Below are 57671 nucleotides of genomic sequence, written 5' to 3' on the forward strand. Positions count from 1 at the left end.
CGTGGTAATAGATATCTAGCTGGCTTATACCCCTTTTTCCGGTGATTCATTATATCTTCCTCAAACATGTTTTTTACTTCGTTCATATGACAACTATTTATTTTAATTTGTTTAAACTTAAGTTCACTTACAATTTTCAAAAACCTATCTACTTCACTTTGAAAAACTTTAGCAAAAAAAGCATTTGCCTTATTGCCATCACAAATTAATATTGGATTTAATTGACTTTCATTTATAATAGCTTTCAATTTAAATACATCTTTTTTACTCTTCCCAATAAAATAACCATAATTAATATAATTAGGATCACTATCTTCGGGAAAAATCACATTATATAACAATTCTTCTTCTTTCATTTTAATCCTCACCTTTCTAATAAAATACTAGATTAATAAAACTAAAATTTTCAAAGCCTCTGATATATATATTCGTTGTAGTTATTATAGTAGTTAATTGTAAATAATATGTTATGAATTTGTTTAGACTTGACTACGTATTGTTAATTTTCAAAATATTCTTTAAATTCCTTCTTGATAATTAAAAAGTCCTCTAAATCATTTAAAAATAGAAATAATAATGCCCTATTTTCAAATTCATTTCTAGTCTTTGGCAATGCCATAATTTCATAATCTTTCCTAAGTAAAGTGAGCTTATTAATAAGTTCGATGCAATCATTATCTTCATGAATATTAGTTGCAACATCATTAGTAAATTCTGACAATATTATAGTTTGATCATAGGTTATATAAAATCTTGAAAAATGTCTTTTCATTCTTTTTATAGCCTCTAATTGTATTTTTCTCATATCTATATAACTTACATAATAATCATTACTCTTAAACAAATGATTATTATTTATTATTTGTGCCATCAATTTAGTATTTTTAATTAGTTTTTCAACACTCGAAAGTACATCTTGCTCATAAATTGGTACAGCTTGTGAAATCAAACTTAATGCCATATCTGATAATATTAATCTATATTGTTCTTCTATCTTCTCTTTATTCTTCTCAAAATCCTCTTCTAATGATGCTGTATATAAATTAAAAACCATTGCAACCCCAATACCTATTATAGTTAACTTTGCTTCATTTATAACCCAAAAAATATTAATATCTGTACTTATTAAAAGATGTGTTGATAATACTGCGCCAATAACCATACCCTCACTTGTTTTCAAAATATTAGTTATTGGTATAAATATAAGTAAAAATAGTCCAAATACAATAGGATTATTACCAAGTAAAATATATAGCATAAAAGATAAAAGTATAGCTACGGTGGATGCGATTATTCTCCTACCTGCAACTAATATCGATTCTTTCTTTGTATCTTGAATACTTAATATAGCAATTATACCCGAAGTTACTCCAAATTCTAACCCTATATAATTTGATATAATAATTGCTATTGTTGCAGACAAAGTTATCTTAACTGTTTTTGATTGTAAATATTTTATCATTCCACAACTTTCTCCTACTACCATAATTATATGGTATATTATTTATTTATAATTAACTTTTTTCACTTTTTCTATCATGTACTCAGGTATATATTGATTACACATATCATTAATATTTTCTTCAGGATAGTCTTTGCTATTTATTTCAGTCAAGTTTCTTATTATGATGCATCATATAACAAAAAACCTTTAAATTTCAAGGTTTTTTCTTTGTTTTCTTTATCAAGTACGATCCATATTTCTATTGACTTTGCTGAGATAGCGATAGATACTAGGCTCTGAACAATAAAGTTGTTTTGCTACTTCACTTACAGCTCCCTTAAGCATAAAAACACCTTTTCGGTTTAATATATCAATGATATTTATCCGTTCATTCTTCGACAATCGATCAATAGGGATGTTATTGTCATCTAATACCTTATTTAAAACAGTTTCTGTTACTTCGGCAATAGATCCCGAAAAGGTCTCAGTATTATCATTCAAAAGAGAATTAACAGATTCATATGTGCTATTTTGCTCAATTAGTTTATCTGGGTGACAAAGCTTTAATATTTGGTCGCTTATATCTACATATTTTTTATCGTCGAAATTAATGCACAACATTCCCACAAGCTCATCGTTCTCGTCCTTAATAAACATGGTTGAAGATCTCAATATACGTTGATCTTTAGAAACTCCATTATAGTTGAGTTTATAATTGTTATTTTTATAACTCTTATCTGATATAATACTCAGTGCAAGATTAGTCATGGGAGCACCAACTGTTCGTCCGCTAATATATCCATTCGCTATTGCAACTATGGAATTTGCATCATATCCAAAATCATGTAAAGCAACTTCATAGTCTGGACCTAGGGACTTTCCTAAAAATTCCACAAGAACGCTATATTGTTTTAACATAATGTCATTCATTTTTCCACCTACTCTTATATATTTATTACACCACTTTATATAGGACTTCATAACTAGTGTATTTATTATAGAAATTTTAAAATCCAAATTTATAATATGCTATATAGATTATCACAATTATATAAAAGTTACAACGTAAACGTTATTTATTAATAATTTATTATTAATAAAATAATTACTTATCTAAAATAAGTTCATTTAAAGTGATAAAAAATCCAATAACTAGGTAAAAGGGTATAACAAATCCCATTTACCAGTCTTTTATTCCATTTATTAGTAATAATTTTATTAAAACCCTTGAATGTATGTTATCGCAGTGATAAAATTATCCTATAGGGGGTTTAAAGTATAAAAACCATTTTATTACAGGGGGGTGCACAGTTACCTAAAGATGTCTTAGTATAAATAGAATCCATCACTTTAGAAGGCTAATTATAAAATGATTGATTCAACATAATTACATTTTAAATAAATAAAATGGAGGTTTTTATTATGAGTATAAAATATATACCAGAACCATTTAGAATTAAGATGGTAGAGACTCTTAAGATGCTTACACGTGAGGAAAGAAAACAAAAAATTGCTGAAGCAAAATACAATATGTTTAACCTTCGTGGTGAAGATGTTTATATTGATTTATTAACAGATAGTGGAACTAATGCAATGAGTCAAGAACAATGGGCTGGTATCATGAGAGGTGACGAAGCCTATGCTGGTTCATCAAGTTACTATAAACTTGTAGAAGCAGGTCAGGATATTTTTGGTTATAAATATATTCAGCCAGTTCATCAAGGTCGCGCAGCGGAGAAGGTTATGTTTGGATTATTAATGGAAAAAGGTAAATACTCTATCTCTAATACCTTCTTTGATACAACAAGAGCACACGTAGAAGCAACGGGTGCAAGAGCCATTGATTGTGTTGTTGCTGAGGCTAAAGATCCAGCTATAAGAGCACCTTTTAAAGGAAATATGGATGTTGAAAAATTAGAATCCTTAATTAAAGAGTACGGTGCTGATAAGATTGGTCTTGTTGTTATGACAGTTACAAATAATTCAGCAGGTGGCCAGCCAGTATCTGTACAAAACGTAAGAGAAACATCAAATGTTTGTAAAAAATACGGTATTAAATTATGTATCGATGCTGCACGTTATGCTGAAAACGCTTACTTAGTAAAATTAAGAGAAAAAGAGTTTGCAGATAAATCAATTAAAGAAATTGTAAAAGAAATGTTTAGTTATGCAGATATGTTTACAATGAGTGCTAAGAAAGATACAATTGTCAATATGGGTGGATTAATTGGCATTAAAGATGATGAAAAATTGTTCCAACTTTGTAAAGCGCGTACAATTTTATTCGAAGGTTTTATTACTTATGGCGGTCTTTCAGGTCGTGATCTTGAGAGTTTAGCACTTGGTCTTTATGAAGGACTTGATGAAAATTACCTTAACTATCGTATTGGACAAATGGAGTATCTTGCAGCACGACTTGATGATGCAGGCGTTACGTACCAATCACCAGTAGGCGGCCATGGTGTATTTGTAGATGCAAAGGCGTTGTTACCTCAGATTCCATACTATGAATTCCCGGGGCAAGCACTTGCGATTGAACTTTATATAGAAGCTGGAATTCGTACATGCGATATTGGATCTTATATGATGGGAAATGATCCTGATACAGGAAAACAAATAGAATCAGAATTTGAGTTTACACGTTTTGCAATTCCACGTCGTGTTTATACTCAATCCCATATCGATATTATGGCAGATGCCCTAATTGCAATTAAAAAAAGAGCAAGCGAAATAACAGGTTACCGAATTACATGGGAGCCAGCTGTTCTTAGACACTTCCAAGCAAGTCTCGAACCAGTTAAAAAATAAGATATTTTAAATAAAAGCTTGCAATTTTTTTAAGTTGCAAGCTTTTATATTACTCCACTACGCCTTCCATTACATGAATAACTCCAGCCTCAGCATCCATTTCCACCCTTGCCCCAATGGGAAGAGTAAGTTTTGGATAGTCATGACCTGAGCAAAACCCTGAAAACATTGGGATACCTAACTTATATAATCTATCTTGAAAAACCTCTTCTAAAGTAAGGCTTCTTTGATAACTAGGTAAATCACAACCTTTAAATTGGCCTAGAATAATCCCCTTGCACTGTTGAAGTTTTTTAGCTAATAGGAGTTGTGTTAGCATCCTATCAACTCTATAAGGTTCTTCGCCAACCTCTTCCATAAAGAAGATTTTATCTTTCATATTAATTTCATAGGGAGTTCCAAGCAAGTTGCATAATAGCCCAAGATTACCACCTATAAGATTACCCTGAGCCTTACCTTTTGTAATACACTTAGTAGTAAATCCAGATGGGTTTTTAATAGTATAGGGCTTATACCCTTCCATAAATGTGAACATAAAACTTTTAAAAGTTTCAATATCTTCTAGATTAGAACTGCCCATTGGGCTATGAAATGTAGTTAGTTCACATTTCTCATAAAATGAATTTAGAAAAACTGTTATGTCACTAAAACCCGCAAATATCTTTGGATTTTTTTTTATTACATCAAAATCTAGATAAGGGAGTACTCTGCTTGAACCATATCCCCCTCTTATGCAGAGGATCATATCTACTGCTTTATTTTTGAACATTTCCATTATATCTGTTGCTCTGTCTTCATCCTTGCCAGCAAGATATCCCCACTTATCATATAGGTGTTTTCCTTCTATTATATTAAACCCTCTATTTTTTAGAAATGAAATTACCTTTTGTATTGCTTCAATATTTTCTGGGCTGGCAGGAGCAATGAGTCCAATAGTGTCTCCTAAACATAGTCTTTTTCCAAGCATTATTAACACTTCCTCTAATTAATTTGAGATAATATCTTTTATAAAATATTCGAATTAAATCCTCTACCATCTACTTCTGAGGCATCTATTATTGAAATTAAAGCATCCTCGTCTATTTTCTGCACTGAATATTTAAACTCTGGTAATTTTGATACATGTACTATGCAGTAGATAACTTTTCTTTCTTTGCCTGTAGGTGCATTGCCCTTTAGTATTGTAGCTCCACGGTGCTTAGAGTTTGTTATATACTCACAAACTTCCTCCTCTTTATCTGTAATTATAAGTAATACCTTTTTTCGTGATAACCCGCGGATTATCTTATCTGTAACAAAAGCCGCTATATACATGCTCATTAACGTGTATAATGCAATGGTTATTCCATTTAATAGCATTCCTAAAAATACTATAACGCAATTTACAATAAAACCCAATTGCCCTACGTCAAAACTATCACATTTCTTTTTAATTAACATTACTATTATGTTCATACCACCCTCTGAACCGTGGTTTGAGTATGCAAGCCCTGCTCCTGCTCCCATTAATATCCCTCCATATACAGAAATTAGAAGCGCATCATGTACCGTAATAATACTACTTAAATTTTTAGTCAAAACTAAAAATAATGATAGTGATACAGTCCCTATCATACTGTATATAGTAAACCTTTTATTTAATTTCCTATAACTTAATGCCAATAAAGGTATATTAGCTAGTAGTACAGTATATCCTGCTGGAACCTTCAAAGCATACTGTATTAAAATTGCCATACCTGACAGACCTCCACTGAATAGTTTTGCATTTACTAAAAACATATTTACACCTATAGCAGATAATAAACACCCCAGTATTACAAAAAATGCATTCTTTACATTTTGCTTGTTAAATATCGTATTAACTTTCATACTAGCCTCTCCATCTTTATTTATTTTAATTATCTTTACTCATAAACGTAAACAGTTCTTCTTTATACCAATATATAGTCAAATTATTTTTTTGTACCGTTTCTAGACTAAAGATTTATTTAGCCTTAAACTTCGCCCCCAATTTCGTCTTTATTAAAATTTTAAAAAATTATTGACATATTTAATAGTTCTGATATAATAAAAATTGTGAGTCACTGATAATGATTGTCATTTGCGGTTATCGTTCATATAAATAATTTATGATTTTGGTTAATCATTGGGTCGTATACATAGCTAATTCAACTTAAACAAGGAGAGATTTATTATGAAGAAAAAAAGATTATTAGGATTAATAACACTAACAGTAATTTCTATTAGCGTTTTTACAGGGTGTTCAAAGGCTGCGAAAGAAGTTAAAGAAAAGAGTGTAACCAAGGTGGTTAGCACAATAAAAGGTGATGTAACAGTCCCTACTACCCCTAAACGTATTGTAGATATATCTGGATCAAGTGAGGAATTATTAATTTTAAACCATATCCCCGTAGGTACTGCAAATGCTGATTCTTATAAAACTACGGAAATACCAAGTTATCTAAAAGATAAAATGAGTACCTCTGAGCTTGTAGGCTTTTCCATGATGGATACTATGGATATGGAAGCTATACTAAAATTAGATCCAGATTTAATTTTAATGAGCGAAAGGCAAACAAAAATATATGATCAGTTAAAAGCTATTGCACCTGTCGTAATGCTTAAAGACTATGCTAACGATTGGCGGACCCGATTAACTGATATTTCGAAACTATTTGAGCAAGAAAAAGATGCTCAAAAATGGCTAGCGGCTTACGATAAAAAAGCTATAAGTATAGGATCTGAGATAAAGAAAAAAAATGGCCCGCAAACCTACCTTACGATACTTGCAAGTTCAGGCAAATTATATATTTTCAGTGATGCAGGTATAGGTTCAATACTATTGTCAGATATGAAATTAGCTCAACCGTCTAACATGCCAAATCAAGAAGGAATAAGTTTACCAGTAGTAACTATGGAAGGTTTATCATCCATTGACGCAGATCATATTGTGGTTATAGCAACTGATGCTGATAAAAAAGATTTAGAGAGTAGTACTGTTTGGAAAAGCATGAGAGCTGTAAAAAATGGAAATGTTACAACGCTTGATAGTAGCCCATATTTTGCACAAGGTTATTCTCCAATAGGAAGAGAATTATTACTTGATTTGATAAAGAAGGAATTTGTGAAATAATACATATTATATTTTCTGGGTGATAAATGATATATTCCCATATACGGTTATCACCCTTTTATCTTAATACATTTTAATCCAAGGCTAATGTGAGGTGCAGTGTTTTAATGGAAAAATCGATAGTTACAGAACATAAGAAAAAAATGAATAGACTAATCATAAGCTCATTATTAATCGTAATTGGACTTATTATATTATTTTTTGGCATGGTATTATCCGTATCCCTGGGTGCAAAACATATAGACTTATATACAGTATTTAATAGCATATTTTCAGATGGCGTTGATATAAACTCAAAAATCATCCGTGATATAAGACTTCCCCGGATGATTGCAGCTGCTTTGGTCGGAGCTTTTTTAGCAGTGTCTGGTGCTATAATGCAAGGAATAACAAGAAACCCAATAGCTGACCCCTCTATAATGGGTATTACTCAAGGTGCAACTTTTACCATAGCTATAGCCTTTGCAATGAGGGCTAATATAGGGACTTCAGGGCTGATGTTTTTTGCTTTTATCGGAGCTAGTTTAAGTGGTGTATTTGTGTATATATTAAGTTCAAAATCTAGTAAAGGTGTTAGTCCCATTAAACTTATTTTAGCAGGAACCGCTCTGGGAACTCTTTTAATATCTCTCGCAACCGCTATTGCAATGCATTCCAATTTATCTCAGCAACTAAGCTTTTGGGTTGCTGGTGGATTTGTTACTGCAAAATGGCAAGGGGTAAAATTATTAGCCTCCATCGGTACCTTTGGTGTCATTGCCGCAATAATTATTTCTCCTAAAATAACCATTTTAAGCCTAGGGGAAGATATTGCCATAGGACTTGGTCAAAAGACAAATATCATAAGATTTATTGGTATAGTCATCGTAATATTACTTAGCGGTAGTTCAGTGGCTGTAGCCGGAAATATTTCTTTTCTTGGACTTATTGTGCCACAAATTGTAAGAAGTTTAGTTGGACCAGATTATAGATTTATAATCCCATGTTCACTAGTACTGGGTGCTGATTTGCTAGTTTATAGCGATATAGCAGCTAGGATGATAAATCAGCCTTATGAAACTCCTATTGGGGCACTAACAGCATTACTGGGTGTACCCTTCTTCATATATATTGTCAGAAAGGAGGCCAATTCATTATAATGCGAAACCATAAAAGAAAGAAAAATCTAATTTTGATTATAAGCATATTATTCCTTCTACTCTTTTCAATATTTATAATTAGTTTTAATATTGGAACTTTTGCTATAAGTCCACTAGATGTAATTAAAACTTTATTTGGACAGGGAACTAAAAAGCAGGAACTGGTACTCTTCACTATGAGGCTTCCACGAATAATTATAGCTATACTTGTGGCAAGTGCCTTAGCTATAGCAGGAACAGTACTTCAAGGAATAACTAAAAATGATCTAGCTGACCCTGGCATATTAGGAATAAGTTCTGGTGCAGCCTTGGCTGTAGTTATTTATATATATTTTATGAATGGAGAAGTATATTCTGATATAAGCACACTAACGGTGTTTACCATGCCTCTCGTAGCTTTGCTTGGAGCAGGTTTTGCAGCTTTCCTTATTTATACTTTAGCTTGGAAAAAGGGTCTAAATCCTACTAGATTGATTTTGATGGGGATAGGTATTAATTCTGCTTTTAGTGCTATATTGATCCTATTTCAATTTAGATTTACAACTCAAGATTTCAACAAAATAATGGTTTGGACCTCAGGAAGTATTTGGGGAACCAATTGGAGTTATGTTATTGCAACTCTGCCATTTGTATTTATTTTTACCGGACTTATAATTTATAAAGCAAGATATCTAGATGTTTTAAGTTTAGGCGACGAACTCTCAGTTGGACTCGGCGTAAATATAGAAAAAGAAAGAAGATTACTACTGATATATACTGTGGCATTAGCTGGTACGGCTACAGCCGTTGCCGGAACCATATCATTCTTAGGACTTATTTCCCCACACATAGCAAGGCGGCTTGTTGGCCCAAAGCACAAATTATTAATACCAACCGCAGCACTAGTTAGTTCAATAATTTTAATATTGTCTGATACCATAGCTAAAAATGTTTTAGCTCCTATTGAAATGCCCGTTGGAATAGTCGTTTCAATTATTGGAGTACCCTATTTCATCTATTTAATTATGAAGGAATAACTTAGGAGGTTACATATGAACAGCATAAAAACCGAAAATTTATCTATATCTTATGGAGATTTTGACATAGTAAAAAATTTAAATTTGAACATACCTAAAGGAAAAATCACAACTATTATAGGCTCTAATGGATGTGGTAAATCAACTATATTAAAGACTATTGCAAGAATATTGAAGCCTAAAAGTGGAGTCATATACATAAATGATAATGACATTCAAGATTTAAGTTCTAATTTCATATCTAAAGAAATGGCAGTTTTGCCACAAAGCCCTCAAGCACCAAATGGATTAACTGTTGGTGAGCTCGTAGCCTATGGAAGATTTCCTCATCAAAGTGGATTCGGTAAACTAACGAGTCAAGATAAAGAAAAAATAGATTGGGCACTGAAGATAATTGGCATGCAAGAATTTAAGGACAGACCTATAGAGACATTGTCAGGTGGCCAAAGGCAAAGAGTATGGATAGCTATGGCACTCGCCCAAGAAACTGAAATATTATTATTAGACGAACCTACTACCTATTTAGATTTAGCACATCAACTAGAAATTCTACAATTATTAGAAAGTTTGAATAAGACGCAAGGACAAACCATTGTTATGGTTATTCATGATCTAAATAATGCCGCAAGATTTGCAGATTATATGGTAGGAATTAAAGATGGTAACATAGTTTGCACTGGTAGTCCTAAAGAAATAATGACTAAGGATAACTTAAGGAAAATATTTAATATAGATGCTGTAGTCATTAATGAGCCCCTATATAATAAACCAGTTTGTATTACATATAACTTAATATAAAGTTACTAATATGCTTGCCTATGTTTGATGCTGAGGACGTTGATTTTTAACAAGTGGGTTTTTCAGCAAAAATGAACTCGCTAAAGCGAGTTCATTTTTTATTAAATATTAATTTACTAACCTAGTTTTTTCTATCTTAATTCTGGCCAATATCCTTTATTAACCTCTATTAATTCATCTAGTATATCTTTAGCAACTTCTGCTGAAGGAATAGTCTTATTTAGTGCAAAAGATTGAAGCGCCTTTTCATATGAATTTTCTATTGCGGCTTCAACAGCTAACTTTTCAGATGCCAACTGTTGCTCAATTAACCCTTTATAGAAAAGAGGAATTGGCTCTAGTCTTATTGGTTCTGGCCCTCTTGAAGTTAGGTATGCAGGAATTTCTACCATAGCATCACTTGGAAGATTTGGAATTGCTCCCTTATTTTCTACAATAACAATATATCTTGCTCTTGTATCAAAGGCTATAGCTATAGCAACATCAACTATAAATGTTCCATGTACTCCCACCTTAAATCCTTCTTCAAACTTCCCTGTTTCTTCAAAGTTCTTAATAGAATCAAATAGATTCTTCTCTCTATTATCAATAACTCTATTAGCTCTTGTATAATCCTTATTTGCTTGATTTACAACTGTCTTAGGTATTAAGTAATATTGTAAATAAGAACTTGGAATATAATCTGGGAACATCTTTAACATATACTTAATATTAGTATGAGCCTTTATCCAATCTACATCATTATGCTGTATATCTCTACTTTGCTCTAGAGTTACAAGTCCATATTCAAGCATATGCTTCTTTAACTCTTCACTTCTATCAACGCCATCTACATATACTTTAGTAAACCAACCAAAATGATTTAATCCAAAGTAGTCAACCTCTATCTTCTTATCCTCACACCCTAGAATCTCTCCCATTCTAAGCATCATTCCAATTGGCATATCACATATATTAAGTATGTTAACATTTGGTCTTAACTTTCTTATAGCCTCTGCAACAATAGCCGCTGGATTTGAATAGTTTATTATCCATGCCTTTGGCGAATATTCTAGTATATAATCACATATTTGTATCATTGGGTATATAGTTCTTAACCCGTAGGCTATTCCACCTGGTCCACATGTCTCTTGTCCAACTACATCATACTTTAAAGGTACTTTCTCATCTAATTCCCTCATTTTATATTTACCAACTCTTAATTGTGCAAATGCAAAGTCTACATTTGAAAATGCTTCCTTTGGATCTGTAGTTACAATCATCTTAGCATCACTATTATATTCTTTTAATACTTCATTACAAACTATAGCAATCTTATTTTGTCTTTCACTATCTATATCATAAAGTCTTACTTCTCCTAATGGGAATTCATCTTTCTTTAGCATAAGTGCCTTTAATATTCCTGGAGTATATGTACTTCCTCCACCTGCTAATACTATATTAAATTTCTTCATATCTACCATTCCTTTCTAACTATAAATCTTTTTATCTCTTTACCTTGTACTATATTTAATGCTACGTTATTATCTATTGAATATTTACAGGCATATCCTGCAACTTCTCCCATACTTCTGCATTGATGCTGTATCCTTAGAGAAGCTTGAGCTCTGAATTCACTAGAAATACATCTTCCTACTACTATTAAGTTTGAAACCTCATTTGTTACCATAGCACCATATGGTATCTCATAATACTCTTTAAACTTAAGGTTATGCTCGTCTGCCTCATCATGCTTGTCCTTATGAATATCTATCCACCAATCACCTTTAACAATGCCGTCTTCACTTTTCCTTCTTTCTATATAATCCTTAAAAGTTAACGTTTCTCTTCCTTTGATTCTGTATGATTCTCTTACTCCTAGTTGTATTGCTACCTTACTTATATAAGAATTTTTAAATCCATCTACATACTTTTTCATAAAACCATAATATCTATCTATCATTTGTCGCCCAACTACATAGGCATTTGATTTTACAAAAATATCAGTTGAATTTCTATTTGTAGGAACTCTAGGGCAATTAAATGCCATATGGCTATCTTTTGATGGTATTGTAAACCCTTGGAGCCAAATATATTCATCCTTTGTAATATCTCCATTTTCTAATGCTTTCTTCATTATTGGTTCTAATACTTGTGTTCTTCCCTGATGTGTAACCATAAATGTATAGTGAGGAAGCCTTGACCTACAATAATCATCGCCTAGGGATATCATAAAATCATAAAATTTTTCTAAATCTATTCCACCTAGTTCAAACCTTAAAGATACTGGTTGATTTTCATTATTACTATCACCTTTATCTACCATAACACCAGAAAGTCTAGATAAAATAGCATCTCCTGTTCCATCAACAAAGCACTTGCTTTCTATTCCTTTTAACCCATCCGATGTCATGATTATGATATACTTTATTTTATTATTTTCTTTGATTACATCACACAGTGTTGCATCATATAATAAATGACCATTATACTTTATTAAGGTTCTTTCTAAAACTACTGCTAATTTATCTGGATTAAACCATGTTAAAGCTATTGCCTCTTCTGGTCTTTCTTCTCCACTATAATTTTTAAGCTCTTCATATTCTGGTGAATATATGCAATCACCATATTTTTTAAGTTCTTCATTTACTTCCTTAGAAATATCCATTTCGTCCACATAAGATGGCATCATTGGAGTTACTAGTCCTGCTGTTGAAGTTCCTCCTAGAATACTATACCTTTCAATTACTAAGGTCTTTAATCCTAGTTTGGAAGAGGAAATTCCAGCTATTGCTCCAGCTGTTCCCCCTCCTACTACACAACAATCATAGGATTCAATTAGTTCTATATCTTTGTTGTTATAATTAATTGTTACCATTAAAATCAACCTTCCATTATTTCATCAAATGCATCTCTATATTCAGATACTTTCATCCCAAATACTATGTGATATTCTTCTTTTGATGGGTTTGAAACGCCTAATGAATCAGTTATATGTTTAATCCTATCTTTATCAACTTTTTCAGGATCTTTTACAAAAATTCTTAATCTAGAGATACAATTTGTATAATCTTTTATATTGTCTTTTCCTCCTATTTTTAGAAGTATTTCTTCAGCAACATCTTTTTTACTAGCATTTTGTCTAATAAGCTTTGAAGCTTCAATTTCAGCTCTTTTATTTTGGTCTGTATCCTCATCAGTTTCTCTACCTGGAGTAATGATGTTGAACCTTTCTATATACCATTTAAATATAAACATATATGCAAAGAACATACCTATACCAACTAAAACTATTGGTATCCATGTTGACTTATGGCCTTGAAGTACACCATTAAATATTAATTCTATTATGTTGTTACCACCTAAGTAGGATGCATCTACAAGATCTAAAATCGCAAATGATAATCCTGATAATACGCAATGAGCTAAAAATAGTGGTGGTGCTAAGAACATAAACATAAATTCAAATGGTTCTGTTACACCTGCAAATACTGATGCTGTTGCTGCTGCTATAACTACTACCTTAGCCTTTTCCTTATTTTTTGCAGCTAAGTACATTCCAATTAGTGCTCCTACAATACCAAATACCTTTATTGGTGTAGCACCCTGTCCTAACCAAACCCTTGTTATTTCAGCGATATTTCCTGTAAATTCTGGGTTACCTAAAGCTGCTGTTGTTATTGCCTTAGTTCCAACAAATACCTCTCCTCCAATTGCTAAAGTTCCACCTACTGGTGTAAAATGTGCAAGGGAATACCAAATATGATGAAGTCCAGTTGGTATAAGTAATCTTTCAATAAATCCAAATAGGAATGAACCTATAACTCCAGCTCCAGTTACAACCTCTGCAGCACTATATATTCCGCCGCCTACAAATGGCCAAACAAAAGGAACAATTAATCCAATAAGTAAACCTGCAACACCTGTTAAAATCGGTGGAAAATGCTTTCCTTGATAGAAACTAAAAATTAATGGCAATGATTTATTACTAAATCTATTTGATATTGTTGCTGCAAGGGTACCTATTACAATACCACCCAACACTCCAGTATCAATTGTTTGGATCCCTAAAACAAATGTCTGCATAGCCTTTCTCATCTCTAATGTTTGAGATATGCTAACCATATTATTGGCTCCAACTGATATATTTGCCTCTAACGCTAGTCCAAAAATATTTAATACCAGACTTGAAAAAACAATCATAAACAGATATCCAAGTAATGATGAAAATGCTGCTAATTCTTTTTTACCCTTATCAGCCATTCCCATAGCTACTGATACACAGAAAACTAAAGGCATAAACTTAATGACTACAAGACCCGACTCATTTAATACATTGGCAAAGAATTTGACCCCTTCATTTTGTAATAACGGAAATTTCGATACAAAATTAGGATTTTTAAGAACTGCTCCAAGGGATAGTAGTAATCCAAAGAATGACATTACTGCCACACCCATAATAAAAGATCTACCTAATTTAGAAAAATAATTTTGCAGTTTATTTTTCATTTTTTTACCTCCATTTACTTTTTATCATTAGAATAAAACCGGATTTATATCTTGTACTTATCATATCATCTACTTATTCCTTCTTTGATATCTTGAGAAAATGTTTACATTGATAGTTTTTTCATGTAACATGTTACAAATAAAAAAACATAAAGTAGCTTATATATAAGTTACTTTATGTTTCAACTCTTCCCAAAAACAAATCTATTAGAATATCTATAAACATAAATACATTTGAATTATAAGATTTTGAATTCTTATTTCCGTATATTTTAATTACTATATCCGAGCATTTTCCTATGTCACTATTTCTTTTGCTTGTAAATAAAATTATCTTTATATTATTCTCTTTTGCGATTTGAATCTTATTTTGTAAGTTTTGTATTTCTCCAGATTTAGAGAATATAACCAATGATTCATTTTCTTTTAATTGATTTACATACATTTCACTAGGATAATTTAAACTTAAAAAGTTAACCTTTTTCCCTACCATCTGAAACCTTTGAGAAAAATACATAGCCATAATTTCAGATAAACCATTTCCACAAACTAATATTCCCCTTGATTCACATATTAAATCTAAAAACTTATTTAGATCATCATCATATATATCTTCTACGCTTTTTCTATAGTTATGATTAAATTCCTCTAGTACTGAATATACTTTATCCTTCAATGTTTCTCTATTTTGATTATTATTAGGTAAAAACTTATCATATTCACCCTTTAAATAAAATTTCAATTCACTATATCCGCTTAATCCAAATTTATAGCATAACCTAGATATACTAGCAGTAGATATAAAATTATTTTTAGCAGCCTCTCTTATGCTATACTTTTGGATATTCTCGATTCTATCAATTAAATCCTTAAGAACATTGTATTCTGAATCATTAATATCCTCATCTATATTTGTCAAAATTTTCTTTAGGAATAGTTTCTTTCTCATACCTCTTCCTCCGTTGCTTATATAACACAATTGTATCACGGAAACCTTTTCTTTAAAATAAAAAGAATCTCTTCAAATGAACTAAAATTATCTAATCTTACGAAGTCATAATCAAAAAACCATCAATAATACATATTTCTGTATTGTCAATGGTTTCATGGCGGAGAAAGGGGGATTTGAACCCCCGGAACGGAATAACCCGTTCGCCTGTTTTCGAGGCAGGTACCATAGGCCACTCGGACATCTCTCCATATATTAAATTACTTTTTAATTATACCATATATGAATTTTATTTAAAATACCTTTCTATCTTTAATTAAATATTTTCTGATAGTTCATGCTGTCAATTTTATAAAATATTCATTTATGTTAATTTTTACATAGTCGTAAACCAAGTAACTAAACCTTTATAGTTCTCTCCTTTAAGTTAATTCTTAATATCTTACCATTATAACCGTACATAAAATCTCCTCATCTATACATTTTTCTTATACGTATATCCAGAGTAAGTTTGCTTCCATACACTTATTCCTCCACTACAATCTCATCTCCAGCTTTAATGTAGCCCTCTTCTAGCACCTTAGCAAATATCCCTTCTCTTGGCATTATACAGTTACCAATCAATTTCATAATTTCACAACCCTTATGACATTCCTTTCCTATTTGTGTAACCTCTAAAACTACATTTCCTATTTTAAGTTTAGTTCCCACAGGCAGCTCATACAAAATTATTCCTTCTGTAGTAATATTTTCAGCAAACTTTCCTGAACATAAGCCCTGTACTCCAGTAGCTTTCATCTTATTAATACTCTCGACTCCAAGAAAGCTCACTTGCCTATGCCAATTCCCTGCATGTGCATCTCCCTCAAGTCCGTGATTGACTTTAAAAAAGCCTTTCTCTATAGGATGTTTTATTACACCTTTTTTTTCACTTATATTTACAGCAATAACCCTTGCCATTACAATCCCTTCCTTTCAAATATTCCTGATTTTCCTCCACTTTTTCTCACAAGCATAATATTATTTATAACCATTTCTCTATCAATTGCCTTACACATATCATAAATAGTTAATCCTGCAACCGATACTGCAGTAAGTGCTTCCATTTCAATACCTGTTTTTCCTACTGTTCTAGTAGTGGCGGTTATTTCAATTTTAGTGTTTTCAAAGTCAATTTTAAAGCTAATATCACATCCAGATATCATTATGGCATGACACATCGGTATTATTTGCGAAGTACTTTTTGCGCCCATAATTCCTCCCACCTGCGCTACAGCTAATACATCTCCTTTTGAAATAGAACCATCCTTTATTCTTTCAAGTGTTTCTCTTTTCATAGAAATTGACCCAACTGCTATAGCTTCCCGAACAGTGTCACACTTTTCAGATACATCCACCATTTTAGCTCTTCCTTCTTCATTTATGTGCGTAAGTTCCATCACTTTATCCTCCTATCTGATACATCATCTTTTCACTTCTACTAGTTTTTTCCTCTTCAAGGTGATGTTCAAGTGGTTTATTAAAAATTGCTTGTTTTAAAACATTTGTAATCATCTCTTCGTTATTTAGGTATTTCCTAATATTTATTTCTTCCTTTGAGTGAAGACATGCTTTAATAGTTCCTGTAGATGTAAGTCGTATTTTATTACAATCCGCACAAAATTTACAACTTACTGGACTAATGAATCCAATTTTTCCTTTTGTCCCTTGAATCTTGTACAATTGAGCGGTGTTACTTTTAGGGGTTTCTATTTCAGTTAACTCAGGATGCAACTTTAGCATTTCCCTAAAACTTAATTTACTTTTTTCATAAAGTTTAATACCTTCACCTATTGGCATGAGTTCAATAAACCTTACTTCAATTGGCATTTCTCGAATTAAGTTTAAAAAGCCTTCAAACTCTGCATCATTAAAGCCTTTCATTAATACTGTATTTATTTTGACAGGTTTTAACCCAAGGGTTAAACATTTATCTATACTTTCCATTACCTTATCTAGATTTCCTATTCTCGTTATACTTTTAAACTTTTCTTTATCTAAAGTATCAAGGCTAATATTTACCCTTTTAAGTCCAGCTTTTTTCAAATCTGATGCCATAGCAGATAGTAAAATACCATTTGTAGTTATAGCAATATCATCTATTCCTGGCAGTTTTGAAGTTTCATATATAAGCTTGTCTATATCTTTCATTACTAGTGGTTCCCCACCAGTGTATCTTACTTTATTAATACCTAATTTTTCTGATATCTTCACAATTTTTAATATCTCTTCAAAACGTAGAATATCCACATGATTCTTACTCTTAATTCCCTGCTCTGGCATGCAATATACACATCTTAAATTACATCTATCAGTTACCGATATCCTTAAATAATTGATATCTCTTCCATGACTATCCCTCATAAAACCGTCTCCTAAAGTTCAATTATTTCCCCTATTTGCGTATAATCATAGCCTCCAAGTTTATCAAGCTCACCTAGTTAAATACTTCTATCTATTATTTGTTTAGCTTCTTTTACAGATACCACATTAAAAAATTCCATTCTCATTCTCCCTTTTGTTAACTTCTACCACACTCGCTAGCTTCCCCTGTAAGTATAGCAATTCCATGTGGAATTGCAGGTATTATAAATTGAAGATTTTCTACAGCACCTTTTAGGCTTCCTGGAAGATTAATAATTAGGGTTTTTTTGCGGATTCCTGCAATGCTTCTTGAAAGCACAGCCTTTGATGTAATCTGGAGTGATTTCATCCTCATAACCTCACCAATGCCGGGTACATATTTCTCAATTACATTTCTAGTTGCCTCTGGCGTAATATCTCTTTCTGAAAACCCCGTTCCTCCATTAGTTAAAATTAAATCCACCTTAAGCTCATCGCATAAATAAATCAATTCTCTTTCTATTTCCTGTTTCTCATCAGAAATTATTTTATAGAAACTTATAACAAATCCTTTACCTTCTAATTCACTTCTTATTGCAGGACCTGTCCCATCAATTCTTTCTCCCCTAGAACCTTTATCACTCATAGTTAAAATTGCAGTTTTTATCATTTTCATCACTCCTTTTCAACATCGTTCTTAACAATTTATGCTCTAGAAACTTAAAAACTTTATTTTTTTACTTAATTTCCTTAATTTTAATCTCATTATTATATTTTCAATTACTGAAGAATTCAATAAATAGAGCTTTTGAATCATAACTAATATATATCTTCTTATAAATTCACAAGTCTGGGATAATAAATAACAATCTTATATTTACTGGTTATTTTTTAAAATTTGTACTTTTTTGTTTAATTATAACACTTTACTATAATACAAGTATTTTACCACATTTTTAATTTATATACTATGTGGCTAGTTACGTAACAATATTAGTGACTACTCACCCCTCCTCTTTATCTTTATTTTTTTACATTTACCTAAAATTGAAAAAAAAGTGGGAAACTCAAAATTCAGTTCCCCACTCCACAGTATTATTAGTCTTGAAATAAAATTATGTGAATTCTTCCACCCAATGTATTTTACCCGCCCCCAAATTATATTCAATAGTAGTATTAATTTGAATGTTATTTTACAACAACCGAAACTCCATCTGGTATTACTGTTATTGTCGCATCATCTCCCTTTATTTTAAGAGCTCTAACAAGCGCTTCTTCAAAGGTAAATGCATGCTGCATATGCATATTCTTTATCATTTCAGGGTCACACATATCTGTAACAAGAATTACGGTATGCGCATCTAGTATCCGCGCAAGAATCTGAAATTCCCATTGATCTGGTGCTGTATCATTTCTTCCTACTTTAATTACCCTATCAAGAACTTCTCTTGGGCTACTTGCATTTGCGATATTGTCATAAAATGACTGACCACCATGTCCATCATTACAAGCAGACACCATGATTATAAGTCCGCCGTCCTTACAAGTTGCTTCTGCTGCAGTCATACCTTTTACAGTCTGATATATATTTTGGTCTAGTGGATATCCTCCATTAGTTGATATTGCAATATCTGCCTTCACAGCTTTCACAGCTGCAAGTTCCATAACAAATTTACAACCTTCAACGTGGGCAAGCTCACTATCTCCTGCAAATGCATTTATAACATTCTTCTCGCTGTCAATAACAACATTTAGTATAAATGCCAGTTTAGCTTGCTTCGCAGCGTATAACATATCTCTATGAATTGGATTATTTTCAATAACTCCAGACCGTGCGTACTCACTTGCTATAAATTCAGAACAATGATTTGCCATAACTGTCTTTGCTGATGCCACTCCAGGGAGAACACTCTTGCGTCCTCCAGAAAAACCAGCAAAAAAGTGTGGTTCTATAAATCCTTCTGAAATTAAAAGTTCAGCTTCCATCGCTATCTTATTAAGCAATAGTTCTCCACCTGAGGGAAGGGTTCCGACGTGTACCATATCGTCATAATCCTCTGATACATGATTTATTATAACTTCATTATCTACTATTTCCTGACCAAATTTATCAATCATTTCTTCTCTTGTAGTAGGTCTATGGAAACCAGTAGCAATTAATATTGTTATTTCAATTTTAGGGTTCGATGATCTTATTCTTTCAAGTAGTATTGGCAGTGTTACTTTACTTGGTACAGGTCTTGTATGGTCACTAGTTATTAGTACTAAGTTTTTCTTCCCCTTAACCAGATCTTCTAGTTTTGCACTTCCAACAGGGTTATCAAGTGCTTTTTTTACAATTTCCTGCTGAGTACTTTCAACTTTGTATGCATGAGCTTTTGATTCTAATATTGCTACCAAATTATTATCCGGTATTTCTATTTCTAAAAATTGTTTTGAATATGGTATTTTTACTTTAGTCATATATATTCCTCCTTACATCATAAAATATTTTGCTCCAAAGTACGTAATTAATCCTAATATTGCTACATATGCAAGGCAAAATTTTAAAGTTGCCTTTAATATCTTACCTTCAGCTCCTACAAGTCCAGTGGCTGCTGTGGCAACTGCAATGCTTTGAGGCGAAATCATTTTACCTGCAGTGGCACCACCAGTATTCGCAGCTGCTAACCAATAAGGACTCATATGTAAATTTTTTGCAACTTCAACTTGAAGTGGTCCGAACAATACATTTGCAGAGGTATCACTACCAGTTACAAAAGTACCTAAAGCACCTATAATTGGAGCAAATAATGGATAAAAGCTTCCTGTTGCTGCAACTAAAACCACAGCAATAGATGTTATCATTCCGCTATGACTCATTACCTTTGCAAGAGAGACTATTGCAAGTATTGTAATTGCAGTTTTACTCATTTGTTTGCAAGTATCAATAAATACTTTTACTATTTCTTTAAACTTAGCTCCCTGAATAAGTCCCCCTATAAATGTGGCAAGAATTATAAGTGTCCCTGGATTAGCAATCCATATAAAAGAACTAATTTTTGCATCTGGACCATTATATATTTGAACAGATGTTTGTATAGATGATAATGGTTTATTGATTGCTGGTATAAGAGAACTTGTTATTAATATAAAAGTCAGAACTAATATAAATGGCACCCATGCCAATAACCCTTGTTTTGCGGATATATTAACTTTATCTTTAGATGCAGTGTTTTTATAGAATATTTTAGTTATTGCAACCGTTACAATAATACATATTATTGAACCAATTAGTGCGGGAAGTTCAGGGCCCATATATTTTGCAACTAGAAGTTCTGGTATTGCAAAAGCTAGTCCTGATGCAATACAAATAAGCACAACTCCCTTTATTGCCTTTACACTTTTACCTGTTAGCATTACTAATATTAATGGTAAAACTGCAATTAATACAAATAATTGAAGTGCAACTGCATAGCTTAAAGTAACAGGATCAATTGCTGCAACCTTTGCTAAGGTTGTTACAGGTAGACCTATTGCTCCAAAAGCTGTTGGTGTTGTATTTGCAATAAGACATATTATTGCTGCAAATACAGGATTAAAGCCAAGTGCGGCTAAAATACTGGCAGGTATTGCAACTGCCGTACCAAAACCTGCAATTGCTTCAAGAAATCCACCAAAACCCCAAGCAATAATTAAAACTAAAATTCTCTTATCAGTTGTGATTCCTGTCATCATATCCTTTATTACGTCCATACTTTTTGTATGAATAGAAAGATTGTAGGTAAACACTGCTGCAATTATTACAACAATTATTGGCCATATTGCCATTGCTGCACCCTCAAGTGTCGCTGTGAGAGCTTGACTAATTGGCATCTTCCAAACTAGGATTGCAAGTATTATTGTAATTACGAGTGTGATTGAACAAGTTTTATGTCCTGGCATTTTTAAAACACCGAGCGAAACCATGAGCCATACAATGGGGATAAGTGCTATGAAAAATAACAAATAATTATTCATCTTTTATTCCCTCCTCTATTAATAATACTAGTCACAATACTGAAATCGACTACATCAAAGTATTATTATATCGCCAACATCTTTAAAAGACATTGGCGATATCATTTTTTCTATTCACAAACCTTTCCTGGATTTAATATATTGTTAGGATCAAATGCCAATTTGATATTTTTCATAAGTCCTACATATACAGGACCAAATTGTTCAAGCATATATGCTTTCTTAGCAAATCCAATTCCATGTTCTCCAGATACTAAACCCTTGAGCTCCCTTGATTTTTCATACATTGCTTCAAATACTTCTTCAATCTTCACTGACCATTCTTTATCTGTAAGCTCATCCTTTAATACATACACATGTAAATTACCATCACCTGCATGACCAAAGCTTCTTATTCTCACATCAAATTCTTTTTGAAGTTCATTAGTATATTTAATGAATTGCGCAACTTTATTTCTTGGAACAACAACGTCACATTCATCCATATCAGTTGTTGTTGCTTTAACAGCTTCAAGGAAAGCTCCTCTTGCAGACCAAACAGCCTCTTTTCGCTCATCTGTATCAGTTATAAATACATCAAGAGCACCTTCTTCAAGGCAAATGTTGGCTACACTTTCATAAGCTCTTTCTATTTCTTCTATGCTGTTACCATCAAAAGTTAATAAAAGATATGCATCTGACGAATTATCGGGGAATTTTTTTCCTAGGAATTCTTCAGCAGCAATAATAACTTCTCTTTGCATAAATTCTATAGCAGTTGGCGCAGATTTTGATTTAACTATCAAAGGTACTGTCCCTATTGCCCTGTCAAGATTTGGAAAAGGTATCAAGAGCGATACAGCTTTCTTAGGTAGTGGTATAAGTTTTAATATAATTTTTGTGATTATTCCAAGGGTTCCTTCAGATCCACATATTAAATCTTTTATGCTGTATCCAGTAGAATTCTTAACTACTTTCCCTCCAACATCAAGTATTTCTCCGCTTGGAAGCACTACTTCAAGGCCTCTTATATAATCTCTAGTAACTCCGTACTTAACAGCTCTCATTCCACCTGCATTTGTATTGATGTTACCAGCAATTGTAGCCGACTTTTCACCTGGGTCTGGTGGATAAAATAAATCAAACTCTTCAACGTATTTGCTTATTTCCATTAGAAGTACGCCTGGTTCAAGGGTTAATGTTAAGTTTTCTTCATCAATCTCAAGTATTTTGTTCATTCTGGACATATTTATCATGATTCCACCGTGAATTGGAACTGATGCTCCAACTAGTCCTGTTCCAGAACCTCTTGCTACAACAGGAATCATGTTTTCATTTGCATATTTCATAATCTTTGATACTTCGCTTGTTTCAAGAACCTCAACTAATACGTCGGGCATTTTGCTTATTCCACCCATCTCGTCATGGCTGAAATCATCATTTATTGCTTCTCCAGTAAACACCCTATCTTTATCTAATATTGACACTAAAAACTCTATATCCTTAGCATCAAGTTTTTTGTAATCCATAAAATTACCTCCTCGATTCTGAATTTAGTGTTTAAACTTAGTTAGTTTAAACACTAACTTACTTATTATCTATAACTCCTATTTAAAAGTTAACGTATACAATACCCAGCTCCTGAATTTTTAATATTTTCAATCAATTGAGGAACTATTTCATAAATATCTCCTACTATCCCATAATGAGCTACATTGAATATAGAAGCATTTTCATCTTTATTTATTGCAAATATACGCTCTGAACTATTCATACCAGCTGTAAACTGAACTGCACCAGAAATTCCAAGAGCTATTATTAGCTTTGGTTTAACTGTTCTACCAGAAAGACCAATTTGTTTCTTAGCATTAATCCAACCTGCTTCAATTGTTGGTCTTGTCCCAGCTATTTGAGCACCAAGGATGTCTGCTAATTCTTGAATCATAACCATATCCTTTTCTGATTTTAATGCCCTACCAACTGCAATGATTACTTCTGCATCTGAAATATTTTCTTCAACTTCTTTCTTTGTAACCTTTAATACTTCAATATTCGAATCGAGTTTTGCTCTATCCATTTCACAGATTGTAATCTTACCTTTTGCATCGCACTGTTTTTCAGGTGCATTCATAACCTTATATCTTACTGTTGACATTTGTGGTCTATTATTAGGACATACAATTTGAGCCATAATGTTACCACCAAAAGCAGGTCTTATCTGTACGAGGTCTGTATTTTCTTTCATTTTAAGTATTGTACAATCAGCTGTGAGTCCAGTTCTAAACCTTGCGGCTACTCTTGGAGCAAGAGATCTACCAATTGTTGTAGCTCCAACCAATAATGATGATGGCTTTACCTTGTTTACAAAGTCTTCAAATGCAGCTGTATAAGGTTCTATTCTAAACTCCTCAAACTCTTTATAATCGTATACAAAGACCTCATCAACTCCATAATGAAGCAATTCTTTAGCCTTTTCCTTTATGTTATAACCAATAAACACACAATATACTGGAAAATTAACAACTGCGGCAAGCTCCCTAGCTTTACCGATAAGCTCCATTGTTACAGGATGTATAACTCCTTCTACATGGTCAACATATACTCCTATACCCTTCCATAAACTTTTATCAACTTGCACGGCCTCTGTTTCAATAAATTCCATTACACCTGTTGGACCTTTTTTAACGCAAATCTTACACATTTTACATCCTGCATTAACTTCAATTTTATCATCTATGTATTCAATAGCACCAAAAGGGCAAACCTTTATTAATTCTTGAATATTTGAATCGTTTACTTTATCTTGGTTACAAATTAACTTACTCATGAAAATTCCACCCTTCTCTATACAAATTTTAATTCTTTAAGTTTTGCAGCTATTTTTAAACTAAGCTCTGCACCATTGCCTGTCCATGTTTCTCTATCATTATTTACATCTGGTGGAAATATTCTTTCTACCTGAGTTGGTGAACCGTTAAGTCCATATTTCTTTTCATCTTTATCTTCAAAATCGTTTAATGTTATCATTTTTATTTCTCTATCTTTTGTAGCTAATTTTTTCCTATAAGATGGAAGTCTTGGTTGAAATATATCTTTATCTACAGTTAAAAGACATGGAAATTGAATCTCTGCTACTTCAACAGTATTTGCCATATCCATTTCTACAATAATTGATTTTTCTTTTATTTCTATTATTTTTAAAACGTTTGCAATGTGAGGAATATTAAGATACTCAGCCATTTCTGGTCCTACTTGAGCAGTGTCTCCGTCTGTTGTCTGCTTTCCACATAATATAAGATCAAATTCTCCCATTTTCCTTACACCTTGTGAAAGTGTATAAGCTGTAGCAAGAACATCTGCTCCGGCAAACTTTCTATCAGATACGAGTGCTCCTTCATCTGCCCCCATCATATATGCTTCGCGAATTACATCATTTGCTTGTGGTGGTCCCATAGTTATAACCTTAATTACCCCACCTTTTTCTTCCTTTATTCTAAGTGCTGTTTCTAATGCATATAAATCATAAGGATTCATTTTTGAATCTACACCATCTCTTTTTAAAACACCTGTAACTGGATCTACTTCAACTTTTGAAGTTCCTGGAACTTGCTTTATACAAACTAAAATTTCCATATGTGCTCCTCCATTCTTTTTATAGAAAATCTAAAACTCATTAATGGTAAGATGGTCTGACCATCTTTTAAATCATAATAACACACTATTGAAAATATTTCTACTATTATTAATTAATTAATTAAATAACAATATTTATTTTATTCAAAAATTTAAAAGCGAGGGTAATATTTGTTATTACTCTCACTTTTTGCTTTGGACAAAATTATATGTTTTGAAATCATTTTATTTTACTCATATACCTATTTGCAAAATCTAAATGTTCCCGCATTGCTTTTCTAGCATCAGCTGAGCTATGTTTTTCCATAGATAAATATATCTCATTGTGCTGAGAAAAAAGTATTTCTTTATTTTCTGGGTCAACTAATATTAATTTTCTTGCATCCTTAATAAAATGATCTACAAGCGTTGAAACTGTTTTAAGAATGTTAAATACTAAAACATTGCCCGAGCACTCAGCAATCTTATAATGAAACTCTTTATCAATTTCAACATTAGTATTCTCGTCCGCACAATTCATAAATCTTTGAGTAAGCTCTTTTAACTCTTTTAGTTGTTCACTGGTTATCCTATTCGCAGCAAGGCCTGAAGCCTCAACCTCCACAATCTTTCTAAGCTCCCATATCTCTTCTGGATTGCTTCCCTCTAACATAAACATAATTGATAGCGGTTCAAATAATTTATCTTGAAAATTTGCTTTTATATAACTACCTTCTCCTTGTCTGCACTCTATAAGTCCAATGACTTCTAATGTTCTAAGCGCTTCACGGATAGAAGCCCTGCTTACCTTTAATTGCTCCACTAAATTCCTCTCTGAAGGAAGTTTGTCACCCTTTTTAAGCGTACCTTTATCAATCATATTTTTTATTTGATCTATTACCTGTTCATAAACTTTTGTGTTTTTTATTGGACTAAACATTTTGTTCCCCCTGTATATTTCTGCAAATAGTTAAATATAAATTTTACATTTTTATCTATTACGCTTCTTCTAATATTCAAAACCCGCACAATACATTTTATTCAAATTCCACATAATATATACATTATAACATAATATATGTATTGCAACGTAATAATTATAGTTTCATAATACTTCAAAAAATTTCTTAATAACTATATATAATTGTGGATTGGCATAATAAACATCATCAGAGTAGATTAAAAAACCGACAAGACTCATACAGTCTTATCGGTTAAATCATCACCTTCGTAGCTGCTCATCATCTTGGACGCTGCAAAATTAATCTTACAGTTTAAATTTTGAACCATGCTATTCAGTTTTCCCGCTAATTTGGATTGATTTTTAGAAGCAAAGCCTTCTCACATAAATTTTTAATGCGATAGCCTTTAATTTCAGTATTTATGGTTGAAAAATAGAAGGACATCCCCTTATTTGACATAATTGAATGACAACAAACAAAAACCAAAAGGGATGTTCTTTATGAATATAATTATAACAAAAAATTATACTGAAAAACAGTTTAATTTAATAAATTTTTTATTATTTTTATTATAATCCTCAATAATTAAAAATGCCCTTGAACCATTATTCAGAGAACTAAAATTAATTTTATTTTGTTCAAAAAATTCTATATATTTTTCAGATGGTTTTTTATCTGTTATAAGATAATCTATATCGATTAATTTACTGGACAGTCAAAAGTTTTATTAAATTAAGAAACCTTTAGTTCATGGCTAAAACAAGTCTCTGACTGCTTTTGACTAATTATTTGAGGTATGATAAATCGACTATTTTTAGCAATATGCAGTTGCATGCTTTTTATATTTTTTAGTTTTGGCATTGATTTACACCAAAATTGATAATGAAATCCACCAATAATTTGTTTGAGTTCTCTAAAAGTACATTCTATTTTGAAACGATAACTGTATAAACTTATAATCGTTTTAGCTTCTAAATTAAGATTTGTTGATACTAATATAGAAGTTATACCATTATATATAACAAATACAAATCTTAATTCTTGATAAAGTGTTTGACCCCACAGTAAATCAAGGCATAGATATTTTACATTCTGCTCTTTACCATACAACATCATTGTAGCTTCAATAAAATCATTCTTTTGCTCGTAAAAAGATCTTTCAGCGTAATTTTCTCACCTTTTTTACGGGGTCCTCCATTTCCAGTATATGGAGCTAGGTCTTGTATATGCTACTGCTGTTGATTTTGCTTTTGTAACAATATCTAGTAACATACCTTTAGTCTTATTAAGTTCTGCAATCTTTATAAGTGCTGTTTTAGATAGGAAATATCTATCTAAAAGCAAAAGGGATTTACCCATGATTTCAGCTGCATCAAAACCATTTTTAATCATTTGGACTATATGAGATCCTTCCGTTTCATCAGACTTGTCCCACTTGCGTATAGCTTTAACACCATCATATCGATGTTCTCCTTTCTGTTTAAGCAACTAAAAGGATACTACATTTTTAGTGATGGGTCTATTATTTTTTTAAAACTTTTGACTGTACCCGTGCTCTATACTAACTTATCTTTTCTTGAGTTAATATTTTATTATCTATTCTAATTAAATTGTTACAATGCTTTGACACATACTCATCATGTGATATTATATATATTATCTTATTTTTAGATTCATTTAATATTTCGTTTAACATTTCTTCTGATGTTGTTTTATCAATGGAATTTAGGGTTTCATCTATTATAATAACATCTGGATTCTGTATAAATAGTCTAGAAATAGCTATTTACAAAGGTAGATTTTCCACATCCAGACTTACCGCTTATATAAGTTATATCTCCAATTTTATTATGAAATGAACCTTTTTCTATTAATATATTATCAAATCCTATATTATTTAAATACCTTTTATACTTTTTATTGTTTTTAATCTTTCATTTCCATCAACTCTATATTTTTAAAAAGTTCATCTTCTATAAAATTAAAAACGCCTTTTACATCTCTTAAATTAACATTTATTTGAGTAACTTTCTTTACTTGCTCAAATAATATAGAATTAATTAAATTTATAAAAACAAAATCTGATAATCCAATATATTTATTTATATATATATACTGCATAAACGAATGTAACATTTTGTAAAATACATACAATAAAATCTAGTATAAGTGAAATTTAGCTAGCATATTTATTTACATAAGTATTTTCTTTTTCAATATTATTTAATTTACTTCGTATAAATGATTGTATTCCATTTAAATTTCCTGTTTGTTTTATATAATCTACATTTGAAGTAATAGATAATATATCCGTAAAATTTTTAGCACAAACTTTTTGTAACTTTTCAGATTTTGATGCCAATATCGAGTTTAACTTTTTATAGCCTAAGATTTGTATCAATGCTAATGCTAGATAAATTATAAAGATTATTTTACTAACCGTAAATGCTAAAATTAATGCTACTACTATTGTTAATGTACTTACTATAATATTAGATAAAGATGACACTAATTAATCTGTTAATGTATGCAAAGCACTATTAATTCTTTCCACTAAATATGTGGGTTCTAATAAATTCAACTTTTCATACTTCATTTTAAACATTTGTTTATATAAGAATTCACCTTCTTTAACTCTAAAGTTAAACCCAAAGTTTGATTGTATTTGTATTAAAAATAATTTGGTTGCATATGATAAAATAAAAATTATAAAAAACAATACTATCGATGAATTCAATTCTTTTAAAGTAGAGTATTTGTCTAAAGCTTCTTTTAAAATTATTGGTGCTCCTAAAGTTAAAGCTACTGAAATTGCTATTAAAAAAGTATTTTTGATCAAAAAAAGTATATATTTTTTTTCTAATAATTTTTTATACTCCATAATTATATCCTTCCTTCATATTATTTTTTAAAACTAGTACCTTTTTATATAATTCTAATTGATTAACATAACTACATACAAATTTTGAATTGCAATTATTAACCGTAGCTCGTTGGCAATGGTTAATAACTTCAAATTCATAGGTCTTATTAAGAAGCATTACCACCACTACCACTTCCTGAACTTATTCCACATAAGCAACTCACAACTTCTAAATTTTCTTCTATTTCTAGGACTTCAATAATTTTCATTTTATTCACACCCAATAATAATTAATATAAAAGCGATATCATATTTATATTAACACATATATTTTTAAAAACATGTCATATATCACATTTTTTCTCATACATATTGCAACACTTTACTTTATTTTACTGTAACAAAACTCCCTTTTTCAATAAAATAAATTATAAATATGTTTATAGTTTGCTTAATTTACTTATTTTCATTGATTAAAGGATGCAAATGTTGTCAAACAATAAAATTTATAAAATAATATATTCAGAAAGTAAAAATCTCTTGTGATTTGAATATTGATCACAAACTAGATACGCCATGTCTCATGTTCTGTTAAATTCCTTTATGAACTAAAGTATAGTATATGCCTCTAAAATTATTATTAGGGTTAAATATCTGTTTTTGTAGAAAATATGCAAGATTTCAATATTTACTTCACTAAATCTGGATATTACACTAACATAAATAAAGATCAGAAATTTTTATAATTTCTAATCTTTGTTTGAAAATATACTCTTAACGACATTTCAGAAACTAAGAATATTTTTGAATTTAGACCTAGTAAAACAACTCTATTCTTCCACTTTCACAGCTCTGCCTTCTAATAAAGATTTTTTTGCAGCAAAGGCAATTAAAACCGGCTTTAGCCCATCTATCCCTGTAACTGCCGTTTCTTTATTTTCTTTAATTGCTTCAAAGAAATCTTTCAATTCAGCTATGAAAGAATCCTTATATCTTTCTAAAAAGAAATATTTTGGTTTATCACTAAATACGCCTTCTGATGTACTTAAAACTGCTGAACTTCCTGTATCATTAGAAACAGTTATTCCACCTTTTGATCCAAAAACTTCTACTCTTTGATCATATCCATAAACAGCTTTCCTACTATTATCTATTACACCAATTGCTCCATTTTTAAACTTTAAAGTAATAAGTGCTGTATCAACGTCTCCCGCTTCACCAATTGCTGGGTCTACTAATACCGCAGCAGCTGCATATACCTCATCAACTTCGCTACCAGATAAATATCTTACCATATCAAAATCATGAATAGTCATATCTAGGAACATTCCACCAGATACTTTAGCATACTCAGCTGTTGGGGGTTCAGGGTCTCTTGAAGTAACCTTTATTATATGTGGATCACCAATTTTACCAGCTTGAACCATATCTCTAACTGCTTTGAAATTATGGTCAAATCTTCTGTTAAACCCAACTTGAAACTTAACTCCTGCCGTCTTTACCGCATCTAAAACAGCGTGAATTCTGCCAAGATCATAATCAATTGGTTTTTCACAGAATATATGCTTACCAGCTTTTGCTGCTTCTATTGAAATTGGCGAATGCGTATTTGTTGAAGAGCAAATAAGTATAGCATCTATTTCTGGATCATTTAATATATCATGATAATCGCTATAAACATTTTTAATACCAATAGAATGTGCCCAAGTTTCTATTTTATCTGCAAATACATCTGCTATAGATTTTACTTCAACGCCGCCGATGTTATTCACTAAATTTTCCGCATGTAATTTCCCTATTCTCCCCGCACCTATAATTCCAACTTTAATTTTTGTCATTTTATAATTCCTCCTTTATATTCCTGCTTTTTCTTTAATAAAGTTTCTTGCATTTTTTGCATATTCAAATGGATTTGCGAGTGCTGGGTCTTGTTCTGCTTCTACAATAAACCAACCCTCATAGTTATTTTCATCTAAAATCTTGAATAATGGTTCAAAATTAATCATCCCATCACCAGGAATAGTAAATACACCTGCTTTTACTGCATTTAAGAAACTCATATTTTCCGCTTTAACTCTACCTAATACTTCTTTTCTGATATCTTTCAAATGAACATGCTTTATTCTACTTATATATTTTTTTAACACCGACTCTGGATCTACATCAGAGAATGTTAAATGACCTGAGTCAAATAATAAATTTACAAGACTTGGATCTGTTAATTCCATTAATTTATCAATTTCTTCAAAAGTCTGAACTCCTGTACCCATATGATGATGAAATACTATTTTCATATCTTTTTCTGCAGCTAGCCTTCCAAGTTCTTCTAATCCTGAGGCCAATAACTTCCACTCCTCTTCATTAAATATGTGTTTTTTTGTTAAAACCGGTGTATCCATCTGTCCCTGTATGCCATAACCTTGTTCTGATACAACAATTACCTTCGCTCCCATTTCACAAAGAAAATCTCTGTGTAATTTGAATGCATCTACTGTTTCTTGTAACGGTTTTGTAGTTAAAAAAGAACTAAACCATGCGCTGGCAATATTCATGCCTCTTAATTCTAATGCTTTCTTTAAAATTTTAGTATCTCTAGGGTACTTATTCCCCACTTCACTACCAGTAAATCCAGCTAGTGCCATTTCACTTATACATTGTTCAAAGGTGTTTTCGCAACCTAGCTCTGGCATATCATCGTTTGTCCATGCAATTGGTGCAATTCCAAGTTTTACTTTATTTGATTTAAACATTTTTATATACCTCCGTTATATGTTATTTAAGATTTTCTAAGATTTTACAAATAAAATCTCCTACTTCAGACGTAGAAGCCTTTCCACCTAAATCCGCAGTCAATCTTTCCTTATTTTTCAATATTTCTTTAATACCATCCATAACCCTAGCACTTAGTTCTGTTTCTTCAAGGAATTCCAGCATCATTTGAACTGTCCAGACCATAGCTATAGGATTTGCTAACCCTTTTCCTGCTATATCTGGTGCTGAACCATGAACTGGTTCAAACATTGATGGATACTCTTTTTCAGGATTTATGTTGGCTCCCGCTGCAAACCCAAGCCCTCCCTGTAATACGGACCCTAAGTCTGTTAAAATGTCCCCGAAGAGATTGGAAGCAACTACAACATCAAAGATTTCTGGTTTTTGAATCATAAACATGGATATAGCATCTACATGATAGGATTCTGTACCAATTTCAGGATATTTTGACGAACTTTCTTTAAAAAGCTTATCCCAAAACACCATACTATAATTTAATGCATTAGACTTTGTTACACTAGTAACCCTGTTGAACTTATTTCTTTTTTTTGCCAATTCAAAAGCATATTTCATCACCTTTTCTGTGTTTTGCCTTGTAAATACAGCCGTTTGAATCGCCACTTCATCCTCTTGACCTTCATTAAATATTCCGCCGATTCCTGCATATTCGCCTTCCTTATTCTCACGGACAAATATCATATCTACGTCATCGCAACCCTTGTTTTTTATGGGACATTCCACATTTGGTAGTAATTTTATTGGTCTTAAATTAATATATTGATTAAATCCTTGTCTAATTTTTAAAAGTAGGTCTCTAAGTGAAATATGATCTGGTACACCTGGATATCCAACAGCTCCAAGCAGTATTGCATCATACTTCTTTAGTTTTTCTAATCCATCATCATCCATCATTTTCCCATGTTTTAAATAATACTCACAACCCCAGTCAAAATGATCATATTTAAACACTACATTTCCATATAAACTAGAGACTTTATTTAAAACTTTAAGTCCTTCATCCATTACTTCGTTACCAATCCCATCACCTGGAATAACTGCAATATTATATTCTTTCATTATCAATTCCACCTCTTTAATATTTTCTAGCTTTCTTTATTCCTGCTTGCATATCTTCATAAGCTTTTTGAATACTCTCTTTTTCTGAAACCTCCGAGACCCCACATCTCCACCAGGATTCATATCCATCTGTCATTGTTTTTGGTAATACTTTAATATCAATTAAAGTTGATACTGTTTGCTTTCTAGCCTCAACAATCGCTGCTCTTAATTGTTCTATAGTTTTAACTGTATATGTTTTACAACCATAAGCTGCTGCACTCATAGCAAAATTTATTGGTACTAAATCACCATCTAATTTACCTGTTTCTTCATTTCTAAATCTAAATTCCGTCCCAAAGCTTCCCATACCATTACCCATTTGTAAATTATTAATACATCCAAATGCCATGTTGTCTAATACAACAACATTAATCTTTTTCTTTTCTTGTATAGAGGTTGGTAGCTCTGAATGTAGCATCATATAAGAACCATCCCCTACAAATGTATATACTTCTTGATTTGGTGCTGCAAGTTTTACTCCTAAAGATGCATTTACTTCATACCCCATACATGAATATCCATATTCCACATGATAAGTATTCGGTAATTTAGGTCTCCAAACTCTTTGTAAATCTCCTGGCAAACTCCCTGATGAACCAACTATAATTGCATCATCAGCTAACATTTCATCAAACACTCCAAGTACTCTTGTTTGGGTTAAATAAGATCCTGTTTGCTTTCCAAACTCTTGTAACACATGATCAAGATGCCCTGATACTTCTGGAATAAATCCTTCACCTGTATACTCTAAACTGAATAATCTATTTAATTCAGCTGTCCATTTAGCTTTCGCTTCTTTAATTTCTGAGGAATATGCTGATTTATAGCCTACTTTTATTAATTTTTGTATTATTGCTTCTAATCCTACTTTAGCATCTGCTACTACTTTTACTGCATCTAATTTATACGCATCAAATTGTGCTACATTTATATTTAAGAATTCTACTTCTGGATTTTGAAATAAAGCTTTAGATACTGTTGTAAAATCTGTATATCTAGTTCCCACTCCTATTACTAGGTCAGCTTCTTTAGCAATTATATTTGCTGCATAATTACCCGTTGTTCCTATTCCACCTAAATTCAATTGATGATTCCATGCTATTGCACTTTTTCCTGCTTGGGTTTCCCCAAAAGGTATATTAAATTTTTCTGCAAATTGCTTAAATGTATCTGCCGCTTCAGAGTATCTCACCCCTCCTCCACATATAAGTATTGGTTTCTTCTTTCGTGCGATCAATTCTAATGCGTCTTGAATCATTTCTTTAGTTGCTGGTCTTCTCTCTATCCTGTGTACTCTTTTTTTAAAGAAAGATTCTGGATAGTCATAAGCTTCCCCTTCAACATCTTGAGGCAATGATAATGTAACTGCCCCTGTATCCGCAGGATCTGTAAGTACCCTCATTGCATTTATTGCTGCACTCATTAATTGTTCTGGTCTTACTATCCTGTCCCAATATCTACTTACAGCTTTAAAAGCATCATTTGTACTTATACTTAAATCATGAAATTGTTCAACTTGCTGAAGCACTGGATCCGGCTGTCTACACGCATATACATCCCCCGGCAAAAATAGTACTGGAATTCTATTTGCTGTAGCTGTCGCCGCTGCCGTTACCATGTTTGCAGCGCCTGGCCCTACTGATGAGGTTACAGCATATATTTGTTTTCTATGCATCTGCTTGGCATATCCCATTGCTGCATGAGCCATCCCCTGTTCATTTCTTCCCTGATGAACAATTAAATCACCAGGCTCTTGTTCTAAAGCCTGTCCTAAACCTAGTACATTTCCATGTCCGAAAATTGTAAATATACCTTTAACAAACTTTTGCTCATTTCCATCAAATTCTACATATTGATTATCTAAAAATTTAACAAGTGCTTGTGCCATTGTTAACCTTATAGTTTTCATGCACTCACCTCTTATATTATTTTATTTATCTGGCCATATTTTAGCATCTGGATCCGTTACCCAAAGATGCTCTGGAACAAAGGTTGGAGTAATATATGGATTACCATCTAAATGCCTTATTACCCAAAGATAATACATTGCATAGCCAGGTGCTGTTATTTGAGGGTGTGTAACACTTTCCAAAATCTTTACAGTATCATTTTGTCTTAATTTCACAGCCTCTTCTCCTAGTTCTGAGAACCCATATCCATTTTCCGGATTGAATTTGTAATAATATATTTCTGGTTGTGGATGATAGTGTGGTGGATAACTTGACCACTTTCCTGGGTGATCTATTACTTCTCCAATTACTAGGTTTGAATCCGGTGAATTTGATTTGTCAAACACTGTTCTTACAGTTCTTGTGGAAGCTTCTTTCATAGTTCCTTTTCCACGTTCTTCACTTCTACATTCTTCTTGAGTATATAATTTTGATGAAAATATCTTATCATTAGTTGTCTTTGTAACAGCTATCTCCGAATCCTCTGATACTCCTGTTATTATTACTTCGACATTTTGAGGTACATGTAGAACCCAAGGATCTTCATCAAAGCAATTAGTTCTTTTAGCAGTTTCTTTATGACCATCCCACTGAAAAGTTACCTCTCCTTTAACTAGCAAGTAAGCCCTTTCCTTAAGATCTGTATTTTTTTCTATTCCAGCCTTAGCTAATCTTAGTACACCAAAATCCATCATTGTATTATGTTGTATTTCCTCCATAGTAGTAATGGCAGTATATCCATATAGAAATTCTCCATTTTGCCTTACTTTAATCATATTTACACCTTCTTAACAATTATTTTTTCTAAATATAGCTTTTTTAGCTTTTATTATAATTTCCTCTGCTGTTAATTCAAACTTTTCTCTTAAATAATTCACAGTACCCACTTCTCCAAATAAATCCTGTACACCCACTCTTTCTAATGGAACTGGTATATTTTCCCCAAGTACTTCTGCTACTGCAGAACCCAAAGCATTTATTATGCTATGATTTTCAGCAGTAACAACTGCACCGGTTTCTTTTGCACACTTTATTACTAATTCCTTATCTATTGGTTTTAAAGTAAACATATTTATTACTTTGGCTGAAATCCCTTGCTCTTCTAGCTTTTCAGCTGCATCTAGTGCTTCCTTAACCATGATTCCTGTTGAAATAATTGTTACATCCTTACCTTCTTTTAATGTAACTCCTTTTCCAATTTCAAAAGTAGAACCTTCTTCATATATTTTCACTGCATTTTTTCTAAGCAATCTTATATAGAATAATCCATATTTTTCTGAAGTTTGGACTAATAAATCTTTAAGCATAACTGTATCAACGGGCTCAAGAATAGTGATATTCGGAATATTTCTAAGTATCCCGAGGTCCTCAAAAGGCATATGAGTTCCCCCATTAAATGCAGCTGTAATTCCAGGATCACTTCCTACTATTCTTACATTTAATTTTGAATATCCAACGGATAAGAAAATTTGATCATAGCATCTTCTTGATGCAAATGGCCCAAAAGTGTGGGCAAAAGGAATTAACCCAGTAGCTGAAAGTCCTGCTGCAACACCAATCATATTTGCTTCTTGTATTCCAACATTAAAAGTTTTCTCTGGATATTTCTCTGAAAATGGCATCATTCCCATTGAGCTCATTAGATCTGCATCTAAAACAACAACCTTATCATTTTCAGTAGCTAATTTAACTAAGGTTTCACAATAAGCATCCCTCATTGCTAATTTTTCTGTTTCATGCTTTTCAGCTATACGTACTATACTCATGATTTCACCACCTTATTCATTTCAACTTGTAACTCTACTAGACCTTGCTGCATCTGTTCTTTGCTAATTGTCACATGATGATTTTTTTCTTTTCCTTCTACAAAAGAAACACCTTTCCCTTTTATTGTATCTAGCACTATTACTGATGGTTTTCCTTGTAGTAGTTTTGAAGCTTCTATTGCTTCATAAATTTGTTCTACATCACTACCGTCAACATCTACTGCATGCCAGCCAAAACTTTCAAATTTAGCTTTAAAATCAAGGGTGTCATGAATATTTGCAGTGAATCCATCTAGTTGTTGCTTATTATTGTCAACGAAAGCAATCAAATTATCTAACTTTCTAAATCCCGCAAATGACACAGCTTCCCAAACTTGTCCTTCTTGCGACTCTCCATCTCCTAATATAAGATATGTAAAATTATCTTTTCCACTATATCTATGCCCTAAAGCAACTCCTACAGAAGTGGATGCTCCTTGACCGAGTGATCCTGTTGTCATATCTATACCTATTGTAAGATTTCTATCACAATGACTTGGGAAATGAGTGCCTGGTGTATTTAAAGTCAATAATTCTTCAATTGGGAAATATCCCTTTAATGCAAGGGCTGCATAAATTGCCGGACCTGCATGACCCTTTGAAGATACAAGCCAATCCCTTCCTTCCCATTTAGGATTTTTAGGATCAATTTTCATTATGCCACCGTATAGCACTGCAAGTGTATCAGCTATAGATAATGCTCCTCCCAAATGACCAAATCCAAGTGTCCCCATAGCCCTCACTGTTTCTATTCTGATGTTTGTAGCAAGAATTTTTAGTTCCTTAACTTTTTCCTTACTTAACATTTCACACCTCCATAAAATTTTTATTGAGATTCTTTTTCAAACGCTTTTTTCATTGCTTTTATTAAAGGCATTTCTTTTCCAGATAAGAACTGAACCATTGCACCTCCGGCTGTACATACATAACTTATATCTTTTAGAGATATAAACTTTTGCGCTGCACTTACCGTATCTCCTCCGCCAATCACAGAATATCCACTTGATTTTGCAATAGCCTTCCATATTTCCTTTGTTCCATTTTCAAAAATTTCTTTTTCATAAACACCCGCCGGTCCATTTACAAAAATCGTACCGGCTTTATTTATCTCTTTCACAAATACTTTAATTGTCTTTGATCCAATATCTAAAAGCGATTCTTCTATTGGTAAATTTTCTATATCAATTCCTAATCTCTGTCCACCTTTTTCATAAGCTAAATCTGATGGAAAAATAATTTTATCTGGATATTTGGTTAAATACCCTTTTGCGGGTTTTACAAACACATCTAACGATCTATCCTTTATAAACTTTTCATTTACTTTCCCTATAGACTGCCCACTTGCCATAAGCATTATATTTCCGATTACTCCAGATGCTAAAATTTTATCTGCGGTGCCGTTTTCAAGCACCTGCTTCATCATGCCAAATGCATCTGATATCTTGGCTCCCCCCAGTACAAAAACTGATGGTTTATCAGGACATTTCATTACCTTTGTAAGTGCCGAGATCTCTTTCATCATTAAAAGTCCACCTGCTGTGGGTAACAATTCCTGAAAAGCTACCATTGATGGTGCATTTCTATGTGCTGCTGAAAAAGCATCATTAACATAATAATCTACAAGTGGAGCTATATTTCTAATCAAATAAGTATTTAGCATCTGCTCAGGTTCTAACTTAACAACATTTTCAAAAGTAGAAACTTCTTCTGTTAAGTAACGTAAATTGCCAAGTAAAACTACTTCTCCAATCTTTAAACTTTTGATTGCCTCTTGCGCTGCTGGCCCTGCAACATCATCAATGTATTTAATATTAATTCCCAATTTACTCGAAAGCTTTTCTGCATGTTCAGCCATAGGAATTAAGTTTTCATAATCTAATGTATCTCCTTGATGCGCTATAATTACCAATTTAGCCTTTTGCTCTAAAATATATTTAACTGTTGGAATGCTCATATTAATTCTATTTTCGCTTATTATTTTTTTTGTATCAATGTTGATTGTAGAGTTAATATCAAGTCTTAATAAAACTGTTTTTTCTCTATAATCAAACTCATCCATACCTTTTATTTCAAATTCTATTTTTCCATCCATTTTCCCATCCCCAAATACATGTTTGTCTTTCCAACTGCTTCTAATCTATCTGACTGCATTCCTGTTGCTGCACGAATTGCATCTATATTTTCAGGGATTACTACTGCTTCTTGTGGTACATTAAAAGCAAACATTATGTCATTACCAGACTCTACTATTGAATCTTCCCAAACAGCAATTTCGTACATGTCTCCTTTTGGATTTCCTAAATCTCTTGCATATCTAAACAAAGATGCATTTCCAAGGAATCCTTCATCAATACTTACCACTCTAATTCTTGGGTGTTTTCTAAACATTTCTAAAAGTTCTGCTTTATTTGTCTTTTTCTTAGTGGTTGCAACAACTGTAATGATATGACCATGTGTTACAGGTGCCTGCACTAAAATTCCAGTTGCACTTACATGAGGCATAATTGTCATTAAGTCCAATGCTTGATGGCTTGGTGCCTTATCAATTTGAAGTGCATTAGTAAGTCCTCTATGGTAATCTCCTGGATCTGCAACTCTTCTTATAATCGTAATTGCAATTTTTTCTACTTCTATTTCTCTATCCATACAATCTATTGCACGAATCAATCCTGTTGTATTGCAAGAAGTAAGTTTTAAAAATTGTTTTCCTATTCCTTGTTCAAAGTTTGCATAACCATGGAAGAATACATCAGCTACACTGTTACTTTCTCCACCTTGAAATATTGCCTTTTTATTATACTTTTCATATATTTTTTTGTTTTTAGCCCCCACTCCAGCACTTGTAGCATCTAACATAATGTCTACCTTTTGAACTAATTCCTCTAAAGTTCCAGAAACTTTAATTCCAACCGCCTCAAAAACTTTATCGTTTCCAGGAATTGCATTATAAAGATCATATGGCATGCCTTTTTCTTTTAATGCTCTTACAGCAAGTGTTGGGGCAACATCTGCTACCCCTACAAGTTCCATATCCTTTTGCAGCGATACTCCATCTGCTAATCTTTGTCCTATAACACCGTACCCAGCTACTCCAACTTTTATCATTGTAAATTCCTCCTACTTTTTATTTCCTTTTAATAAAGATGACCCTACAACTTTTATACTACTACTTTAACTTTTTTTGCAGCTGAATTTCTTATAACATCAACGTACACTGCTCCAATAATAACTAACCCTATAGCAACAATTTGTATATCAGGTGAAACCCCTAAAAGATTTAATCCATTTCTCAAAACTGCCATAATCATTGCTCCGATCAAAGTTCCACCTACAGTACCAACGCCTCCCATAAATGAAGTTCCGCCTATAATGCATGCTGCAATAGCATCCAAATCAAAGTCTAATCCCCCAAGTGGAGAAGCTGAATTTACTCTACCTACCATTACAACCCCTGCAAGTGCAGCCATTAATCCACATAGTGTATAAACTAGAATTAAAGTTTTATCTACATTTACACCAGATAATTTTGCTGCCTCTTTATTTCCTCCGAGTGCATATATATGCCTTCCTTGCGCTGTCCTATTTAAGAATATATAGAAACCTAAACAAACAAATATAACTAATATAAAGCTGATTGGAATAGGTCCTATTGACCCCGCGCCTATATATTGTATGGATTTAGGAAATCCTGAAATTGGTGATGCTAAAGTAATAATAAGTGCTAAACCTCTTGCAACATTTTTCATTGCTAACGTAGAGATAAACGGATGTGGTAACCTTAATTTAGTAAGTAACACGCCGTTCATTAATCCTAAAAACGTTCCTGTAGCCAAACATATTAATACACCTAAAAAAGGATTCATATTCCAATTAACAATTGACATTCCCATAAGGCAAGTTGATAACGCCAATATAGAACCTACTGAAAGATCTATTCCGGCAGTTAATATTACCAGAAGCATTCCCATTGAAACTAAACAATTAATTGAAGATTGGTTTGCTATATTCATTATATTCTTCACCTTTATAAAGTCTGGTGACAAAACTGAAAGAGCCAAACAAAGTAATATTAATCCTAAAAGAGGGCCAAATTTTTCCGCTGTTTCTTTCAACTTGTTTTTTTTACCTACTGCGAATCTTTTGGACTTTTCACTGTTTAAATTTACTTCACCCATTTTTATAAACCTCCCGCCGCTGCTTTCATAATATTTTCTTGATTTGCATCATTCATGCTAAACTCACCAGTTACTTTACCTTCATGCATAACAATGATGCGATCACTCATTCCTAGTATTTCTGGAAGTTCTGAAGAAATCATAATTACTGCTGCTCCATTTAATACAAGTTCATTCATAACATTGTAAACTTCTACTTTTGCTCCAACATCTATTCCTCTTGTTGGTTCATCAAATATAAATATATTTGCATGTGTATTAAGCCACTTCCCTATAACAACTTTCTGTTGATTTCCTCCACTAAGTTTTCTTACTGTAAAAGTATCTACAGGTGGATTTATATCTAATTTTTTAATATTTTCCATTGTTATTTCTTTTAACTTCTTAATGTCAAGGAGCATTCCTGATTTACATCTATTTAATGATGCTAAATTCATATTAAAAGCCACAGTATTGTCAAGTACTAAGCCTTGTTCTTTTCTATCCTCAGTTAAAAATGCAAGTCCATGTGCCATAGCATCTTTAGGTGATTTTATATTTACCTGTTTTCCATTTATATATGTTATACCTTTATTTTTCATATCAACTCCAAAAATTGCTCTTGCAACTTCTGTTCTTCCTGCACCTACAAGCCCTGACAAACCTAATATTTCTCCTTTATTAACTTTAAAACTAACATTGTTAAAAACATTGTTACTAGTATAATTTTCAATTCTTAGAGCTTCTTCACCTATTTTGGATTCAACTTTAGGAAACTGATTTTCTAAATCTCTTCCTACCATTAAACGAATAAGTTTCTCCAAAGTTACTTCCTCAATTGGAAGCGTTGTTACTTTTCTGCCATCTCTCATTACAGTTACTCTATCGCACACTTCCATAATTTCATCTAATCTATGAGATATAAATATAATTGAAATACCCTTTTGTTTTAGTTCTTTTATAGTCCTTAACAATTCTTTTACTTCTTTTGAACTCAAACTAGATGTAGGTTCATCCATTATTAAAAGTTTTGTTTGTACAGAAAGTGCTTTTGCTATTTCTACCATTTGTTGTTGGCCCATACCTAATTTGGATATAGCAATCTTTGGATTAATTTTTTGACCGAGTTCCATTAATAACTCTCCCGATTTTCTTATCATCTCTTTTATATTAATTAAAGGTATCCCTTTATTTTTAAGTTCTCTACCTAAATAAACATTTCCAGCTACACTTAATTCTCTTACGACATTTAGCTCTTGATATATAGCTGTTATTCCTAACCTCATTGCTTCTTTTGGATCCTGAATATGAACCTCTTTTCCTTCAACTAAAATCTTTCCTAAATCATTTCTATGTGCACCAGTAAGTAATTTTATTAATGTAGACTTACCAGCACCATTTTCTCCAACTAATCCAAGGATTTCACCAGGATAAACATCTATATCAATATTATCAATTGCTATTACCCCAGGAAATATTTTTGATACTCCTTTTAGCTCTATAAATGGTTGGGCCATTATTTAGTCACCTCTCTTTTTCAAAAATAAATTTTTATTGAGCTAATATTTTTTCTAAATCATTTTTTGCATTTTGAGCATTGTCTTTTGTTATTAAATTTGTACCTGTATCAATTCTAGCATCAATTTTTTCTCCCTTTGCTACTTTAACTCCTGCCTCTACTCCTGTTTTTCCTATGTTATATGCACTTTGAGCGACAGATGCCGTAAGTTCTTTTGCAATAATGGAATTTAATGCATCTGGTGAACCATCAAATCCTACAACAATAACATTTGTCTTATTAGCAGCTTTAAGTGCTCTAACTGCTCCTAATGCCATTTCATCATTTGAACAGAATACAGCTTTTACATTTGGATGAGTTTGTAATAAGTTTTCCATAACTGACATTGCTTTATTTCTATCACTATCTGCTGGTTGAACTGCTGAAACCTTAAATCCGCCAGCTATTATAGCATCTGTTGCACCTTTGATACGTTCATCATGAGTCGCATCACCAAGAGCGCCTCTGATCATAACAATATCATCTGAAGCTTTAAGACTATTTGCTATATACTCTCCTCCAACCTTACCACCTGCTTCATTTCCAGTTCCAACAAATGATTTCTTTTTATCCCATTTTGCATCTGTATCTATTAATATAACTGGAATTTTATCTGCATCAGCCTTATCAAAAGTTGATAAAGCTGCACTTGGTTGTGATGGTGCTACAACTAAAGCAGATACACCTTTTACTATTTGATCTTCCATCATTGAAGTCTGCCCAGCTATATCTGTTTCTGCATTTGGGCCAACAACTTGTACTTCTACATTTAATGATTTACCTGCATCTACTGCACCAGCTTTTACTTGTTTCCAGTAATCACTGTTTATCGCTTTTAAAACTACTGCTACTTTAACTTTTTTTGGTGCTGCTGGATCTGAAGATTTAGAACTTCCACATCCACCTAAAATTGATACCACCATTGTAGCTATAACTAAAATCCCTAAAACTTTACCTTGCTTCCCCAATTTTACAATCCCCCTTAATTTTAGTTCATTTCCTCATTCACAAGATTTCTTCCCACCTTCCTCAATATAAGAATGAATTTTCAGCAAAATAGTTTACACTGATACTTTATTTTTAAGTAAAAACCGAATACATTAAAATATTATATGTATCCTATTTCATTGAATTTAGTTTACATCATTTTCAGAAAATTCTAAACTTTAAAAATTAAATAACTCATTGATTTTACTCAATTTATGTACTTTGAATATTAACAATCTATTTGAATATTCACTAAATTCACTGAATCTTCTTAATTTAATGTTTCTATATGATTTTTAATATATCCTTTTGTTGTAAATATTTGATTTTATACATTTAATTTTAACCAACACAAGTTACTATAGATCGTATAAAATCGTTTTCATTTTGATTGTTTTGTGATATATTAATTACATTAGTAATTAATCTCAAATATGATATTTTTTATATTTGTATGTTTTTACATTATATGATTTTGTGGAATTCACCTTATTAAAATGCTGAAAACCTTTTAGGTTTACAATAGGTTAAGTCGTATTTTGTTTGCAAAATTTGAATCTATATTTATAATATTTAGTGGTTCATTCACTTATTTTATAAATATAGTCAACTCTCATATATTAAATGATATATGCCTCTTTTCAACTGAAATTTAGCATATAGCTACTGTAATATACTTTATGAAGGGGGCCGACCTTCCATGAAACTTCATTTACCAAAAAGAAATTTTATAAATTTAAAAAGTACTTTTACAAAACTACTTTTATCTTATATTTTGCTTAGCTTTATGATATTAATTATTACAACCTTCGCTCTTTATCAAGGTTATCGGAATCAAATTCTTGAACAATCTAACAATGTCTATGATAAATTATTAAAACAAGCAAATTATTACACCCAAAACACTTTAAATTGGGCCAACTCTTTTGTTCATCAATTGTATATTGATGATAATATTTATAACTTGATGTATAGTTCAAGCAAAATCCCCACTAACCAATCTGTGGGGATTTTGAAACTAGGTCAAGCTTCTTCCGTTATACCCTTAACTCAATCAATTTACGTTTACAATAATACCTTAAAAATGTTTTATTCTTCAGCTGGAATAAATTCTTCTTCAGATAGTTTTTATGATCAAGACATTGTATCAATTTTAAGGAAATCAAACTGTTCACTTACTTCTGAATTTATTCCCAGGACAATAAAACTTCCAAATGAATCCACCACGACAGATGTGCTTACAATTGTACTTGCAAGTAACAAACTCAAAGATAATGGGCTCCCAGAGGGGGCAATCATCTTGAATTTAAGCGCAAATGAAATTGGCAATTACTTTAAGGATATCTCTACTGTAAATAACGACTTATTTGCTATTAATAACAAAGGCTTAATTGTACTTAATTCAAAAACAAACGATTTTAATAGAGACATTTATAATTTAAATTACGTTAAACGGATATTGAATTCAAAAGACACCCAAGGTCATTTTATAGAAAAGCTGAATGGAACCTCTTGCATTGTTAACTTTTTGGGATCGAAAAAAATAAATTTGGAATTTATTAGCATTACCCCTTATAAAACATTGCTTGAAAGTATGAACAAAATGCTTAATTTATTACTAATCCTGTTTATCGTTATTTTTATTGTTGGGATCTCAGTTTCTTATTTTATTTCCAGAAAAATATATTCCCCCATAGATAGAATTATTAAAAATGTAAAGAAAAATCTATATTCAGATGATGTTATAGAAAAAAACAAAAATGAGTTAGATTATTTATCCTCTGCTATAACTAAGATATTGAATACTTCTCTATCTTTAAAAAACTTATCCATTGAGGATAGTATCTTTATTAAGCAAAAAATTTTAAAAGATCTACTTCTAAATTCTTTAAATAATATAAACGTAATTGAAAAAAAATTAATAGACTTAAATATACACTTAGATCCTAAAAATATTATGATCTTTGTACTTAGAATTGATTCCTACAAAAAATATAGTTCTACTTATTCAAAGGAAGACCTAGAATTGTTTCAATATGCTTTAACAAATATTTCTATTGAGGTAACTAGTACTAAATATAACTGCGAAGCAGTAGATATGGAAACAGATCACATTTCAATTATTTTAAATATAGGAGATGAACCTTCATCCCAAGCACTAACCTCCATTATTGAATTGATTAAACAAATACAAGATATCATTTTTAATTCCTTACATTTTTCCGTCAGTGCTGGTATAGGCAGCTTTGCAAATACTCTCTCTGAATTACCCAAGTCATATAAATGGGCTTATGAATATACAAACTATAAAATTAAATACGGATCTAATTCTATATTGTACTATGATAAAGTTGCACCAGCTATAAGAGAAAACTATAAATATCCTGAAGAGAAAGAAAAATTACTTTTTAACGCTATAAAATCCGGCAAAATTGATGATGTTGAGGTACAATTGACAAATATACTTGAAGAACTTTTAAATTATCGTTATTTAGATATGTTAATGTATATTATGCAACTAGCAATGAATTCGAACAAATTATTGAATAATTTAAAAAAGATTAGTGCAGAGAACCTTCTTATTAATTTTGACTTTATCAGAGAGAATCTTCAGAAATTTGAAAGTATCAATGAAATACACGATTGGCTAATGTCTTCTTATAATCTGACTTTACTACAACTTCAAAAAACCAAAGATCATAAAAAAGACAAATTAGTTAATAAAATTATATCTTATATCGAATTGAATTATGATAATTCAATTCTTTCTCCTGAATATCTAGCAGACTATGTAAATATTTCTCCCAATTACCTCCGAACAATCTTTAAAGAAATTCGAAATCAATCTCTATCTAATTATATTAATCAGTATAGATTTGAAAAAGCAAAATATTTACTTGAAAACACACATCTTACTGTTAATGATATTTCTGAAAAAGTTGGTTTTGTAAATACTAACTACTTTTATACTTCCTTCAAAAAATATTATGGTGTTTCCCCAACTGAATCGAGAAACAATACCTAATAAGATAAAAGCCTCATACTAAATTAATAGTATGAGGCTTTTATCTTGTTCTAAGTATTCACATTTTAAAAAATATCTACTTTATATCGGCCCAATTAGCAGGATATGTCACAAACATAAATTTTGCATAATTTGGAACACTGAATTGAATTTTTGAGTTTTTAGGAATTAAAATCATTTCCCCTTTATTGGCTACAACTTTTCTTCCATCAATATTTACTTCTAAAGTTCCCTCTATAACATAATCTATTTCATCATATTTTAATGTCCAATCAAAGCACGTTTCTTTCATTTCCATAAGACCGCATCCAAGTCTCGGACTTTCTTCTAATGTTACAACATCAGTTAAAAGAACGTCATCTCCTTCTTTGCCGGTATCAAACTTATTCATTTTTACAGTGTTTAATTTTATTGACATTATACCACTAGGATCTACGTGCTTTTCAAATTCACATTTTTCCTTTGATAAACTTTCTGCTATGATTTTTCTAACCATGTCTTCAATTAATTTTGAATCTATATTTTCCATTTTAATTCCTCCATTCATTATTATCTTATAATGCTATTATGCTTGAACAGACTTATCTTTTTTATTTTTCGAAAGTATAAAACAAGCTAACGCAACCGCTGCAACTCCACCGACTAATTTTGCAACTATCATAGGGAATATCATTCCTTTTTCTACTCCAGCAACAAAACCTAAATGATCTCCAAATACAAAAGCTGCACTAACTGCAAATGCAACGTTTATTATCTTACCCCGTTCATCCATGTCTTTCATCATTCCAAACATTGGTATACTATTTGCAAGACTTGCCACCATACCTGCTGCTGAAATATCATTCATACCTAGTAATGAACCAAGCTTCATTAGAGGTTTTTTAAATACTTTTGTTATAACATAAACCATTGGGAAGGCTCCTGCGAGTACTATTGCAATAGAACCTACTATCTCAATACCTTCGGATAGTGGTGCCATTCCAGGTATAACAACTACTCCTGTTAAAGTTTCTATTATTATAGCTGCAAGACCTATTGTTATAAGCACAACTACACCTTTTCCAAAAACGGTAAAGCCTTTTATCATTTTTTCAGGAATTAACCATAATCCTACAGCAAGAAGTGCTGCAAATATTATTATTGGCACAAGATTTTTAAGTAACATTATTACTTCAAATCCAGCTACAAGTCCACCTATAAGCGCTCCTATAGGAATTGTTATTATCCCTGCAAGTACACCTGTTGCCAAAAATTTATGGTCTTCTTTCTTAATTATTCCAAGAGCAACTGGTATAGTAAATACAATAGTTGGTCCCATCATAGATCCTATAATTACGCCTGAGAAGCTTGCTGCTTGTGCCGTTTGTGCAAGTTCTTTTGCAAGAGGATATCCTCCCATATCACAAGCAAGTAAAGTACTAGCAAACATAGATGGATCTGCTCCTAATGCAGTGTAAATTGGGACTACTACAGGTTTTAATACACTAGCAAGTACTGGTGCTAAACAAACTACACCAACCATAGCTATAGTTAATGAACCCATTGCCATAAATCCCTCTTCAAATTGTTCTCCTAAACCAAATTTATTTCCTATGCACTTATCTATCGCACCTAAAACCATGAAAACAACCATTATATATATAATAATATCATTTATTCCCATTTTTTCTCCTTCCAGAAAATTATTTTTTGATCATATGTATTTTTTTATAATTTATCTACATTGTTAACTATTATTATAAGCTACTGATTAGTTCCTCAGATGGTGATGGAATTACTATACTTGAAACTATTTTTTTCTCATCAATTTCTCTTAAAGCTTCTTTTACAGCTTCCTGCACAGAACTCATATCACCATATATAATAAAATAAGATTTTCCACCAATTAAAGTGCCGAGACTTAACTTAAAAAGCCTTACCTCTGCTGCTTTAAGCGCCTTATCTAAGATAAATATTCCAGAAACTACATTAGTGGTCTCCACTACTCCTATAGCTCCATTAGGTACTACTTTTATTTTATTTTTTAATGATTGTATAATATCCTTATGTACATTAGGAAGTAGAAAACTTCCTATTAAAAAACCCTTACTTTGATTCGTCCCCTTATCTAAGGCTTCTTTAACAGATCCTACTTCTCCTGATATAAGTATCATAAATTTCCCTGGACAAATAGTTCTACAAAATACTAATTCTACCTCTGCGGATTTTAGAACTACATCCGCTATTTCTATTCCTTTTGCAATACTTCTAAATTCCATCATTCCTAAAGTTTTAATCATAGATTCACTCCAAATAAATTTATTTATACGAGAAGTGCTTTATTATAGAAATTCTGCATCTACTTCTAAACTATCTATTATACCTACTATAACAGCATCCACAGGCACATCCTTTATATGCAGTGATGCGCTTGCAGCGCTACCCTTAGTCACTAGCACACTATCCCCTATGCCAGCCCCTACTATATCTGCGGCAACAAAAATTCCGCTTGCCTCGCCGGCTGCAGCTTTAGATGGTTCTATTACTAAGAACTTTAATCCATTTAATTTTTCATCTTTTCTTGTAGCCCAAACATTGCCTATAACTTTACCAATAATCATTAACTGCCCCCCCCTTTTTATCTTTTAAATGTTTTAGAATAACCCTAAACTCTATTTATCTTTAATCGTTTTATTCTTATAAAATCTTGAGCAAGTGGGGTTAATATAGCTTTTTTAATTAGGTTTACTTCCTTTATTCCGTTCATATATAATTTTCTAAGGTCTGATTCTGTAATCAGTCTTTTATTATTTATTTCTACTATTTGATGAGATTGCACAGTATCCTCTGAAACCGCTTTTTTAGCTTGTGATTCAGTTTTATTATGCATATCATCGATTACTATATTTGATTCTATTGAGCAGGATTTTTGCACTGATTCATCATTGCAATTAGCGCCCGTTTGCATGCTTTTTAATAAATCCTTTTGATAGACTAAAGCAATTCCATAAGACATGATTTTGTGTTCATATTGATTATATAGATTATATAAAGCTTCATTAGACGTACTTAAATGTTTTCTGTACTGTATTCCCTCTTTTAATACATAAACCTTTTTACCGTTAAAAAGAGCTTCTACTATAAATGCTTGTACACCATTATTACATAACCCAAGCGCCATTGATGCTAATCCCTTATTACATAAATTTGTAACTATTATATGCTCATAGTTTCTCAAATTTATATCTTCTTTATCATAAATATGAACCTCGTATTTATCTTCTACAAGCTCTTTAATCACTGTTAATTCTTCTTCAGAGGAACTTATTACCAATACCTTTTCTTTATCCATTGCAGTATTATTTCTACTGCTAGGAATCCTCTTCATAACTTCCTTAGTGATCATATCTACTAATTTTTCTATATCCACTTAAATCACTTCCTTATATAAAAATTATAATGTTTAATACACCGTAACATATAAGGTATACCATCTTATTTTTAAAATTATCTATAAAACAACAATTCTATTTTATAATTTTTGCAGTAGTGCCTTTATTATATCCACAGGCATTTGCTTCATCATAATCTATGTGCATAAAGGTTCTATATTCTTTCTTTACCCTAATTACAACATCATCAAAGATTAGCGGTCTTTCCCCAGAAACTTCAACTTTAACTATGTCTTTATCACAAACCTTAAATAAATTTGCATCTTCTGATGATAAGTGTATATGACGTTTTGCAACTATTAACCCCTCTTTAATCGTTAAAGAAGCTTTTTCTGTGGCTATGGTTATACCTGCACTACCCTGTAATTTTCCTGATTCACGAATTGGGGCTTTTACTCCTAAAATAACAGCATCACTCTTAGATATTTCCACCTGTGTTTCACTTCTTTCTGGTCCAAGTACAACTACATTTTTAACTGTTCCTTTAGGCCCAGTTAGGCTAACTCTTTCGTTGCAGCTATATTGACCTGGTTGTGATAATTTCTTTGCCTCTGTTAATTTATAACCCTTACCAAATAATATATCAATACTTTCTCTTGAAAGGTGAACATGTTTTCCTGAAGCTTCTACTGTAATTTTAAATTTTTCATTTACTCTTTTTATGACTTCTTCTATAATGTATTCAATGTCTATACCGGTCACTGATGTGCCTCCTCTATTTATATTTTCCTGACAAAAACTTAAACATCATTATATATAAACAGCTGCTTAATCTATTTAAATATCTTATAATATCGTTTCTTGTTATCTCTGCGTCAATGTCTTTAAATGCCTTGAAACCACATATTTCAACTTCTCTTATATTACTTCTTATGGAATTAAGTCCAACAACTATTTCACCCATTTTATAATTAGGCATAAAATGATCCATATTAAAATATTTTTTAGGATTATGTGACATTTCCCTCAGGTCATTCTCACTCATTCCTAAAATAGAGAATTCTGGGAGATTTTCTTCTAATACTTCCGCCCTTAATATGTTACGTACAAAAGATAGAATCTCCTCTAAGTCTTTTGCTACTCCTTCATTTTGAAGTTTTGAAGCTATTACTTGAACTTCCAAGATTTTAGATTGAAGACTATCAAGTCTTCCTCTAAACTCTATTTTCCTATGATCTTTAGGTACTAATTTATTTCCATATAACTGTGTCATATGCTCTGGTTTTTCCTCTACATAACCACCCTTGAGGCAAATATATTTCGGAAAAATTTTTCCTTCATCTTCCTTTTCAGTTTTGGAATTACCTTGCTTCTTAGCACTCAATGTATCAACAATTATTAGTTTAATGTTTTTATCTTGTAGATACTGTTTCGCAGAGGGGGTAATAATAACACCCTTTACTACTTCGTATTCTTTAATATCTGTATTTTTAAGTTGTTTTCTTAGTTCACTTTCAGTTAACAAACTCATATAACTCACATCCCCTTAAGAAGATTGTATATAAGCATACTACCCCACAACCTTTTGAATTGTGGGGATAGTATGTTTTTAAATATTATTCTTCTATTACTTCTTTTACTTTTGGTAGTATTGCATCTACTTCAGCATGTGGTCTTGGAATTACATGAACAGAAACTAATTCTCCTACTCGTTCTGCAGCAGCAGCTCCAGCATCTGTAGCTGCTTTAACAGCTCCAACATCTCCTCTAACCATTACAGTTACGAGTCCTGCACCAATTTGCTCTTTTCCTACTAATGTAACATTTGCAGCTTTAACCATAGCATCTGCAGCTTCTATTGCACCTACGAGTCCTCTTGTTTCAACCATTCCTAATGCGTTTGTACTTGCCATTTTATATTCCTCCTAAAATTTTTTTTATCTATATTAATTTTATATAACTAGCTTTTCAATTTTTCCATAATTTTTTCTACTATTAGATTTATAGAGTCTTCATTTAAATCTTCTTTACTAATATTAGAATTAACAGTGTTACTTCTATCTACTATATCCTCTATTTCACGAGTTCCATAAACCAATCTTCTTATATTCAATAAGTTCATAGGTCCAACATTATCAGAAGTTGCACTTCCGCCAACTGCTCCACAGCCTAAAGTTAAAGCTGGTACTAAGCCTGTAGTAGCTCCTATTCCACCTAGTGAACCTGGAGTATTAACTAATAATCTTGATACAGGTTTTTTAAGTGCAAATTCTCTAATTACAGCTTCATTATTTGAGTGTATTATAAGAGTATGCCCTGCTCCCTCATTGTTTAATATATCAATACATTTCTCACAAGCCTTTTCCCAAGTTTCTTCACAGAAGAAACCTAAAATTGGAGCTAACTTTTCTCTTGAATATGGATACTTATGTCCTACATTTGTTTCCTCAGATATAAGTACTCTAGCTCCAGTAGGAACATTTAAGTTAGCCATTTTAGCTATAGCTTCAACACTTTTTCCTACTATTTGAGGATTCATTGAACCATTACTTCTAAGTATAAATCCTGCTAATCTATCAGCCTCTTCTCTATTTAAGAAATAAGCTCCCTGCGCTTTTAATTCAGAAATTACTTTGTCCTTCGTGCAAGCTTCAACTACTATAGATTGTTCTGAAGCACAGATAGTTCCATTATCAAAAGTCTTACTGTCTAATATTCTCTTTACTGCTAATGGAATATCTGCAGATTTTTCTATGAAAGCTGGCCCATTTCCTGGTCCTACTCCTATAGCTGGGTTACCTGAGCTATAGGCTGCTTTAACCATAGGTGTACCACCAGTTGCAAGTATTAATGAAATATCACTATGTTTCATTAACTGATCTGTACCTTGCATAGTAGGTATAGACATGCATCCAATAGTTCCTTCTGGTGCTCCTGCAGCCACAGCTGCTTCAGATATTATTCTTACAGTTTCCAATATACATTTTTTACCCATTGGATGTGGTGAGAAAACTATGGAATTTCCTGCTTTTATAGATATCATAGCTTTATATATAGCTGTAGATGTAGGGTTAGTTGATGGAATAAGTCCTGCAACAACCCCTACTGGAACTGCCACCTCAACTAATCTTTTATCTTTATCTTCATTTATTATTCCTACAGTTTTTAAATCCTTTATATATTCATAAACTCCCTTACTAGCAAAAGTATTTTTCACAATCTTATCTTGCCATTTTCCAAAACCAGTTTCCTCTTCTGCCATTTTAGCTAATTTTTCAGCATTATTATAAGCTGAATCACTAATGGCTTTAACTATTCTGTCGATTTCGCTTTGGCTCATTTCGCCTAATTTCTTTTGTGCAATCTTTGCTTTAGCTATTAGGTCCCTAACTTCTTGAATTGACATTAAATCCTTATCCACTATTTACTCCTCCTTTGATAGAATAATACGATCTCTTCTACAAGCCTATCTTTTTTAGCAAACTTTATCTGTTTCTTAGTCATATTATCTAAGTCAAGACTTCTCGCTAATGTTCTGAGTTCATTTACTTTTTCACTCTCTAACTGCTCTTTTAGGCTTGTACTATTACTTAGAGTGTTATCTCCAAATTCTATCGCTTTAATCTCTTGTGTTTTTTTGTCTTGATTTACATTCTTGATTTTTTTACTTTCAACAACTAAAACCTCTTCACTACATTCCTTATGGTGACAATCCTTAGTGCTTGTATTTTCCACAATAGTGTTCCATACTGATAAGTCTGGTCCAGGAATTACATGAGCTACTACTAAAATATTTAACTTTGTCACAGCAATTTCAGCCGCTTCAACAGCTGCTTTAACTGAAGAAACATCACCCTTTATCTTTACTGTAACCAAACCACCATCAACTATTTCACAACCTATAAGATTTACATTAGATGTCTTAAGTGCCACATCTGCAGCTTCTATGGCACCAAGGTACCCATGTACCTCAATTAACCCTAATGCTCCCTTATACATTTAATTGCCTCACTTTAAAAATTTGTAGGATTTTCAGCTACAAATTGGACTGCTGCTGCAAAAGCATCACAAGCTGCTTGACAAGCTGATTGGCTACCTGTAAGCAATGCTCCACCAAAGTTAGTTTCTGATGGTGGTCCGTAAAAAGTTACTAATTTAACATCTGCTGCTTTTAAAGCAGCATCTAATGCATATACAGCTTCAAGTGGAGGAGCTATTAAATAAGCTATAGGCTCTCCCTCTTTAATGTTCGCAGTTTTCGATAAAAAGCTGCCTGTTCTTGATACACAGTGAGCATAATATGGAACTGTATTATCATCATTAGCACTTGTAAAACTTGCTCCATTTTCTATGAAATCTAGAGCAGAATTAAGTCCACTTCTAACCTCTGCTGGACTTGGTCCAGCCATTATTCCTATAACTTCACCTGCTAGTTTTGTACTTGCATTTGCAGAACCTGCATACATTGATTTTGCATATACTATTTCTACCTCTGCTGATTTCGTAGCTTCATCTAAAGCTGTATAAGTAACATCATCTATATCTGCTGTTATAATTCCTAAACTCTTATGATGTGGAGCTAAATTAAAGGCTTCTACCAAATCTTGACTAACATTTGATATTATTTTTACACCTAATACCGTTGCACGAATAGCTTCATTTTTCATGTGTTTTGCCTCCTAATTATAATTTCTTTACTATAATTTTAAATCTACTCCACTTGCTTTCTTTTCTAGCATTAATTTTATTATGTCAGATATATGAGCACCTGCTTCTACTGGAGGAGTACCACCTTTATGTATATTAGATACAACTGTTCTTCTAGCTTCTGGCATATTTACAGTAGCTTTGTATGCTATATAAGCACTCATACTTTCTGCTGTAACAAGGCCTGGTCTTTCCCCTATAAGTACACAAGTAACATCTGCTTCTAAGGTTTCAGATACTACATCCATAACGCCAACTCTTCCATTTTTAACGAAGAATGGAGTTCCTACAGAAATTCTGTAACCCTCAAGGCCCTGCACCATAGCTGGAAGTACATCACGAATATTAGCTTCTATAGCTGCTGAGCTTAATCCATCTGATACATATATTTGTACCTGTGGTCTCATTTTGCAGTTAGTTTTTATAGCTTTTATACCCTCTTCAGTTATCTTTTTCCCAAGGTCTGGTCTTGTTATAAATTCATCTTTATTGATGCATTCTGTTTTAACAGAAAATAAATTCATTTCCTTTAAGAATTCCTCTGAAACATCTGAGAAAACTGAATCTTGAGCTGCTGCATGATCTGCTCTAACTCTTAAAGCTGTTTCAGTTTTATATCTAGGACCTGCTCTCCAAATTCCTAATCTCGCTTGCGTAGACTCCTTCATTTTTAAATATCCCTTAGGATCTGCTGGATTTGGAACTAAAAGTTGTTTTTTAATATCAACAGTTGTAATATCCTCAATAAATCCATCTTCAACCTCTGTTTTAATAGAATTTAAAGCTTTAGCTGTAACTTTCTTATCTTTACTTGTCATTTCAAGTAGTACCTGTTCAACCAATTTTTTTAAATCATTTTCTGATACCATTATTTTTCCTCCTCTCATTATTTAAGAAATACAGATGCATCTCCTGTTTTTTCAGTCAATTTCCCATCTTTTGTGAATCCCATTTTTTCCATCCAAACTTCAAACTCTTTTATTGGTTTTAAGTGTAATAAATCTCTTAGTGTTGCTGTTTCATGGTATCCAGTAGACTGGTAGTTAAGCATTATATCATCACCATGAGGTAATCCCATAAAGAAGTTACATCCTGCCGCTGTAAGAAGTACGGATAAATTTTCTATATCATTTTGATCTGCCTTCATATGGTTTGTATAACAAGCATCAACACCCATTGGTACTCCAGTTAATTTACCCATGAAGTGATCCTCAAGACCTGCTCTTATAACTTCTTTACTATCATATAAATATTCGGGTCCTATAAATCCAACAACAGTATTTACTAGGAATGGGTTATATCTCTTAGCAAATCCATAACATCTTGCTTCCATAGTTACTTGGTCTACACCATTATGACTATCTGAAGATAATTCTGAACCCTGTCCTGTCTCAAAATACATTACATTAGGGCCAGATCCTGTGCCTTCTTTAAGTGCTAACTGCCTTGCTTCTTCTATCATATCTGCAGTTATTCCAAAAGCTTCATTTCCTTTTTGAGAACCTGCTATACTTTGGAAAATTAAATCCGCAGGAGCTCCACGTCTTATAGCTTCCATTTGTGTTGTTACATGAGCTAATACACAGTTTTGAGTTGGTATTTCCCATTTATTCTTAAAGTCTTCAAAGGTTTTAAGAACTCGCATTACACTTTCAACGGAATCATCAACTGGGTTTAAGCCTATAACCGCATCTCCAACACCATAAGTTAATCCTTCCATAAGAGAAGCTAAAATTCCCTGTGGATTATCTGTGGTATGGTTAGGTTGAAGTCTTGCAGATAAGGTTCCGTCTAGTCCTATTGTTGTATTACAATGTGCAGTAATTCTTATCTTTTTTGCTCCATAAATTAGATCTAAATTAGACATTAACTTAGCTACAGCAGCTACCATCTCACTAGTAAGTCCGCGACTTATCCTTTTAATATCTTCTCCGGTAGTGTTTTCATTTAATATCCACTCTCTAAATTCAGATACTGTTAAGTCTTTAATTCCAGCGTATATCTTTTCATTGACATCATCTTGAATTATTCTTGTTACCTCATCTATTTCATAAGGTACTGCTGGACAATTCCTCAAATCCTCTAAAGTTAAATGACTTAAAACTACCTTAGCCGCCACTCTTTCTTCTGAAGATTCTGCTGCAATTCCTGCAAGCTTATCTCCTGATTTTTCTTCATTTGCCTTTGCCATAACTTCCATTATTGATTTAAAATCATATACTTTTCCAAATAACTTTGTTTTTAATTTCAAGATAATTCACCCCTCTTATTTTTTATGAATTAAATATTAGTGTTTTAATTATTACTGGTACAACCCTACCATTTGCTAGAGGTTTACCTATGTCTATGTAATCGCCATTTTCGACGTTTATAGTGTCAATACATACAACCTCTTTTTTGAAATTAAGCTGTCTATATAAAGTTTGTCCCAGGACTTTAGCTATATCATTTTCAACTACTAAAACAGTTGGAAAATCACCTTTCAAAATCTCATCCATTCCCAAAATCAAAGCCTCCGCTAGTTTTTGCACCTCTACAAAGCTAGGATTCAACTTTCCTTTTATGGCTATAGCCACGGGTTGAAGCTCATTCTCTAAAGTAAACCATTTAAGTTTTTCCTTTATAACCTTAACCATGTTTTCATAACCTGAA

At 32.1% G+C, this 57671-nt stretch carries 57 protein-coding genes and 1 tRNA gene (2 of these 58 only partly in view); 6 read left to right on the forward strand and 52 right to left on the reverse strand.

The features are described from left to right. The 3 genes from ACWJJT_RS07025 to ACWJJT_RS07035 form a co-directional block, all read right to left on the reverse strand. A protein-coding gene (locus ACWJJT_RS07025) for a hypothetical protein (RefSeq protein ID WP_165413093.1) crosses the window boundary here: on the reverse strand, nucleotides 1–356 show its 5' portion. Its footprint begins 103 nt before the window's first position; the window shows 356 of its 459 coding nt (coding positions 1–356); its start codon is at nucleotides 354–356; its stop codon lies beyond the left edge, outside the window. Between the two features lie 143 nt (nucleotides 357–499). Then, complete coding sequence (locus ACWJJT_RS07030) at nucleotides 500–1462, reverse strand: aromatic acid exporter family protein (protein ID WP_462956488.1); 963 nt, start codon at nucleotides 1460–1462, stop codon at nucleotides 500–502. Between the two features lie 222 nt (nucleotides 1463–1684). Further along, nucleotides 1685–2374 carry a helix-turn-helix transcriptional regulator gene (locus tag ACWJJT_RS07035; RefSeq protein ID WP_462956489.1) on the reverse strand — a complete coding sequence of 230 codons (690 nt, stop codon included), beginning with the start codon at nucleotides 2372–2374 and terminating at the stop codon, nucleotides 1685–1687. 492 nt (nucleotides 2375–2866) lie between these two features. On the opposite strand from ACWJJT_RS07035, the gene ACWJJT_RS07040 reads away from it, so the two are divergent. Continuing rightward, a complete protein-coding gene (locus ACWJJT_RS07040) occupies nucleotides 2867–4252 on the forward strand; it encodes a tryptophanase (protein ID WP_462956490.1) in 1386 nt (461 codons plus the stop codon). A 49-nt stretch (nucleotides 4253–4301) separates the two neighbouring features. Here the strand turns inward: ACWJJT_RS07040 and ACWJJT_RS07045 are convergent, their stop codons facing one another. Together ACWJJT_RS07045 and ACWJJT_RS07050 are read right to left on the reverse strand one after the other, a co-directional pair. Next, nucleotides 4302–5219: a S66 peptidase family protein gene (locus ACWJJT_RS07045; RefSeq protein ID WP_462956491.1), complete on the reverse strand. Its 918-nt coding sequence runs from the start codon at nucleotides 5217–5219 to the stop codon at nucleotides 4302–4304. Nucleotides 5220–5257: 38 nt separating this feature from the next. Then, nucleotides 5258–6121, reverse strand: coding sequence for a YitT family protein (locus ACWJJT_RS07050; RefSeq protein ID WP_462956492.1), 864 nt, complete (start codon nucleotides 6119–6121; stop codon nucleotides 5258–5260). A 325-nt stretch (nucleotides 6122–6446) separates the two neighbouring features. Here ACWJJT_RS07050 and ACWJJT_RS07055 point away from each other — a divergent pair, with 325 nt between their 5' ends. From ACWJJT_RS07055 to ACWJJT_RS07070, 4 genes are all read left to right on the forward strand, one after another. Further along, entirely contained in the window at nucleotides 6447–7385 is a 939-nt protein-coding gene (locus ACWJJT_RS07055) for an ABC transporter substrate-binding protein (RefSeq protein ID WP_462956493.1), read from the forward strand. A 143-nt stretch (nucleotides 7386–7528) separates the two neighbouring features. After that, entirely contained in the window at nucleotides 7529–8524 is a 996-nt protein-coding gene (locus ACWJJT_RS07060) for a FecCD family ABC transporter permease (RefSeq protein WP_462956754.1), read from the forward strand. Then, the gene (locus ACWJJT_RS07065; protein WP_462956494.1) at nucleotides 8524–9540 is read left to right on the forward strand and encodes a FecCD family ABC transporter permease; all 1017 of its coding nucleotides are present in this window, start codon (nucleotides 8524–8526) and stop codon (nucleotides 9538–9540) included. Before ACWJJT_RS07060 ends, ACWJJT_RS07065 begins: the two co-directional genes overlap by 1 nt. Before the next feature lie 15 nt (nucleotides 9541–9555). Beyond that, a complete protein-coding gene (locus tag ACWJJT_RS07070) occupies nucleotides 9556–10338 on the forward strand; it encodes an ABC transporter ATP-binding protein (RefSeq protein WP_462956495.1) in 783 nt (260 codons plus the stop codon). Between the two features lie 131 nt (nucleotides 10339–10469). Here the strand turns inward: ACWJJT_RS07070 and ACWJJT_RS07075 are convergent, their stop codons facing one another. The 33 genes from ACWJJT_RS07075 to ACWJJT_RS07235 form a co-directional block, all read right to left on the reverse strand. After that, nucleotides 10470–11792, reverse strand: a complete 1323-nt coding sequence (locus ACWJJT_RS07075; RefSeq protein ID WP_216303148.1) for a 6-phospho-alpha-glucosidase — start codon at nucleotides 11790–11792, stop codon at nucleotides 10470–10472. Between the two features lie 2 nt (nucleotides 11793–11794). Next, nucleotides 11795–13195, reverse strand: coding sequence for an FAD-dependent oxidoreductase (locus ACWJJT_RS07080; RefSeq protein WP_462956496.1), 1401 nt, complete (start codon nucleotides 13193–13195; stop codon nucleotides 11795–11797). 5 nt (nucleotides 13196–13200) lie between these two features. Beyond that, nucleotides 13201–14826 carry a PTS transporter subunit EIIC gene (locus ACWJJT_RS07085; protein ID WP_462956497.1) on the reverse strand — a complete coding sequence of 542 codons (1626 nt, stop codon included), beginning with the start codon at nucleotides 14824–14826 and terminating at the stop codon, nucleotides 13201–13203. 175 nt (nucleotides 14827–15001) lie between these two features. Continuing rightward, a complete protein-coding gene (locus ACWJJT_RS07090) occupies nucleotides 15002–15775 on the reverse strand; it encodes a MurR/RpiR family transcriptional regulator (protein WP_462956498.1) in 774 nt (257 codons plus the stop codon). Between the two features lie 158 nt (nucleotides 15776–15933). Next, a tRNA-Ser gene (locus ACWJJT_RS07095) sits at nucleotides 15934–16025 on the reverse strand. Between the two features lie 275 nt (nucleotides 16026–16300). After that, nucleotides 16301–16735 (reverse strand): MOSC domain-containing protein, encoded by a 435-nt coding sequence (locus tag ACWJJT_RS07100; RefSeq protein WP_462956499.1) that lies wholly within the window; start codon nucleotides 16733–16735, stop codon nucleotides 16301–16303. Further along, entirely contained in the window at nucleotides 16735–17214 is a 480-nt protein-coding gene (moaC, locus tag ACWJJT_RS07105) for a cyclic pyranopterin monophosphate synthase MoaC (RefSeq protein WP_462956500.1), read from the reverse strand. Before moaC ends, ACWJJT_RS07100 begins: the two co-directional genes overlap by 1 nt. Nucleotides 17215–17218: 4 nt before the next feature. Then, nucleotides 17219–18178 (reverse strand): GTP 3',8-cyclase MoaA, encoded by a 960-nt coding sequence (gene moaA / locus ACWJJT_RS07110; protein WP_462956502.1) that lies wholly within the window; start codon nucleotides 18176–18178, stop codon nucleotides 17219–17221. Nucleotides 18179–18335: 157 nt separating this feature from the next. Beyond that, nucleotides 18336–18827 carry a MogA/MoaB family molybdenum cofactor biosynthesis protein gene (locus ACWJJT_RS07115; protein WP_462956504.1) on the reverse strand — a complete coding sequence of 164 codons (492 nt, stop codon included), beginning with the start codon at nucleotides 18825–18827 and terminating at the stop codon, nucleotides 18336–18338. A gap of 518 nt (nucleotides 18828–19345) precedes the next feature. Continuing rightward, on the reverse strand, nucleotides 19346–20620 hold the full coding sequence (gene larA, locus ACWJJT_RS07120; RefSeq protein WP_462956505.1) for a nickel-dependent lactate racemase: 1275 nt from the start codon (nucleotides 20618–20620) through the stop codon (nucleotides 19346–19348). Between the two features lie 12 nt (nucleotides 20621–20632). Next, nucleotides 20633–22156: an L-lactate permease gene (locus tag ACWJJT_RS07125; RefSeq protein ID WP_462956506.1), complete on the reverse strand. Its 1524-nt coding sequence runs from the start codon at nucleotides 22154–22156 to the stop codon at nucleotides 20633–20635. Between the two features lie 110 nt (nucleotides 22157–22266). Further along, nucleotides 22267–23664 (reverse strand): FAD-binding oxidoreductase, encoded by a 1398-nt coding sequence (locus tag ACWJJT_RS07130; protein ID WP_462956507.1) that lies wholly within the window; start codon nucleotides 23662–23664, stop codon nucleotides 22267–22269. Nucleotides 23665–23753: 89 nt separating this feature from the next. Beyond that, the gene (locus tag ACWJJT_RS07135) at nucleotides 23754–24962 is read right to left on the reverse strand and encodes an electron transfer flavoprotein subunit alpha/FixB family protein (protein ID WP_462956508.1); all 1209 of its coding nucleotides are present in this window, start codon (nucleotides 24960–24962) and stop codon (nucleotides 23754–23756) included. Nucleotides 24963–24979: 17 nt separating this feature from the next. Beyond that, complete coding sequence (locus ACWJJT_RS07140; protein WP_216303162.1) at nucleotides 24980–25768, reverse strand: electron transfer flavoprotein subunit beta/FixA family protein; 789 nt, start codon at nucleotides 25766–25768, stop codon at nucleotides 24980–24982. 220 nt (nucleotides 25769–25988) lie between these two features. After that, a complete protein-coding gene (locus ACWJJT_RS07145) occupies nucleotides 25989–26687 on the reverse strand; it encodes a FadR/GntR family transcriptional regulator (protein WP_216303163.1) in 699 nt (232 codons plus the stop codon). Between the two features lie 754 nt (nucleotides 26688–27441). Next, nucleotides 27442–27825 (reverse strand): hypothetical protein, encoded by a 384-nt coding sequence (locus ACWJJT_RS07150; protein ID WP_462956509.1) that lies wholly within the window; start codon nucleotides 27823–27825, stop codon nucleotides 27442–27444. A 66-nt stretch (nucleotides 27826–27891) separates the two neighbouring features. Next, nucleotides 27892–28197: a hypothetical protein gene (locus tag ACWJJT_RS07155; RefSeq protein ID WP_462956510.1), complete on the reverse strand. Its 306-nt coding sequence runs from the start codon at nucleotides 28195–28197 to the stop codon at nucleotides 27892–27894. Between the two features lie 438 nt (nucleotides 28198–28635). Next, entirely contained in the window at nucleotides 28636–28845 is a 210-nt protein-coding gene (locus tag ACWJJT_RS07160; RefSeq protein ID WP_462956511.1) for a hypothetical protein, read from the reverse strand. Nucleotides 28846–28885: 40 nt separating this feature from the next. Beyond that, a complete protein-coding gene (locus ACWJJT_RS07165; RefSeq protein WP_462956512.1) occupies nucleotides 28886–29218 on the reverse strand; it encodes a hypothetical protein in 333 nt (110 codons plus the stop codon). 3 nt (nucleotides 29219–29221) lie between these two features. Beyond that, a complete protein-coding gene (locus ACWJJT_RS07170) occupies nucleotides 29222–29590 on the reverse strand; it encodes a hypothetical protein (protein WP_462956513.1) in 369 nt (122 codons plus the stop codon). Further along, nucleotides 29580–29750, reverse strand: a complete 171-nt coding sequence (locus tag ACWJJT_RS07175; RefSeq protein ID WP_462956514.1) for a hypothetical protein — start codon at nucleotides 29748–29750, stop codon at nucleotides 29580–29582. The genes ACWJJT_RS07170 and ACWJJT_RS07175 overlap by 11 nt, the downstream gene beginning before the upstream one ends. 652 nt (nucleotides 29751–30402) lie before the next feature. Next, on the reverse strand, nucleotides 30403–31410 hold the full coding sequence (gene iolG, locus ACWJJT_RS07180; RefSeq protein WP_462956515.1) for an inositol 2-dehydrogenase: 1008 nt from the start codon (nucleotides 31408–31410) through the stop codon (nucleotides 30403–30405). 15 nt (nucleotides 31411–31425) lie between these two features. Continuing rightward, nucleotides 31426–32322 (reverse strand): myo-inosose-2 dehydratase, encoded by an 897-nt coding sequence (gene iolE / locus ACWJJT_RS07185; RefSeq protein ID WP_462956516.1) that lies wholly within the window; start codon nucleotides 32320–32322, stop codon nucleotides 31426–31428. Between the two features lie 22 nt (nucleotides 32323–32344). Continuing rightward, nucleotides 32345–33421, reverse strand: coding sequence for a tartrate dehydrogenase (locus ACWJJT_RS07190; protein ID WP_462956517.1), 1077 nt, complete (start codon nucleotides 33419–33421; stop codon nucleotides 32345–32347). Between the two features lie 16 nt (nucleotides 33422–33437). Continuing rightward, nucleotides 33438–35372: a 3D-(3,5/4)-trihydroxycyclohexane-1,2-dione acylhydrolase (decyclizing) gene (gene iolD, locus ACWJJT_RS07195; protein ID WP_462956518.1), complete on the reverse strand. Its 1935-nt coding sequence runs from the start codon at nucleotides 35370–35372 to the stop codon at nucleotides 33438–33440. Nucleotides 35373–35393: 21 nt separating this feature from the next. Further along, nucleotides 35394–36188 carry a 5-deoxy-glucuronate isomerase gene (locus ACWJJT_RS07200; RefSeq protein ID WP_462956519.1) on the reverse strand — a complete coding sequence of 265 codons (795 nt, stop codon included), beginning with the start codon at nucleotides 36186–36188 and terminating at the stop codon, nucleotides 35394–35396. Nucleotides 36189–36200: 12 nt separating this feature from the next. After that, nucleotides 36201–37178, reverse strand: a complete 978-nt coding sequence (locus ACWJJT_RS07205; RefSeq protein WP_462956521.1) for a transketolase family protein — start codon at nucleotides 37176–37178, stop codon at nucleotides 36201–36203. Continuing rightward, nucleotides 37175–38023, reverse strand: a complete 849-nt coding sequence (locus ACWJJT_RS07210) for a transketolase (protein WP_462956522.1) — start codon at nucleotides 38021–38023, stop codon at nucleotides 37175–37177. The genes ACWJJT_RS07205 and ACWJJT_RS07210 overlap by 4 nt, the downstream gene beginning before the upstream one ends. A 20-nt stretch (nucleotides 38024–38043) precedes the next feature. Then, nucleotides 38044–39309 (reverse strand): phosphoglycerate kinase, encoded by a 1266-nt coding sequence (locus tag ACWJJT_RS07215; RefSeq protein WP_462956523.1) that lies wholly within the window; start codon nucleotides 39307–39309, stop codon nucleotides 38044–38046. Further along, on the reverse strand, nucleotides 39294–40322 hold the full coding sequence (locus ACWJJT_RS07220; RefSeq protein ID WP_462956524.1) for a type II glyceraldehyde-3-phosphate dehydrogenase: 1029 nt from the start codon (nucleotides 40320–40322) through the stop codon (nucleotides 39294–39296). Before ACWJJT_RS07220 ends, ACWJJT_RS07215 begins: the two co-directional genes overlap by 16 nt. Nucleotides 40323–40375: 53 nt before the next feature. After that, complete coding sequence (locus ACWJJT_RS07225) at nucleotides 40376–41392, reverse strand: ABC transporter permease (protein ID WP_462956525.1); 1017 nt, start codon at nucleotides 41390–41392, stop codon at nucleotides 40376–40378. Nucleotides 41393–41394: 2 nt separating this feature from the next. Continuing rightward, nucleotides 41395–42888: a sugar ABC transporter ATP-binding protein gene (locus tag ACWJJT_RS07230; protein WP_462956526.1), complete on the reverse strand. Its 1494-nt coding sequence runs from the start codon at nucleotides 42886–42888 to the stop codon at nucleotides 41395–41397. 34 nt (nucleotides 42889–42922) lie between these two features. Continuing rightward, a complete protein-coding gene (locus ACWJJT_RS07235; protein WP_462956527.1) occupies nucleotides 42923–43897 on the reverse strand; it encodes a sugar ABC transporter substrate-binding protein in 975 nt (324 codons plus the stop codon). Between the two features lie 719 nt (nucleotides 43898–44616). On the opposite strand from ACWJJT_RS07235, the gene ACWJJT_RS07240 reads away from it, so the two are divergent. Further along, nucleotides 44617–46941 carry a helix-turn-helix domain-containing protein gene (locus tag ACWJJT_RS07240; protein WP_462956528.1) on the forward strand — a complete coding sequence of 775 codons (2325 nt, stop codon included), beginning with the start codon at nucleotides 44617–44619 and terminating at the stop codon, nucleotides 46939–46941. Nucleotides 46942–47017: 76 nt separating this feature from the next. Here the strand turns inward: ACWJJT_RS07240 and ACWJJT_RS07245 are convergent, their stop codons facing one another. From ACWJJT_RS07245 to eutA, 14 genes are all read right to left on the reverse strand, one after another. Then, entirely contained in the window at nucleotides 47018–47470 is a 453-nt protein-coding gene (locus tag ACWJJT_RS07245) for a cupin domain-containing protein (RefSeq protein ID WP_462956529.1), read from the reverse strand. Nucleotides 47471–47506: 36 nt separating this feature from the next. Beyond that, complete coding sequence (gene eutH, locus ACWJJT_RS07250) at nucleotides 47507–48604, reverse strand: ethanolamine utilization protein EutH (protein ID WP_462956530.1); 1098 nt, start codon at nucleotides 48602–48604, stop codon at nucleotides 47507–47509. Between the two features lie 73 nt (nucleotides 48605–48677). Then, nucleotides 48678–49220, reverse strand: coding sequence for a BMC domain-containing protein (locus tag ACWJJT_RS07255; protein ID WP_462956531.1), 543 nt, complete (start codon nucleotides 49218–49220; stop codon nucleotides 48678–48680). A gap of 42 nt (nucleotides 49221–49262) precedes the next feature. Next, nucleotides 49263–49541, reverse strand: coding sequence for a EutN/CcmL family microcompartment protein (locus ACWJJT_RS07260; RefSeq protein WP_462956532.1), 279 nt, complete (start codon nucleotides 49539–49541; stop codon nucleotides 49263–49265). Between the two features lie 44 nt (nucleotides 49542–49585). Continuing rightward, nucleotides 49586–50350, reverse strand: coding sequence for a hypothetical protein (locus ACWJJT_RS07265; RefSeq protein ID WP_462956533.1), 765 nt, complete (start codon nucleotides 50348–50350; stop codon nucleotides 49586–49588). Between the two features lie 97 nt (nucleotides 50351–50447). Further along, entirely contained in the window at nucleotides 50448–51074 is a 627-nt protein-coding gene (eutD, locus tag ACWJJT_RS07270) for an ethanolamine utilization phosphate acetyltransferase EutD (RefSeq protein ID WP_462956534.1), read from the reverse strand. A gap of 13 nt (nucleotides 51075–51087) precedes the next feature. After that, the gene (locus tag ACWJJT_RS07275; RefSeq protein ID WP_462956535.1) at nucleotides 51088–51843 is read right to left on the reverse strand and encodes a cobalamin adenosyltransferase; all 756 of its coding nucleotides are present in this window, start codon (nucleotides 51841–51843) and stop codon (nucleotides 51088–51090) included. An 85-nt stretch (nucleotides 51844–51928) separates the two neighbouring features. Further along, nucleotides 51929–52225, reverse strand: a complete 297-nt coding sequence (eutM, locus tag ACWJJT_RS07280; RefSeq protein WP_165411577.1) for an ethanolamine utilization microcompartment protein EutM — start codon at nucleotides 52223–52225, stop codon at nucleotides 51929–51931. Between the two features lie 47 nt (nucleotides 52226–52272). Continuing rightward, a complete protein-coding gene (locus ACWJJT_RS07285) occupies nucleotides 52273–53718 on the reverse strand; it encodes an acetaldehyde dehydrogenase (acetylating) (protein WP_462956755.1) in 1446 nt (481 codons plus the stop codon). A 14-nt stretch (nucleotides 53719–53732) separates the two neighbouring features. Beyond that, nucleotides 53733–54311 (reverse strand): BMC domain-containing protein, encoded by a 579-nt coding sequence (locus ACWJJT_RS07290; protein ID WP_462956536.1) that lies wholly within the window; start codon nucleotides 54309–54311, stop codon nucleotides 53733–53735. A 14-nt stretch (nucleotides 54312–54325) separates the two neighbouring features. Next, nucleotides 54326–54979 carry an ethanolamine utilization microcompartment protein EutL gene (eutL, locus tag ACWJJT_RS07295; protein ID WP_165411575.1) on the reverse strand — a complete coding sequence of 218 codons (654 nt, stop codon included), beginning with the start codon at nucleotides 54977–54979 and terminating at the stop codon, nucleotides 54326–54328. Between the two features lie 30 nt (nucleotides 54980–55009). Then, the gene (eutC, locus tag ACWJJT_RS07300) at nucleotides 55010–55888 is read right to left on the reverse strand and encodes an ethanolamine ammonia-lyase subunit EutC (RefSeq protein ID WP_462956537.1); all 879 of its coding nucleotides are present in this window, start codon (nucleotides 55886–55888) and stop codon (nucleotides 55010–55012) included. 17 nt (nucleotides 55889–55905) lie between these two features. Further along, nucleotides 55906–57270: an ethanolamine ammonia-lyase subunit EutB gene (locus tag ACWJJT_RS07305; RefSeq protein WP_216303434.1), complete on the reverse strand. Its 1365-nt coding sequence runs from the start codon at nucleotides 57268–57270 to the stop codon at nucleotides 55906–55908. Between the two features lie 22 nt (nucleotides 57271–57292). Next, a protein-coding gene (eutA, locus tag ACWJJT_RS07310) for an ethanolamine ammonia-lyase reactivating factor EutA (protein ID WP_462956538.1) crosses the window boundary here: on the reverse strand, nucleotides 57293–57671 show its final stretch. 1055 nt of this gene lie beyond the right edge of the window; 379 of the gene's 1434 nt are visible here — the last part of the coding sequence; its start codon lies beyond the right edge, outside the window; it ends in the stop codon at nucleotides 57293–57295.

The organism is Clostridium sp. CM041, from assembly GCF_055081035.1.

Coding starts and splice junctions, on each gene's coding strand:
- moaA (WP_462956502.1), bottom strand. CDS start 18,178: ATGAGGGATAGTCATGGAAGAGATATCAATTATTTAAGGATATCGGTA.
- ACWJJT_RS07205 (WP_462956521.1), bottom strand. CDS start 37,178: ATGAGTATAGTACGTATAGCTGAAAAGCATGAAACAGAAAAATTAGCA.
- ACWJJT_RS07080 (WP_462956496.1), bottom strand. CDS start 13,195: ATGGTAACAATTAATTATAACAACAAAGATATAGAACTAATTGAATCC.
- ACWJJT_RS07225 (WP_462956525.1), bottom strand. CDS start 41,392: ATGGGTGAAGTAAATTTAAACAGTGAAAAGTCCAAAAGATTCGCAGTA.
- ACWJJT_RS07190 (WP_462956517.1), bottom strand. CDS start 33,421: ATGAAAGAATATAATATTGCAGTTATTCCAGGTGATGGGATTGGTAAC.
- ACWJJT_RS07275 (WP_462956535.1), bottom strand. CDS start 51,843: ATGAGTTTGTTAACTGAAAGTGAACTAAGAAAACAACTTAAAAATACA.
- ACWJJT_RS07090 (WP_462956498.1), bottom strand. CDS start 15,775: ATGAGAAAGAAACTATTCCTAAAGAAAATTTTGACAAATATAGATGAG.
- eutL (WP_165411575.1), bottom strand. CDS start 54,979: ATGAAAAATGAAGCTATTCGTGCAACGGTATTAGGTGTAAAAATAATA.
- ACWJJT_RS07045 (WP_462956491.1), bottom strand. CDS start 5,219: ATGCTTGGAAAAAGACTATGTTTAGGAGACACTATTGGACTCATTGCT.
- ACWJJT_RS07040 (WP_462956490.1), top strand. CDS start 2,867: ATGAGTATAAAATATATACCAGAACCATTTAGAATTAAGATGGTAGAG.
- ACWJJT_RS07200 (WP_462956519.1), bottom strand. CDS start 36,188: ATGATTAAAGTAAGGCAAAATGGAGAATTTCTATATGGATATACTGCC.
- ACWJJT_RS07230 (WP_462956526.1), bottom strand. CDS start 42,888: ATGGCCCAACCATTTATAGAGCTAAAAGGAGTATCAAAAATATTTCCT.
- eutH (WP_462956530.1), bottom strand. CDS start 48,604: ATGGGAATAAATGATATTATTATATATATAATGGTTGTTTTCATGGTT.
- ACWJJT_RS07170 (WP_462956513.1), bottom strand. CDS start 29,590: ATGGAGTATAAAAAATTATTAGAAAAAAAATATATACTTTTTTTGATC.
- eutC (WP_462956537.1), bottom strand. CDS start 55,888: ATGGTATCAGAAAATGATTTAAAAAAATTGGTTGAACAGGTACTACTT.
- iolD (WP_462956518.1), bottom strand. CDS start 35,372: ATGAAAACTATAAGGTTAACAATGGCACAAGCACTTGTTAAATTTTTA.
- eutM (WP_165411577.1), bottom strand. CDS start 52,225: ATGGCAAGTACAAACGCATTAGGAATGGTTGAAACAAGAGGACTCGTA.
- ACWJJT_RS07065 (WP_462956494.1), top strand. CDS start 8,524: ATGCGAAACCATAAAAGAAAGAAAAATCTAATTTTGATTATAAGCATA.
- ACWJJT_RS07150 (WP_462956509.1), bottom strand. CDS start 27,825: ATGATGTTGTATGGTAAAGAGCAGAATGTAAAATATCTATGCCTTGAT.
- ACWJJT_RS07075 (WP_216303148.1), bottom strand. CDS start 11,792: ATGAAGAAATTTAATATAGTATTAGCAGGTGGAGGAAGTACATATACT.
- ACWJJT_RS07245 (WP_462956529.1), bottom strand. CDS start 47,470: ATGGAAAATATAGATTCAAAATTAATTGAAGACATGGTTAGAAAAATC.
- ACWJJT_RS07115 (WP_462956504.1), bottom strand. CDS start 18,827: ATGATAAAAACTGCAATTTTAACTATGAGTGATAAAGGTTCTAGGGGA.
- ACWJJT_RS07055 (WP_462956493.1), top strand. CDS start 6,447: ATGAAGAAAAAAAGATTATTAGGATTAATAACACTAACAGTAATTTCT.
- ACWJJT_RS07145 (WP_216303163.1), bottom strand. CDS start 26,687: ATGTTTAGTCCAATAAAAAACACAAAAGTTTATGAACAGGTAATAGAT.
- ACWJJT_RS07050 (WP_462956492.1), bottom strand. CDS start 6,121: ATGAAAGTTAATACGATATTTAACAAGCAAAATGTAAAGAATGCATTT.
- ACWJJT_RS07160 (WP_462956511.1), bottom strand. CDS start 28,845: ATGTTACATTCGTTTATGCAGTATATATATATAAATAAATATATTGGA.
- ACWJJT_RS07175 (WP_462956514.1), bottom strand. CDS start 29,750: ATGCTTCTTAATAAGACCTATGAATTTGAAGTTATTAACCATTGCCAA.
- ACWJJT_RS07060 (WP_462956754.1), top strand. CDS start 7,529: ATGAATAGACTAATCATAAGCTCATTATTAATCGTAATTGGACTTATT.
- moaC (WP_462956500.1), bottom strand. CDS start 17,214: ATGGAACTTACGCACATAAATGAAGAAGGAAGAGCTAAAATGGTGGAT.
- ACWJJT_RS07220 (WP_462956524.1), bottom strand. CDS start 40,322: ATGATAAAAGTTGGAGTAGCTGGGTACGGTGTTATAGGACAAAGATTA.
- ACWJJT_RS07240 (WP_462956528.1), top strand. CDS start 44,617: ATGAAACTTCATTTACCAAAAAGAAATTTTATAAATTTAAAAAGTACT.
- ACWJJT_RS07215 (WP_462956523.1), bottom strand. CDS start 39,309: ATGGATGGAAAAATAGAATTTGAAATAAAAGGTATGGATGAGTTTGAT.
- ACWJJT_RS07130 (WP_462956507.1), bottom strand. CDS start 23,664: ATGGATTACAAAAAACTTGATGCTAAGGATATAGAGTTTTTAGTGTCA.
- ACWJJT_RS07030 (WP_462956488.1), bottom strand. CDS start 1,462: ATGATAAAATATTTACAATCAAAAACAGTTAAGATAACTTTGTCTGCA.
- ACWJJT_RS07255 (WP_462956531.1), bottom strand. CDS start 49,220: ATGATTAAAACTTTAGGAATGATGGAATTTAGAAGTATTGCAAAAGGA.
- ACWJJT_RS07085 (WP_462956497.1), bottom strand. CDS start 14,826: ATGAAAAATAAACTGCAAAATTATTTTTCTAAATTAGGTAGATCTTTT.
- ACWJJT_RS07135 (WP_462956508.1), bottom strand. CDS start 24,962: ATGAGTAAGTTAATTTGTAACCAAGATAAAGTAAACGATTCAAATATT.
- ACWJJT_RS07285 (WP_462956755.1), bottom strand. CDS start 53,718: ATGTCAATTCAAGAAGTTAGGGACCTAATAGCTAAAGCAAAGATTGCA.
- ACWJJT_RS07035 (WP_462956489.1), bottom strand. CDS start 2,374: ATGAATGACATTATGTTAAAACAATATAGCGTTCTTGTGGAATTTTTA.
- iolE (WP_462956516.1), bottom strand. CDS start 32,322: ATGTTTAAATCAAATAAAGTAAAACTTGGAATTGCACCAATTGCATGG.
- ACWJJT_RS07290 (WP_462956536.1), bottom strand. CDS start 54,311: ATGTATAAGGGAGCATTAGGGTTAATTGAGGTACATGGGTACCTTGGT.
- ACWJJT_RS07260 (WP_462956532.1), bottom strand. CDS start 49,541: ATGATTATTGGTAAAGTTATAGGCAATGTTTGGGCTACAAGAAAAGAT.
- ACWJJT_RS07070 (WP_462956495.1), top strand. CDS start 9,556: ATGAACAGCATAAAAACCGAAAATTTATCTATATCTTATGGAGATTTT.
- ACWJJT_RS07210 (WP_462956522.1), bottom strand. CDS start 38,023: ATGTTAAGTAAGGAAAAAGTTAAGGAACTAAAAATTCTTGCTACAAAC.
- ACWJJT_RS07125 (WP_462956506.1), bottom strand. CDS start 22,156: ATGAATAATTATTTGTTATTTTTCATAGCACTTATCCCCATTGTATGG.
- iolG (WP_462956515.1), bottom strand. CDS start 31,410: ATGACAAAAATTAAAGTTGGAATTATAGGTGCGGGGAGAATAGGGAAA.
- larA (WP_462956505.1), bottom strand. CDS start 20,620: ATGACTAAAGTAAAAATACCATATTCAAAACAATTTTTAGAAATAGAA.
- ACWJJT_RS07140 (WP_216303162.1), bottom strand. CDS start 25,768: ATGGAAATTTTAGTTTGTATAAAGCAAGTTCCAGGAACTTCAAAAGTT.
- ACWJJT_RS07100 (WP_462956499.1), bottom strand. CDS start 16,735: ATGGCAAGGGTTATTGCTGTAAATATAAGTGAAAAAAAAGGTGTAATA.